The sequence below is a fragment of the Paractinoplanes toevensis genome, assembly GCF_018332695.1.
Classification (GTDB): domain Bacteria; phylum Actinomycetota; class Actinomycetes; order Mycobacteriales; family Micromonosporaceae; genus Actinoplanes; species Actinoplanes toevensis.
In genome coordinates this window covers 113373-171043 of sequence record NZ_BOQN01000059.1, presented here as the reverse complement: position 1 = coordinate 171043, position 57671 = coordinate 113373, and the positions used below count along the sequence as shown (strand labels likewise).

Annotated in this window: 52 protein-coding genes (1 of these 52 only partly in view); 29 read left to right on the top strand and 23 right to left on the bottom strand. The window is 70.0% G+C overall.

Going from position 1 to position 57671, the window contains the following annotated elements; all coding sequences use genetic code 11:
• From ppc to Ato02nite_RS22900, 7 genes are all read left to right on the top strand, one after another.
• Positions 1-725: the 3' portion of a phosphoenolpyruvate carboxylase gene (gene ppc, locus Ato02nite_RS22930; RefSeq protein ID WP_213008638.1), read on the top strand. 2071 nt of this gene lie to the left of the window's left edge; only the last 725 of its 2796 coding nucleotides appear in the window; its start codon lies beyond the left edge, outside the window; it ends in the stop codon at positions 723-725.
• A gap of 92 nt (positions 726-817) precedes the next feature.
• A complete protein-coding gene (locus Ato02nite_RS22925) occupies positions 818-1732 on the top strand; it encodes an ABC transporter ATP-binding protein (RefSeq protein ID WP_213008637.1) in 915 nt (304 codons plus the stop codon).
• Positions 1725-2588 carry an ABC transporter permease gene (locus Ato02nite_RS22920; protein ID WP_213008636.1) on the top strand — a complete coding sequence of 288 codons (864 nt, stop codon included), beginning with the start codon at positions 1725-1727 and terminating at the stop codon, positions 2586-2588. The genes Ato02nite_RS22925 and Ato02nite_RS22920 overlap by 8 nt, the downstream gene beginning before the upstream one ends.
• On the top strand, positions 2585-3496 hold the full coding sequence (locus Ato02nite_RS22915; RefSeq protein ID WP_213008635.1) for an ABC transporter ATP-binding protein: 912 nt from the start codon (positions 2585-2587) through the stop codon (positions 3494-3496). The genes Ato02nite_RS22920 and Ato02nite_RS22915 overlap by 4 nt, the downstream gene beginning before the upstream one ends.
• Entirely contained in the window at positions 3496-4206 is a 711-nt protein-coding gene (locus tag Ato02nite_RS22910) for an ABC transporter permease (RefSeq protein WP_213008634.1), read from the top strand. Before Ato02nite_RS22915 ends, Ato02nite_RS22910 begins: the two co-directional genes overlap by 1 nt.
• 165 nt (positions 4207-4371) lie before the next feature.
• Positions 4372-4794, top strand: a complete 423-nt coding sequence (locus Ato02nite_RS22905) for a DUF4365 domain-containing protein (RefSeq protein ID WP_246607316.1) — start codon at positions 4372-4374, stop codon at positions 4792-4794.
• Positions 4795-4876: 82 nt separating this feature from the next.
• Positions 4877-6025, top strand: coding sequence for a hypothetical protein (locus Ato02nite_RS22900; protein WP_213008633.1), 1149 nt, complete (start codon positions 4877-4879; stop codon positions 6023-6025).
• Between the two features lie 12 nt (positions 6026-6037).
• Here the strand turns inward: Ato02nite_RS22900 and Ato02nite_RS22895 are convergent, their stop codons facing one another.
• From Ato02nite_RS22895 to Ato02nite_RS22875, 5 genes are all read right to left on the bottom strand, one after another.
• Positions 6038-6859, bottom strand: a complete 822-nt coding sequence (locus Ato02nite_RS22895; RefSeq protein ID WP_213008632.1) for an SDR family oxidoreductase — start codon at positions 6857-6859, stop codon at positions 6038-6040.
• The gene (locus Ato02nite_RS22890; RefSeq protein ID WP_213008631.1) at positions 6856-8013 is read right to left on the bottom strand and encodes an NAD(P)/FAD-dependent oxidoreductase; all 1158 of its coding nucleotides are present in this window, start codon (positions 8011-8013) and stop codon (positions 6856-6858) included. The genes Ato02nite_RS22895 and Ato02nite_RS22890 overlap by 4 nt, the downstream gene beginning before the upstream one ends.
• Entirely contained in the window at positions 8010-8207 is a 198-nt protein-coding gene (locus Ato02nite_RS22885; RefSeq protein WP_213008630.1) for a ferredoxin, read from the bottom strand. The genes Ato02nite_RS22890 and Ato02nite_RS22885 overlap by 4 nt, the downstream gene beginning before the upstream one ends.
• A gap of 11 nt (positions 8208-8218) precedes the next feature.
• Positions 8219-9424, bottom strand: a complete 1206-nt coding sequence (locus tag Ato02nite_RS22880) for a cytochrome P450 (protein ID WP_213008629.1) — start codon at positions 9422-9424, stop codon at positions 8219-8221.
• 67 nt (positions 9425-9491) lie between these two features.
• Complete coding sequence (locus tag Ato02nite_RS22875; protein ID WP_213008628.1) at positions 9492-10190, bottom strand: response regulator transcription factor; 699 nt, start codon at positions 10188-10190, stop codon at positions 9492-9494.
• A 490-nt stretch (positions 10191-10680) separates the two neighbouring features.
• On the opposite strand from Ato02nite_RS22875, the gene Ato02nite_RS22870 reads away from it, so the two are divergent.
• The 3 genes from Ato02nite_RS22870 to Ato02nite_RS22860 all read left to right on the top strand — a co-directional run bounded on the left by Ato02nite_RS22870 (position 10681) and on the right by Ato02nite_RS22860 (position 13377).
• Positions 10681-11040, top strand: a complete 360-nt coding sequence (locus tag Ato02nite_RS22870) for a response regulator (RefSeq protein WP_213008627.1) — start codon at positions 10681-10683, stop codon at positions 11038-11040.
• Positions 11037-12476 (top strand): DUF7125 family protein, encoded by a 1440-nt coding sequence (locus Ato02nite_RS22865; RefSeq protein WP_213008626.1) that lies wholly within the window; start codon positions 11037-11039, stop codon positions 12474-12476. Before Ato02nite_RS22870 ends, Ato02nite_RS22865 begins: the two co-directional genes overlap by 4 nt.
• A gap of 145 nt (positions 12477-12621) precedes the next feature.
• The gene (locus Ato02nite_RS22860; protein ID WP_213008625.1) at positions 12622-13377 is read left to right on the top strand and encodes a DUF72 domain-containing protein; all 756 of its coding nucleotides are present in this window, start codon (positions 12622-12624) and stop codon (positions 13375-13377) included.
• A gap of 42 nt (positions 13378-13419) precedes the next feature.
• Here Ato02nite_RS22860 and Ato02nite_RS22855 read toward each other — a convergent pair whose 3' ends face one another.
• From Ato02nite_RS22855 to Ato02nite_RS22845, 3 genes are all read right to left on the bottom strand, one after another.
• The gene (locus tag Ato02nite_RS22855; RefSeq protein ID WP_213008624.1) at positions 13420-15084 is read right to left on the bottom strand and encodes a sensor histidine kinase; all 1665 of its coding nucleotides are present in this window, start codon (positions 15082-15084) and stop codon (positions 13420-13422) included.
• A 357-nt stretch (positions 15085-15441) separates the two neighbouring features.
• Entirely contained in the window at positions 15442-15876 is a 435-nt protein-coding gene (locus Ato02nite_RS22850; protein ID WP_246607315.1) for an NUDIX domain-containing protein, read from the bottom strand.
• A 10-nt stretch (positions 15877-15886) separates the two neighbouring features.
• A complete protein-coding gene (locus Ato02nite_RS22845; protein ID WP_246607314.1) occupies positions 15887-17167 on the bottom strand; it encodes a glycosyl hydrolase in 1281 nt (426 codons plus the stop codon).
• 229 nt (positions 17168-17396) lie between these two features.
• On the opposite strand from Ato02nite_RS22845, the gene cysC reads away from it, so the two are divergent.
• The 8 genes from cysC to Ato02nite_RS22805 all read left to right on the top strand — a co-directional run bounded on the left by cysC (position 17397) and on the right by Ato02nite_RS22805 (position 27636).
• Positions 17397-18917: an adenylyl-sulfate kinase gene (gene cysC / locus Ato02nite_RS22840; protein WP_213008622.1), complete on the top strand. Its 1521-nt coding sequence runs from the start codon at positions 17397-17399 to the stop codon at positions 18915-18917.
• Between the two features lie 93 nt (positions 18918-19010).
• On the top strand, positions 19011-20900 hold the full coding sequence (locus tag Ato02nite_RS22835; protein ID WP_213008621.1) for a Wzz/FepE/Etk N-terminal domain-containing protein: 1890 nt from the start codon (positions 19011-19013) through the stop codon (positions 20898-20900).
• Entirely contained in the window at positions 20897-22300 is a 1404-nt protein-coding gene (locus Ato02nite_RS22830; protein WP_246607313.1) for a hypothetical protein, read from the top strand. Before Ato02nite_RS22835 ends, Ato02nite_RS22830 begins: the two co-directional genes overlap by 4 nt.
• Complete coding sequence (locus tag Ato02nite_RS22825; RefSeq protein WP_213008620.1) at positions 22297-23526, top strand: hypothetical protein; 1230 nt, start codon at positions 22297-22299, stop codon at positions 23524-23526. Before Ato02nite_RS22830 ends, Ato02nite_RS22825 begins: the two co-directional genes overlap by 4 nt.
• A 2-nt stretch (positions 23527-23528) precedes the next feature.
• Entirely contained in the window at positions 23529-24407 is an 879-nt protein-coding gene (locus tag Ato02nite_RS22820; protein ID WP_213008619.1) for a sulfotransferase family protein, read from the top strand.
• Positions 24404-25906 carry a lipopolysaccharide biosynthesis protein gene (locus Ato02nite_RS22815; protein WP_246607312.1) on the top strand — a complete coding sequence of 501 codons (1503 nt, stop codon included), beginning with the start codon at positions 24404-24406 and terminating at the stop codon, positions 25904-25906. Before Ato02nite_RS22820 ends, Ato02nite_RS22815 begins: the two co-directional genes overlap by 4 nt.
• 10 nt (positions 25907-25916) lie before the next feature.
• Positions 25917-26651 (top strand): methyltransferase domain-containing protein, encoded by a 735-nt coding sequence (locus Ato02nite_RS22810; RefSeq protein ID WP_213008618.1) that lies wholly within the window; start codon positions 25917-25919, stop codon positions 26649-26651.
• Positions 26644-27636 (top strand): glycoside hydrolase family 26 protein, encoded by a 993-nt coding sequence (locus tag Ato02nite_RS22805; RefSeq protein WP_213008617.1) that lies wholly within the window; start codon positions 26644-26646, stop codon positions 27634-27636. The genes Ato02nite_RS22810 and Ato02nite_RS22805 overlap by 8 nt, the downstream gene beginning before the upstream one ends.
• Here the strand turns inward: Ato02nite_RS22805 and Ato02nite_RS22800 are convergent.
• Positions 27626-27991 carry a VOC family protein gene (locus Ato02nite_RS22800; RefSeq protein WP_213008616.1) on the bottom strand — a complete coding sequence of 122 codons (366 nt, stop codon included), beginning with the start codon at positions 27989-27991 and terminating at the stop codon, positions 27626-27628. The two genes, Ato02nite_RS22805 and Ato02nite_RS22800, sit on opposite strands and share 11 nt — an antisense overlap.
• A gap of 5 nt (positions 27992-27996) precedes the next feature.
• Positions 27997-28791: a WecB/TagA/CpsF family glycosyltransferase gene (locus Ato02nite_RS22795; protein ID WP_213008615.1), complete on the bottom strand. Its 795-nt coding sequence runs from the start codon at positions 28789-28791 to the stop codon at positions 27997-27999.
• A 61-nt stretch (positions 28792-28852) separates the two neighbouring features.
• On the opposite strand from Ato02nite_RS22795, the gene Ato02nite_RS22790 reads away from it, so the two are divergent.
• The 5 genes from Ato02nite_RS22790 (at position 28853) to Ato02nite_RS22770 (ending at position 33246) form a co-directional block, all read left to right on the top strand.
• On the top strand, positions 28853-29806 hold the full coding sequence (locus Ato02nite_RS22790; protein WP_213008614.1) for a sulfotransferase family protein: 954 nt from the start codon (positions 28853-28855) through the stop codon (positions 29804-29806).
• The gene (locus Ato02nite_RS22785; RefSeq protein WP_213008613.1) at positions 29803-30717 is read left to right on the top strand and encodes a glycosyltransferase family A protein; all 915 of its coding nucleotides are present in this window, start codon (positions 29803-29805) and stop codon (positions 30715-30717) included. Before Ato02nite_RS22790 ends, Ato02nite_RS22785 begins: the two co-directional genes overlap by 4 nt.
• 88 nt (positions 30718-30805) lie before the next feature.
• Complete coding sequence (locus Ato02nite_RS22780; protein ID WP_213008612.1) at positions 30806-31582, top strand: DeoR/GlpR family DNA-binding transcription regulator; 777 nt, start codon at positions 30806-30808, stop codon at positions 31580-31582.
• Positions 31579-32667: a galactose-1-phosphate uridylyltransferase gene (gene galT, locus Ato02nite_RS22775; protein ID WP_213008611.1), complete on the top strand. Its 1089-nt coding sequence runs from the start codon at positions 31579-31581 to the stop codon at positions 32665-32667. The genes Ato02nite_RS22780 and galT overlap by 4 nt, the downstream gene beginning before the upstream one ends.
• A gap of 45 nt (positions 32668-32712) precedes the next feature.
• Positions 32713-33246, top strand: a complete 534-nt coding sequence (locus tag Ato02nite_RS22770) for a DinB family protein (RefSeq protein WP_213008610.1) — start codon at positions 32713-32715, stop codon at positions 33244-33246.
• 207 nt (positions 33247-33453) lie between these two features.
• Here Ato02nite_RS22770 and Ato02nite_RS22765 read toward each other — a convergent pair whose 3' ends face one another.
• The 3 genes from Ato02nite_RS22765 to Ato02nite_RS22755 all read right to left on the bottom strand — a co-directional run bounded on the left by Ato02nite_RS22765 (position 33454) and on the right by Ato02nite_RS22755 (position 36357).
• Positions 33454-34086: a DJ-1/PfpI family protein gene (locus Ato02nite_RS22765; RefSeq protein ID WP_213008609.1), complete on the bottom strand. Its 633-nt coding sequence runs from the start codon at positions 34084-34086 to the stop codon at positions 33454-33456.
• 18 nt (positions 34087-34104) lie between these two features.
• Positions 34105-35025 carry a GlxA family transcriptional regulator gene (locus tag Ato02nite_RS22760; protein ID WP_213008608.1) on the bottom strand — a complete coding sequence of 307 codons (921 nt, stop codon included), beginning with the start codon at positions 35023-35025 and terminating at the stop codon, positions 34105-34107.
• Positions 35026-35142: 117 nt separating this feature from the next.
• On the bottom strand, positions 35143-36357 hold the full coding sequence (locus Ato02nite_RS22755; protein ID WP_213008607.1) for an NADP-dependent isocitrate dehydrogenase: 1215 nt from the start codon (positions 36355-36357) through the stop codon (positions 35143-35145).
• 160 nt (positions 36358-36517) lie between these two features.
• On the opposite strand from Ato02nite_RS22755, the gene Ato02nite_RS22750 reads away from it, so the two are divergent.
• Both Ato02nite_RS22750 and Ato02nite_RS22745 read left to right on the top strand, forming a co-directional pair.
• Complete coding sequence (locus Ato02nite_RS22750) at positions 36518-38125, top strand: alkaline phosphatase D family protein (protein ID WP_213008606.1); 1608 nt, start codon at positions 36518-36520, stop codon at positions 38123-38125.
• 61 nt (positions 38126-38186) lie between these two features.
• Positions 38187-39002: an MBL fold metallo-hydrolase gene (locus Ato02nite_RS22745; RefSeq protein WP_213008605.1), complete on the top strand. Its 816-nt coding sequence runs from the start codon at positions 38187-38189 to the stop codon at positions 39000-39002.
• Between the two features lie 25 nt (positions 39003-39027).
• On the opposite strand, the gene mdh is transcribed toward Ato02nite_RS22745, so the two are convergent.
• The 8 genes from mdh to icmB all read right to left on the bottom strand — a co-directional run bounded on the left by mdh (position 39028) and on the right by icmB (position 47369).
• Entirely contained in the window at positions 39028-39978 is a 951-nt protein-coding gene (mdh, locus tag Ato02nite_RS22740) for a malate dehydrogenase (RefSeq protein ID WP_213008604.1), read from the bottom strand.
• 103 nt (positions 39979-40081) lie between these two features.
• Positions 40082-40678 carry a pentapeptide repeat-containing protein gene (locus Ato02nite_RS22735; protein ID WP_213008603.1) on the bottom strand — a complete coding sequence of 199 codons (597 nt, stop codon included), beginning with the start codon at positions 40676-40678 and terminating at the stop codon, positions 40082-40084.
• A gap of 1 nt (position 40679) precedes the next feature.
• Positions 40680-42242, bottom strand: a complete 1563-nt coding sequence (gene purH, locus Ato02nite_RS22730; RefSeq protein ID WP_213008602.1) for a bifunctional phosphoribosylaminoimidazolecarboxamide formyltransferase/IMP cyclohydrolase — start codon at positions 42240-42242, stop codon at positions 40680-40682.
• A complete protein-coding gene (gene purN / locus Ato02nite_RS22725; RefSeq protein WP_213008601.1) occupies positions 42239-42856 on the bottom strand; it encodes a phosphoribosylglycinamide formyltransferase in 618 nt (205 codons plus the stop codon). Before purN ends, purH begins: the two co-directional genes overlap by 4 nt.
• 26 nt (positions 42857-42882) lie before the next feature.
• Positions 42883-44295 (bottom strand): cell division protein PerM, encoded by a 1413-nt coding sequence (locus tag Ato02nite_RS22720; protein WP_213008600.1) that lies wholly within the window; start codon positions 44293-44295, stop codon positions 42883-42885.
• Between the two features lie 112 nt (positions 44296-44407).
• Positions 44408-45289: a succinate--CoA ligase subunit alpha gene (gene sucD / locus Ato02nite_RS22715; protein WP_213008599.1), complete on the bottom strand. Its 882-nt coding sequence runs from the start codon at positions 45287-45289 to the stop codon at positions 44408-44410.
• Positions 45290-45293: 4 nt separating this feature from the next.
• Positions 45294-46472, bottom strand: coding sequence for an ADP-forming succinate--CoA ligase subunit beta (gene sucC, locus Ato02nite_RS22710; protein ID WP_213008598.1), 1179 nt, complete (start codon positions 46470-46472; stop codon positions 45294-45296).
• Positions 46473-46964: 492 nt separating this feature from the next.
• On the bottom strand, positions 46965-47369 hold the full coding sequence (icmB, locus tag Ato02nite_RS22705) for a coenzyme B12-dependent isobutyryl CoA mutase small subunit (protein WP_213008597.1): 405 nt from the start codon (positions 47367-47369) through the stop codon (positions 46965-46967).
• 392 nt (positions 47370-47761) lie between these two features.
• Here icmB and Ato02nite_RS22700 point away from each other — a divergent pair, with 392 nt between their 5' ends.
• Both Ato02nite_RS22700 and Ato02nite_RS22695 read left to right on the top strand, forming a co-directional pair.
• Complete coding sequence (locus tag Ato02nite_RS22700) at positions 47762-48505, top strand: M23 family metallopeptidase (RefSeq protein WP_213008596.1); 744 nt, start codon at positions 47762-47764, stop codon at positions 48503-48505.
• A gap of 84 nt (positions 48506-48589) precedes the next feature.
• Entirely contained in the window at positions 48590-49354 is a 765-nt protein-coding gene (locus Ato02nite_RS22695) for a M23 family metallopeptidase (RefSeq protein WP_246607311.1), read from the top strand.
• A gap of 585 nt (positions 49355-49939) precedes the next feature.
• On the opposite strand, the gene pcrA is transcribed toward Ato02nite_RS22695, so the two are convergent.
• Positions 49940-52354, bottom strand: a complete 2415-nt coding sequence (gene pcrA, locus Ato02nite_RS22690; RefSeq protein WP_438873063.1) for a DNA helicase PcrA — start codon at positions 52352-52354, stop codon at positions 49940-49942.
• A 44-nt stretch (positions 52355-52398) separates the two neighbouring features.
• Entirely contained in the window at positions 52399-54306 is a 1908-nt protein-coding gene (locus Ato02nite_RS22685; RefSeq protein WP_213008594.1) for a hypothetical protein, read from the bottom strand.
• Between the two features lie 105 nt (positions 54307-54411).
• Between Ato02nite_RS22685 and Ato02nite_RS22680 the strand changes: the two genes are divergently transcribed.
• Entirely contained in the window at positions 54412-55611 is a 1200-nt protein-coding gene (locus Ato02nite_RS22680; RefSeq protein WP_213008593.1) for a hypothetical protein, read from the top strand.
• A gap of 112 nt (positions 55612-55723) precedes the next feature.
• On the top strand, positions 55724-57562 hold the full coding sequence (locus Ato02nite_RS22675) for a bifunctional metallophosphatase/5'-nucleotidase (protein WP_213008592.1): 1839 nt from the start codon (positions 55724-55726) through the stop codon (positions 57560-57562).
• Positions 57563-57671 lie beyond the last annotated feature (109 nt).

The following is a 57671-nucleotide window of genomic DNA, read 5'->3' as shown; positions in this document are numbered from 1 at the left end:
CGACCATGGACGTGGCCTCCGACGCGGCCTTCGCGCAGTACCGCACGCTGGTCCAGGACCCGGACCTGCCCGCGTACTTCTGGGCGGCCACCCCGACCGAGCTGCTCGGCCAGCTCAACATCGGCTCCCGGCCGGCCAAGCGGCCGAACGCCGACGCCGGCCTCGGCGGCCTGCGCGCCATCCCGTGGGTGTTCGGCTGGACGCAGACCCGGCAGATCGTGCCGGGCTGGTTCGGCGTCGGCACCGGCCTCAAGGCGGCCCGGGAGGCCGGGCACACCGAGCACATCAAGGAGATGGCCGCGGACTGGCAGTTCTTCAAGACGTTCCTGTCGAACGTCGAGATGATGCTGAACAAGACCGACCTGGACATCGCCCGGCGCTACGTCGAGACCCTGGTCCCGGAGAACCTCCACCCGATCTTCGAGAAGATCCGCGAGGAGTACGAACTGACCGTGCGCGAGGTTCTGGCGATCACCGGTGGTGACGACCTGCTGGCCTCGCAGCCCGAGCTCCGGCGCACGCTCGGCGTCCGGGACACCTACCTGCTCCCGCTGCACCACCTGCAGGTCGCGCTGCTGCGTCAGTACCGCGACCTGGCCGACACCGACAGCCAGCCGGCCACCGGGCCGGGCGCACGCCGCGCACCGTCCGACTCGACGGCGCTGGAGCGGGCGCTGCTCACTTCGGTGAACGGCATCGCGGCCGGCATGCGCAACACCGGCTGACCCATGTTCCTGAGAGTGACCTGAGAGACCCCGAGGGGCTCTCAGGGATTCTCCGGATCCGCAAGGGTGCGGGCTGTTCCTAGGCTGGGCGCGTGACCATCATCGCGACTCAGGCGCTGACGAAGACGTACGGCGGTGGGGTAACGGCACTGTCCGACCTCACCGTCGACGTCGATGCGGGCGTCATCGGGCTCGTCGGCGCCAACGGCGCCGGCAAGAGCACCTTTATCAAGATCATGCTGGGCCTGCTGGCGCCCAGCTCCGGAGAGGTCCGGGTGTTCGGGCTCGACCCGGTCACCGAGACCGACAAGGTCCGCGCGCGGGTCGGCTACATGCCGGAGAACGACTGCCTCCCGCCCGACGTCTCCGCCTCCGAGTTCGTCACCCACGTGGGCCGGCTCAGCGGCCTGCCCAAGACCGCGGCGCGCGAGCGGGCCTCCGAGGCGCTGCGCCACGTCGGCCTCTACGAGGAGCGCTACCGGCAGATCGGCGGCTACTCGACCGGCATGAAGCAGCGGGTCAAGCTGGCCCAGGCGCTCGTGCACGACCCCGACCTGCTGCTGCTCGACGAGCCCACCAACGGCCTCGACCCGGCCGGCCGGGACGCCATGCTCACCCTGGTCCACCGGATCGGCACCGAGTTCGGCATCTCCGTGGTGGTCTGCTCGCACCTGCTCGGCGAGGTCGAGCGGATCTGTGACTCGCTCATCGCCATCGAGGCCGGCCGGCTGCTGCGCGCCGACCGCATCTCCAGCATGACCACGGCGTCCGACGTGCTCGCCGTCGAGGTCAGCGAGGGCACCGACGAACTCGCCTCGGCGCTGCGCGCCCTCGGCTTCATCGTCACCCCGGACGGCCGGCAGCTGCTGGTGCCGCTCGAATCGGAGACGGCGTACGACCGGATCCTGCGCGCCGTGGCCGACCTCGACCTGCCGCTGCACCGTCTCGACCAGCGGCGCCACCGCGTCGCCGAGCTCTTCACCGCGAAGGAGACGGCCGATGTCTGACGCCGGCGTCATCCACGACATCGGGTACCAGCGCTACGACGGTCCCCGGCTCGGCCGGGCCGCGGTGCTGGGCGCGCTCTACCAGCACGGACTGCGGGCCACGTTCGGCCTGGGCCGCTCGGCCAAGTCGAAGATCTTCCCGTGGGGTGTGGCCGCGATCGTGCTGCTCGTCGCGGTGATCAACGCGGCGGTCCGTTCGCAGACCGGCACCTGGCTGTTCGACTACTACGCGTTCGCCGACTCGATGAGCTGGCTGGTGATCTTCTTCGTCGCCATCGTGGCGCCCGAGCTGGTCTCCCGCGATCTGCGCTCCGGGGTGCTCCCGCTCTACTTCAGCCGGCCGCTGCGCGCCGCCGACTACGTGATCGCCAAGGTGGCCGCGCTGGCCACCGCGGTGTGGCTGCTGCTCGGCGTACCGCAATTCATCATGTTCCTGGGTGGCGCCTTCACCACCAAGACCGGGATGCGCGGGGTTTGGCACGAGGTCGGGCTGCTGCTGCCCGGATGGGCCTACAGCGTGCTGTGGGCGTTCATCTTCACCAGCATCAGCCTGCTGATCGCCTCGCTCACCGGCAAGCGTGCCTTCGCCGCCGGCGGCATCGTCGCGGTCTTCCTGATGACCGCGCCGGTCGTCGGCGTGCTCAGCGTGCTGCCGTCGCACACCGCCAACGATCTCGCCGGCCTGGCCAGTCCGATGAGCCTGATCTCCGGCGTCGAAGCCTGGCTCCGCGGCCGCAACGACCTCGGCATCAACGTCGGCGACTTCGGCGTGATCTACGGCATCGAGGCGTTCTGCCTGATCACCGCGTGCCTTCTGCTCCTACTGGCCCGCTACCGGAAGGTGGCCTCGCTATGAGTGTCGTCGAACTGGAGAACGTCTCCCGCTGGTACGGCAACGTCGTGGCGGTCAACGACATCAGCATGACCCTCGAACCCGGCGTGACCGGCCTGCTCGGACCGAACGGCGCCGGCAAGACCACGGTGCTGCACATGATGGCCGGCTTCCTGTCGCCGTCCCGCGGCACGGTCACCATCGACGGCTCGCCGACCTGGCGCAACCCGGGCATCTACCGGCAGCTCGGCCTGGTCGCCGAGAAGGAGGCCGTGCACGGTTTCCTCACCGCCCGGCAGTTCGTGGTGGCCTGCGCCAAGATGCAGAAACTGCCGGATCCCACGGCGGCCGCCCAGCGCGCCCTCGAACTGGTCGAGATGACCAGCGCCCAGGACCGCCGGATCGAGACGTTCTCCAAGGGCATGCGGCAACGCACCCGGGTGGCGGCGGCGCTCGTGCACGAACCGCAGGTGCTGCTGCTCGACGAGCCGTTCAACGGCATGGACCCGCGGCAGCGCATGCACATGATGGAGCTGCTGCACTCGCTCGGCGACCGCGGCCACACCATCCTGTTCAGCTCGCACATCCTGGAGGAGGTCGAGCAGCTCTCCGGCCTGGTCCAGGTAATCGTGGCCGGGCGCCTGGCGGCCTCCGGCGACTACCGGCGCATCCGGCGCCTGATGACCAACCGGCCGCACGTCTTCGCCGTGCAGAGCTCCGACGACCGCCGCCTGGCCGTCGCGCTGATCGGTGAGAAATCGGTGAACGGCGTCGAGATCGAGGCGGGCGGCCTCACCGTCCGCGCCTCCGACTACGGCAGCTTCACCCGCGCGCTGCCGCGCATCGCCCTGGGCGAGGGCATCCGGCTGCGCCGCCTGCTGCCGTCCGACGAGTCCCTGGAGAGCGTCTTCTCCTACCTGCTGGAGGCATGATGTCCACGGTCGCCTACATCACCGCCCGCGGCCTGTTCGGCCGCCGCCGGGTCCTGTTGCTGCTGCCGTTGCCGCTGCTGCTGATCGGCCTAGCGCTGATCTGCCGCTCCTACGACGTCGACCCCAACCAGTGGGGCCAGGCCGTCGTGCAGGGTCTCGGCCTGGCCGTGCTCCTGCCGGTGATCAGCCTGATCGTCGGCACCGGCGTCCTCGGTTCCGAGGTCGACGACGGCACCATCGTCCACATCCTCACCAAGCCGCTCCCCCGGCGCGACATCATCCTGGCCAAGCTCCTGGTGGCGGTCGGCGTCTCGGCGGTGGCCTCGGCCGTGCCGCTGTTCATCGCCGGCGTCCTGGCCTCCGGCGTCAAGTTCGGCATCGCCCTGGCGGTGGCCGCGGCGGCCGGCGCGGTGGCCTACTCGGCACTGTTCCTGCTGCTCAGCCTGGTGACCCGCCGCCCGGTCCTGCTCGGCCTGGTCTACATCCTGGTCTGGGAGGGCCTGCTGGGCCGCTGGGTGAGCGGCACCCGGGTCCTCTCGATCGAGCAGTACGTCATCACGATCGCCGACAAGATGGCCCCGACCGGCATGCTGGACGGCAAGGTCTCCCTCCCGGTCGCCCTGGTGATGGCCACCATCTTCGCGATCGGCGGCACCCTGTTCGCCATCAACCGCCTCGGCTCCTTCAGCGTCGCCGGCGAAACCAGCTGACGACACCGGCCGATCCCCAATAATTGATCAGTGATCGAACGGGCGAGCGCGACCGTCAGTCGCCCTCGCCCGTGCCGATTTCCGGTTTCGCCAACCGGTGTCATACGACTAGGGTCTCCCGGTGTTGTTCGTGTGCGACGTCGCGCTCGGGGGTGCCAGCAAGCCTTGAACAAGAACGTTCACCAGGGCCTGCACGGCGAGGGCTTCATCTATGCCCTGGCCTGCGCTGGAGGCTTCACGACCTCCAGGATGAACCTCGACCTCGACGGGGTCGACCTGCAAATCGCTCATCCCGGTCCGCGCGGCACTACTCGATCACCCAAGATTGAGGTGCAGGTCAAGTCCTCCTCCGCGCCCCAGGTCAAGGACGGCCAGATCCACCAGTCGCTCAAGGTCGGGCATTTCAACCAGCTGGCCGGTGCCGGCTTTCAGGTTCCGCGCTTTCTCTCCGTCGTGATCGTGCCGACCACACCGGAGGAGTACGCAGTCTGCACGGATGAACACATGCGATTGAGTACGGCGGCGTACTGGCTTTCGCTGACTGATCACGAGACCTGCCAAGCGGGACGGAAGATTCCGCGAGCGTGACGGTCCAGGTTCCCCTACGGAATCTGCTCACCGTCGATGCACTCAGCTGTCTGCTGGTCGGCGACCTTGGAGGAGCGACGCGATGATCCGGGCTCAGGTCACCGATCGCGACGCATTGGCCGCGCGACCGCCGTCTGAACTCGCGATGTATTTGCGTGCGCACGACTGGACCATTCGGGAACGCGCCGGGAGCAGCGTTCAGTGGGTCAAAACGGTGGCCGGAGAGGAGTTTGAAGCTCTCCAGCCACAGGAGTCGACGCTCCGGGACTACGCGTCTCGCGTTCGAGACCTCCTGAGCGTCCTCGCTGTCACCGAGGACCGATCAGAGCTGGACATACTCAGCGACATCTCCAGCGTCTCCATGGACATCCACACGGTCCGGACGTTTCCACCGGACAACGCCCCCGGGATGATCGGCCTCGAGGATGGTGTCCAAGCATTCGAGAGCCTACGAAATCTGGTGATTGCCGCGGCCTACGCCGTCAGTGTGGAACAACCTCGAGCAGTCCAACCGGCGCGCAAGTCGGCGGATGTGCTGAAGCTGTTGCGCGAAGTGCGGATCGGCCCCTCGGCCGAGGGCAGTTTCATCATCTCCGTGCACACACCGGTGCCACCACGGCTCTCACCGTCCCTGTTCGAGGAGGAACTCCCCGAGCCGTTCGAACGTCGGGTCGCCTTGAAGGTCTACGACGCCGTCCGTGCGGCTTACAACGCGGCGAACGACGCGCTCGTTGACCCGAGCGGCTTCGATGTCTTCACGGCTGCCGTTCCGGCGGGCGTCAGCGCCAACCTCTGCGAGGCCCTGATCGGGCTCGGCGGCGAGGCCGGCCATCCGTTCGAGCTCGCGCTCCGGCTGGCGCCATCACGGCCGATACGTGCCCGGCAGTTCCCCCCGGTCCGTTTTCGCCGTGACCATCTGCCGGTGCTCGCCTCGGCCGCGCAGGAGCTGCGGGAGCGTGTTCCCGAGGAGGGTGCTGTCGTGCTGGGAAACGTGGTCCGACTGCACCGCGAAGGGGCAGGCACCGGCGAGATCACCGTTGCCGGGGCCGTCGAGGGCGACGACCGCCTTCGCCGCGTCTGGATGAACCTGACCGATGAGGACTACTCGACCGCCATGTTGGCCCATCAGGAGATGTCGGTCGTGTCCGTGCGGGGCGACCTGGTTCGACGCGGCACCCGCCTCTATCTGACCAATCCGACCGCCTTCCGCATCACCGCCGGTGAGGCTTAGCGGGAACGGGGGTCACGCCCGTGGGCGGTGTCGGCGGAGCCAGGCGGCCTGGCCGCCGTCGATCAGGATGTCGGTGCCGGTTATGTAGAGCGAACCCGGGCCGGTCAGGAACGCGACCACCTCGGCGAGTTCGCCCGGCGTTCCGGTGCGGCCGATTCCGCAGGCCGTCAGCGACGCCATCATGTGGGTGCCGGCCTCGCCCTGCTGTTCCGCCTTCGCCATTGCCGTGGAGATGACGCCGGGGCTGACCGTGTTGATGCGGGCACCCCGGCGGTTGTAGGCCAGGGCGGCCGCCTCGACCCGCACCTGGTTGGCGCGTTTGGCCAGGATGTAGGCCATTACCGGCTCCAGGTCCGCCGCCCGCACCACGACGTCGAGCGACAGCAGGTCCGTGGTGGGTGCCGTGGCCAGGGTCGTCTCCTGCTCTCCGGTCAGCGTCGCGTAGTGGCCGGCCATGCTGGCGATGCAGACCAGCGCCGTGCCGTGGGTCGCCACCGGCTCGAAGGCGTCGATGACGTGGGCGGTGCCGAGCAGGTCCACCGCCATGATCTGGCCGACCGTGGCGGTCGCCGCCGAGACGCCCGCGGTGTGCACCACGGCGGTCAGCCGGCCCTCGGCCGCGGCCGCCTCGGCCAGCCTCACCACCGACGGGCCGTCGGACACGTCGGTCACCTGGCCCTTCGCCGCGTATCCCTCGGCCCGCAGCGCGGCCACCGCTCGGTCCAGGGTGTCGGGGAAGGCGTCGGCCAGCAGCACGGTGCGGCCGCCGCCGATCCGCCGGGCCACCGCGACGCCCATCCCGCCGGCGCCCGTCACCACCACCACGTCGGTCATCTCAGATCCTTCCAAGCGGTGCTGAGGGCGATGGCCTGCCGCCACGGGCGGATGGCCTTCGGGGGCATGCCGACGGCGAGGGCGCCGACGACGCGGTCGTCCTTGCGGTACGCGGCGAGGAAGCGCCGGTCCGCCAGGGAACCCTCGACGACCTCGGCGACGTCGTGGCCGCGCAGGTAGCCGTAGGCGTGGAACTTCAGGTCGTACTGGTCGGACCAGAAGTAGGGCACCGGCGCGAACGGCTTGCGGGCGGCCGGGTTCAGCAGGTTGCGGGCGGCGGCCATGCCCTGCTCGGCGGCGTTGGTGCGGTGCTCGATCCGCATCGGCACCCCGAACAGCGGGTTGTGCCAGCGGGCCACGTCGCCGGCCGCATAGATCTCGGGCGCGGCCGCGCTGTATTCGTCGCACACCACGCCGTCGTCGAGGGTGAGTCCGCTGCTCTCGAGCCACTCGGTGTTCGGGCGGGAACCGATCGCCACCAGCACCTCGTCGGCCGCGACCGGTTCGCCGTCCTCGATCGACACTCCGGCGCCGGTGACGCCGGTGACCGTTACGCCGGTGCGCAGGTCGACGCCGTGGTCGCGGTGCGCCTGCGACAGGACCTGGCCGATCCGCTCACCCACGGCGTGGGCGAGCGGCACCGGGGCCGGCTCCAGCAGGACGACCTCGCAGCCGAGGCCGCGGGCCACGGCGGCGCATTCCGCGCCGAGAAACCCGGCGCCGACGATGGCCAGGCGGGTGCCGGGACGCAAGGTCCGGCGCAGGGCGAGCGCGTCCTTGACCGTACGCAGGACATGCGCGCCCGGACCGGGGAGCCGGCATGGCCGCACCCCGGTCGCCACGATCAGACCGTCGTAGGGCACGTCGGTGCCGTCGGACAGCCGTACCGTCCGCTCCTGCCGGTCGAGGCCGGTGGCCCGCGCGCCCAGGCGCAGGTCGAGGCGCAGCGCGGTCAGCTGGTCCAGGGTGCGCAGGGCCAGCCGCTCGGCATCCCAGGTGGAGGCGAGGATCTGTTTGGAGAGCGGCGGACGATCGTACGGTGGATCGATCTCCTCGCCGATCAGCGTGAGCGAACCGGCGAAGCCCTCCCGGCGCAGGGTTTCGGCCGCAGCGAGGCCGGCGGCCGAGGCACCCACGACGACGATCCGGTTCACGCCTCCACCAGGCGGATCGCGGCGGCCGGGCACACCGCCGCGGCCTCGCGCACCTCGTCGAAGCGCTCGGGGCCGGGGGTGGCGTCCAGGACGATCGCCACGCCGTCGTCGTCCCGCTGGTCGAAGACGCCGGGGGCGACCATCGCGCACTGGCCGGCCGCGACGCACTTGGGTTCGTCGAACTCGATCCGCATCGTCGTCCCTTTCACCAGGTGACCGGCAGTGACTTGAGGCCGTAGGCGACGCCCTCCATCGCGAACGGGACCTCCTCGAACGGCACGGCCAGCGCCAGCGTCGGAATGCGCCGATAGAGGGTGCCGTAGGCGACCTGCAGCTCGACCCGGGCCAGCGACTGGCCGAGGCACTGGTGCACGCCGTAGCCGAACGCGTGGTGCCGGCGGGCGGGCCGGCGCAGATCGAGCCGGTCGGCCTCGGGGAACTCGGCGTCGTCCCAGTTCGCGGCGGCCAGGTCGAAGATGACGCCGTCGCCGGCCCGGATGACCGTGCCGTGCAGTTCGATGTCCGCGTCGGCGATGCGCCGGATTCCACTGTGCACGATCGTCAGGTAACGCAGCAGTTCCTCGACCGCGTTGGCGACGAACTTCGGGTCGTCGCTGTTGTCCCGCAGCAGGGCCAGCTGGTCCGGGTTCCGCAGCAGCGCGAGGGTGCCCAGCGAGATCATGCTGGCGCTGGTCTCGTGGCCGGCGATGAGGATGGCGTTGGCCATGGTGATGGCCTCCGGCCGGGTCATCTCCCCGGCGACGACCCGGGCGGCCATCTCGGACACCACGTCGTCGCCCGGTTCGGCGGTCTTCCGGTCGAGCAGCTCGCTGAGGTAGGCGCCGATCGCCTGCCCGGCCTTCGCCGCCTCCTCGGGCGTCGACTCGTGGCTGATCAGCACGTGGCTGGTGTGCTGGAAGAGCTCGTGATCCTGATAGGGCGCGCCGAGGATCTCGGTGATGACCAGGGTCGGCACCGGCAGGCCGATCGCCTGGACGAGGTCGGCCGGGCGCGGTCCGTCCAGCATGTCGTCGATGAGGTCGTCGAGGACCTCCTGGATCCGCGGGCGCTGCGCCTCGACCCGCTTGACCATGAACGGGGCGTTGACCGTACGCCGCAGCCGGGTGTGTTCCGGCGGGTCGGTGTTGGTGATCAGCTGAGGGTGGTGCGGGGCGGACGCCGCCCGGGCGCGGGTCATGTGCGGATATCCGGCACGCTTCTCGTCGATGCTCAGGCGCGGGTCGTTGAGCAGGGCGCGCTGGTCGGCGTGCCGGGTGATGAACCACGGCGTGCTGCCGTCCCAGATGCGCACCTTCCCGACCGGGTTGTCCCGGGTCATCTCGCGCACGGTCGCGGCCGGGGCGAAGGGGCAGCTCGACTCGCGGGTGGTCGGGTACTCGATCTCGGTCATCAACCCATGCAAACAGGGTGACCTGACGAGACCCGGACGGTCACCTGACAAAACCCGGACATCCGTTTTATGGCGCCAGACTCAGCCGGTACCCGAAACCGCGGTGCGTGTGGATCAGGGCCGGCGGTGCCTCGTCCACCTTCTGCCGCAGCCGGGACACCAGCCGCTCGATCGCGTTGACCTCGCGGGACTCGCCCCAGACGTACCGGGCCAACTGCTCCTTGGAGAGCACCCGGCCGGCATTGCGCAGCAGGTGCCGGAGCAGCCGGTATTCCGCCGGGGTCACCTCGAGCGGGCGGTCACCGCGCCAGGCTCGGCGGACGGCGTCGTCGAGCAGCAGGTCGCCGTGCCGCAGCACGTCGACCGGCCCGGTGGCGGCCCGGTCGCGGACCAGGACCTGGGCGCGGGCCAGCAGTTCGGCGCTGCGGCACGGCTTGGTGATGTAGTCCTCGATCCGGGTGCCGAGCATCGGCACCAGCTCGCCGAGGAACTCGCAGGCGGTGACGCAGAGGACCGGCGGGCGGTCGCTGAACGTCAGCCGCTCGCGGGCGAGATCGTGCAGGTCGGGAGTGTCCACATCGACCACGACCAGGTCGACCTGGTCCTCGTCGAGCAGCCGCACCGCCGCGGCACCGGTCGCGATCGCGGTGACCCGGTAGCCGTCCCCGGTCAGCTCGGCGGTGAGCGCCCCGCGCATGCTCGGGTCCGGGGCCACGACCAGGACGTAGGGGTCGCGCCCGGTTCGGACCATCTCATGGACGCGCATGGGTATACCTCACTTCGGCGCCAGAGCATCGGGACGCATCGATTCAAGCATCCCGGTGCCCGGCGCGTCGTCAGCTCACCACGATCCGGGCCTGGGCGCCTCCGCGACCGCCCGGAACGAACCCTGGTCGGTGGTCAGCGTGACCACCGGCTGGATACCGCCGCGTTCGGCGCGCACTTCGCGGCAGACGGGGGGGGCAACTGATCTTGGACGCACGACCGGACGAGGTGCGAAGGGCCGCCGGGGCCAGCGATGGCGGAACGGACAGTTCGGCAGTTGGCGTGATGCGGCCGCTCCGCCAAGGGTAGGTTCGGACTGTACCCGGCGAATCCATGCAATCCATGGCGTAAGGGCTGAAGGTGTGCGCCGCTCGACTACTTGGGTTTCTCGCCGCCCGATCCCACCTCTGGCCCCGCGAGCGCGGTCACAGTCGGCGGTCCGAGCATGCGACGGCGGTAGCGCTGGGCGCTCGCAGCAAGGTGTGATCTTCTTGTTCAAGATTCTGGTGGTCGATGATGAGCCAGACTTGCGCTACCTTCTGCGGCGCGTTTTCGAGCGCGCCGGCCATGAGGTGTCGGACGCGAGAGACGGCGCGGCTGCGCTGGAGGCTCTCCATCGCTCCCGGCCGGACCTGGTGGTGACCGACATGATGATGCCGGTCATGGGCGGGGCGGAGCTCATCCGCCGGCTGCGCGCCGACCCTGGCACCGCGCTGATTCCGATCCTCGCCGTAACGGGAGACGCCCATCTGGCCGGCGGCGCCGACACGGTGCTGCACAAACCCTGGACATCGCAACAGCTGCTGGCCGCGGCGGCCGCGCTCATGCCACAGAAGGTGGACCATACGTGAAACGACTGGCAACCGGCGTGCCCGGACTCGACGTAGTCCTCGGCGGCGGGTTCGAGCCCGGTTCGGTCACAGTGCTGGCCGGCGCGCCAGGGACCGGCAAGACGATCCTGGCCCAGCAGATGTGCTTCACCGATGCCACACCGCAGCGCCGATCGGTGTATTACACGACCTTGTCGGAGCCACACACGAAGTTGGTCCGGCACCTGGCTTCCTTCGACTTCTTCGTCCCCGAGGCGTTGGGCTCGCAGGTGGAGTATCTACATCTAGGCGATCTCGTTCGCGACGACAAGTCCGGCCGGATGAGGTCCCTGGTCGAGGAGGTGACGCGTAAGGCGCTGGAGGAGAATCCCGTCCTGGTGGTGATCGACAGCGCGAAGGCGTTGCGGGATTTCACCGAGGACCGCGAGCTGCGGATGGTGTTCTACGACCTGATCAGTAGGATCGCCCACACTGAGTCGGCTCTGCTGCTACTCGGGGAATACACCCCGGCCGAAATGGAGTCCGGGGTCGAGTTCGCTCTGGCGGACACCATCATCCACCTCGCGTATGAGCCCCGCGACCCCATTGACCGGCGCTGGCTTCGGGTGGTGAAGATGCGCGGAACCAACCACCTGGAGGGTAAACACACCTTCCGCATCGGCCCGACCGGGTTCGAGGTGTTCCCCCGCATCGAGACCCTCGATACCGGCCCGGCGACAGAGGTCACCGGGCGGATCCGAAGCGGCATCACCTGTCTCGACGAGCTCATGGGCGGCGGGATCGGCGCCGGCGAGGCCACCCTCATGCTGGGGCCGTCCGGAGTCGGTAAGACCATCTCCGGACTACGGTTCGTCGCCGAAGGCATCACTCAGGACGAACGCTGCCTTTACGTCACTTTCCAGGACACCGTCGAACAGCTCGTCAAAATGGCAGCAGGTCTCGGTTGGGATCTCGGCGCCGCCACCGAGAACGGGCAGCTCGTGGTTCACCACGTGCCGCTCGGCGAACTGGACCTGGACCTACTCGCCGCCCGCATCCGTCAAGAACTGGCCGACGGGTCGATCCGCCGGGTAGTGATCGACAGCCTCGCCGAGATGGTTTTCGCCGCCCGCGAATCCGACCGGTTCCCCGCGTATGCGCGCAGTCTGACCGGGATCATCCGTGCCGCCGGCGCCACCCTGCTCATCACCAGCGAAACCACCATACTGGGCCCCAGCCCGGAACCCATCGGCGGAGTCTCGTTCCTGTTCCACAATGTGATCCTGCTGCGGTACATCGAGTTGAAATCCTGCATCGGCAGAGCGTTGAGCATCGTGAAGATGCGCAACAGCGACCACAGCAAGGACCTCTTCCGCTTCACCATCGGCACAGACGGCCTGACCGTCGGGGAATCCCTGGAATCAGTCACCGGCGTGCTCGGCTGGAGCGCCCTGAATGCTCCCACCGTAGCCTCATGAACCGAGCTGACGTCGATGACGACAAAGCCCACCGAACCTGGCAATGCGACGCCTGGCATACATCCCCCGCTCCGGCTCGGAAAGAGCCCACCTGACTCTGGCGTCCCGATGTGCATCCCAGCGACCGGAGGGGTATGCACCGCACATGACGCCGGTGAAGGTGGGCCTGTGCGGTGCCAGCATGGCGTTGCCGTCCTACGCGGAACGCTTCCGGGTGCTGGAGGTGCAGCAGACCTTCTACGAACCACCCCGCGAGGTGACGCTGCGGCGGTGGCGGGCCAGCGTTCCAGCGGGGTTCGAGTTCACCATCAAGGCGTGGCAGTTGATCACGCACGAGGCGAAAAGCTCCACATACCGGCGGCTGCGCACGCCGCTGAGTGCCGAGGAACGCACCGAGGTCGGCGGTTTTCGGTGGACGCCCATCGTCGCCCGCGCCTGGGACACCACGCTCAGCTGTGCCGAAATCCTGGGAGCGACGGCGATCCTGCTGCAATGCCCGGCGAGCTTCCGGCCGACCGAACCGGCCATCGCGCGGTTGCGCGAGTTCATCTCCCGAGCGCGCCGGCCGGCCGGTGTCCGGCTGGTGTGGGAGCCGCGGGGCGCGTGGCCGGATGACGTGGTCCGGGGCCTGTGCGAGGAGCTGGACCTGACCCACGCCGCCGACCCGTTCCTGCGCCTCAGCCTGACGCCGTTGGCCTACTACCGGCTGCACGGCATCACCGGCACCCGCCACGTGTACACGGATGCTGAGCTGGCCCAGCTCGCCAAGATCGTCGACGCGGGCTCGGCGTACGTGATGTTCAACAACCTGCCGCGCGCCGCCGACGCTTGGCGGTTCAGCCAACTGGTGCGTCGAGACGCGGGCGCCCGCTCGACGCCGGCCGACGCAGGCTCCGACTGACCGGCCGGCCCCTTGGCTGATCTTGCCGTTTAGCCTCCGGCTTCAGGGAAGGCCGCGAGGCTCGCTATCAGAGCCGGCGAGGACCGGCGTGGTAGGCAGCCGTACCACGAAGGTGGTGCCGGGCCCGGTGTGCTCGGCCAGGGTGATGGTGCCGTGGTGGCGTTCAACGATGCCGCGGGTGATGACCAGACCGAGACCGGTGCCGGGGATGCGTTTGTCCAGGGCGGTGGAGGCCCGGTAGAAGCGGCGGAACAGCCGGGGTTGTTCCTCCGGGGGGACGCCGATACCGGTGTCGGCGACCGTCCAGGTGATCATCTGGCCGGTATGGTCGAGGCCCGCAGTGATGGTGATCTCCCCGCCGGCCGGGGTGTACTTGATGGCATTGGTGAGCAGGTTGTCGGCGACCTGACGCAGCCGGTTGGGGTCGGCATGCAGGTCGAGCCGTTCGGGCAACCGTACGGTCATGGTGAGCTGCTTGCCGACGGCTGGTGCGGTGTTCGCCTGCACGGACTCGCCGATGATGGCGCACAGTTCCGTGTTGACCAGTTCGACGGCGAGGTGTCCGGATTCGAGCCGGGCCAGGTCGAGCAGGTCCTCGGCCATCACCGACAGGCGCTGCGCGCTGCGCGCGATGACGCGTAGGTATTCGCGTTGCTGCTCGGTGGTCAGTTCCTCGAGTTCGTCATCGAACACCGCAACGGCGCCGCTGATCACCGCCAGCGGGTTGCGTAGTTCGTGGGTGACCATGGCAACGAACTCGTCCTTGGTGCGGGCCAGTTCCAGAGCGAGTTCCTCGGCCCGGCGCCGTTCGATGTACTGCCCGACATGGGCGGCGAGCCCGCTGAGCAGCCCGAGCAAGGTGTCTTCGGGGTCTTCCACCCGGTTGCCGTAGACGCACAGCGCGCCGAGGGTGTGCCGGCCGGTGGACACCGGCACACCGACGGCGACGCGCAACCCGACACGCGCGGCGGCGCTGCTTCGCAACGACGCCTTGTCGGCGCCCAGGTCCCTGATCCACCGGCCGGTGCCGCCGGCGCAGACTTGGCCGGGCAGCGCCACGCCGAGTTCGAGTACGTCCAGGGCGAAGTCACCCAACTGCTGGCCTGCTTCGACGTGGCGGGCCGCGCAGGTGAGCACTTGTCGGTGATCGTCGACCAGCCACAGCTCAACGACCGACCAGCCCATCTTCACCCCGAGGGCCTCGACCACTCGATGCCCGGCGACGGTGCTGGAATCCGCCTCGGCAAGCCCCAGCGCGATGGCGGCTTGGACGTCGGCGAACTGGGCGGCCCGACGCGCGCTGGTGATGTCGTGGGCGAAGGCGTGGAACATTCGCCCGCCGGGCTCGTCGGTGACGGTCAGGGTCATCTCGATGGGGAACTCGTGGCCGTCGCGGTGCAGTGCCGTCAGCTGAAGCTGCTGTCCGAGGACTCGGCTGGGATCACCGGCGGCAAGGTGGGAGAGGCGGACGAGGTCGGCGCGGTATGCGTCGCGGAACCGGGCCGGGATGATCAGGTCGGTGATGTCGCCTTGGGAGGCCTGTGCGGTGGTGTAGCCGAAAACTCTCTCGGCGGCTGAATTCCATCCCTTCACCCAGCCGTCGACGCTGGTGGCGATGTAGGCCTGCACCGACACCACGAGCCCGGTCTGCACCGGGGGCACCACGCCGTCGAGGTCGTTGGCGCTTTCGGACACTGCTTGCGTCATCACGGCCTCTCAGGATGACTTAGGCTCGGTGACCGCGTCACGCTCGGCGGGCTGTCGATCGTCGCCATCGCCCCCACCGTACCGCCAGGACCCGATCCGCCTTACCGCGACGGACACATCGACAAGTGCATCCCGCAACGGCCTGAACAGCACAAACGACGTCGCGAACGAAGTCTCGGCCGGACTGTCCGGTAAGGGCTGGGACACCGTTGTCCCCGCATGACGGTGTCCTTGATCGGCTACGCCCGATGCTCGACCGCGTAACGGGACCTGACCGCGCAACGGCACGCCCGCTCGCCGCTGCGTCGGGGTACGCGACTCGCCCGGCTCGAGGGCGGCATCCCGGCCGGCGTGACATCAACGGCGGGCGGGGCGGCCGTTCTCCAGGTAGCGGGTCTCGCCGGGCACCGCGGCTCGCAGGCGGCCGGCCAGCCGGTCCACCGTGTACTCCTCCAGGCGCGCCGGCTCGACGTAGGCCCACTCGAGGATCTCGCCGTCGGTGAATCGGATCGCGGCGTGCTGGGCGTCGGTCAGCGTGCCGCCGTCGAAGACGAACAGCAGTTTGTCGCCCTCGACCGGGTGCGGGGCCCAGTCGATGACCAGTGCCTGGCCGGGCGTGATCACGAGACCCAGCTCTTCGCGTACCTCTCGGGCGCACGCCTCGGAGGGCGTCTCGCCCTCCTCGACCATGCCGCCGGGGATCTCCCACGCGTCCTGGTAATGGGTGCGCACCATCATGATGTGGCCGCCGGCGTCCCGGAACAGCGCGCCGGCGGCGACCAACAGGCTCACCCCTCGCACCTTATGGTGTGACGGCGACCTGGAAGATAGGGAGCTTGCCCAGTTTTTGATAGGCCTGCAGGGCGGCCGGCGTGCTGTCCACCGACGAGTCCTGGCCCTTCTGGTTGTGCGGGGTCTCGAACTGGACCATCGCGCGGATCTTCGGGAAACGGCGGAGTTCCGCACCGAGTTGCCGGTAGAAGTCGACCTTGTAGGCGGTGTTGCGCCGGGAGGACCAGACACCCCACTCGGCGATCATCAGCGGTTTGCCGGGATGCTCGGAGAGTGCCCAGTTGTAGAAGCCGGGCCAGTCGCGCTGTCCCTCGATCCGGCGGTTGAAGATCTCGGCGAAGTCGCCGTGGCCGTAGCCGGGGTCGCTGTACGCGTACGTGTCGAAGCCGATCCAGTCGACCACGTCGTCGCCGGGATACATGTGGTTGAACCAGCTCTGCGTCGCGTGCTTCACGTAGGCCATGTGCACCAGCACGCTGACGATGTTGTCGACGCCGCGGGCGCGCAGCCGCTTGATCACGTGCCGGTACATGGCCGCGTAGTCGCGAGCGGTGTACCCGGAGCCGGCCCTTTCCCGTACGTCGTTCTCGCCCTCGTGGTGGACGGCGAAGAAGAACTGCTCGGGGAAGTTCTTCTTGATGTGTACGGCGAGCCGGTCGAGGAAGGCGTCGGTGCGCCGGTCGCCGCGGGCGATCGCGGCCCACGAGGCGGACTCGGGCTTCCAGTTGAGGAACAGGATGCGGTGCCGACCGGGCTGGTGCGCGATCGCGATCTCCTGGTCGGTGGGGAACAGCTGCCGGATCCCGCCGTGGTAGGCGTGGTAGATCGCCTGGGTGCGGCCGGTCTTGCGTTCGAAGGCGGCGAGCGCGCCGGCGCCTCGGCTCTCGGTGTGCGCGCCGGGCGCGACCCCCCACAGAACGTTGCAGGTGGGGACGAGCTTGCGGCCGGTGCGGCAGCGGCCGCGCGACGCGGCCGAGTCGGTGGCCAGGCCGGGTGCCGCGATGCGCGGTGCGACGGCGCCGGGCTTGCTGAGGGCGTACGGCGTGCCGGGCGTGCCCGGTGCGGTCGCCACGGTCGGGTCGTCCGGGGCCGTGGCGGAGGGCCCGGCACTGGGCGTCTTGCGGGCGGGCAGGCTGCGCCGGTGGTCGCCGAGGACCGGGAAGTCCGGGGAGGCGATGACCGGCATCGAGACGGTGGGGTCGCCGACCGTGCCGAGCGGCAGCCCGAGCTGATCGACACCGCCGGTCCAGGCCCAGGCGAGGGTTGTCGCCACGGACAGCACGAAGGCCACCGGTACGGCGGCGAAGTGTACAAACCGGAGGCGGCGCGGTCGTCGGGTCACGAGGTGCCAGTATTGTGACGAAGATCCGGTTTGTCCAATACCTGACCGGGAAAGCTGCCGGAAAATTGGCCGGATCGGCGGCTCCGCCCTGCCCACGCCCCCGACCGGACACCCGGCTCGACCCCGACCGCCGGTGCTGCGAAACTGTCCCCCTAGTCGGCCGCAGGGGGATGCAAAGGTGAATGGTTCGGTGCTTCCCGAAGACGTTTTGCGCGACGCGCCGTCATATACGCCGCTCCCACACGAGCTCGCGGACCTCGAATTGCTGCTCAGTGGCGCCTACACGCCGCTGACCGGCTTTCTCGGCCGCGCCGACCTGGACGCGTTGCGCCGCCGCGGGCGCCTCGCCGACGGCACGTCCTGGCCGGTCCCGGTGACCCTCGACGTGCCCGCCGAGCTGGCCACCGGCCTGACGCTCGACGATCCGCTGCACCGCACGATCATCCTGACCGACCCGGAGGGCGCGCCGGTCGCGGCGCTCGAGGTGAGCGACGCCTGGCCGACCGGGCAGCAGACCTACGGCGTGGGCGGCACGGTGCGCCGGATGGGCGACGGCGGGCACGGGCCGTTCCAGCGGCTGCGGCGCACGCCCGCCGAGGTCAAGGCGCTGCTGCCACCGGGCCGGGTGCTCGGCGTGATCGCCGACCGCCCGCTGCACCGCCCGCAGCTCGCCCAGATCGCGCACGCGGCCCGCACCCTCGCCGCCCACCTGCTGATCCTCATCCCGGTGAGCGGCCCCGGCCCGGACGGGTTGCCGCCCGAGGCGCTGGTCCGGTCGGTCTTCTCGGCCCGCGACCGGATGCCCCCGGCGACCGTGGTGGCCGTGCCGCTGCTCACCCGGGGCGACGAGATGCGCGACGCGATGCTGCGGGCCCGGGTGGTCGCGGCCTACGGCGCCACCCACGTGCTCTCCGGCGGCGAGATGCTCTCCGGCCGCGGCCTGCACGTGCTGGTGCCGCGCGAGCTGGCCTACGACAACCGGGACGGCCAGTGGCGCTGGCGGGACGACATCCCGCCGCGCAACCGCCGTCTCGCGATGACCCCGGCCGAGATCGACGACCTGCTGGACCGCGGTTTCCCGCTGCCCGAGTGGCACACTCCCCCGGCGGTGGCCAAGGAGCTGGTCCGGGCCCGGCCGCCGCGCCGGCACCGCGGTCTCGTGGTGTTCTTCACCGGCTTCTCCGGCTCGGGCAAGTCGACCATCGCCCGCGGCCTGGCCGACTCGCTGCGCGAGTCCGGCGACCGCACGGTGACGCTGCTCGACGGCGACGTGGTGCGGCGCGAGCTCTCCGCGGGGCTGGGCTTCAGCAAGGCCGACCGCGACCGCAACGTACGCCGGATCGGCTGGGTCGCCGCCGAGATCGGCCGGCACCGGGGCATGGCCGTGGCCTGTCCGATCGCGCCGTACGAGGCGGCCCGGGCCGCGGTGCGCGCGATGGCCACCGAGGCCGGCGCCGGTTTCCTGCTGGTGCACGTGAACACCCCGCTCGAGGTGTGCGAGCAGCGTGACCGCAAGGGTCTGTACGCCCGGGCGCGGGCCGGCCAGCTGCGCGGCATGACCGGGATCGACGATCCGTACGAGACGCCGGCCGACGCGGAAATGACGATCGACACCACCACGATGACCGTCCCCGAGGCGATCGAAGTCGTGCTGGCGTACCTGGTGGAACACGGCTGGGTGGAGCCGAAACTGACCTAAACCCATCACGAAGGCGGGCGTGAGACGTTTACCTCCCTGGGGGCAAATCGCCCAATATAACCGTCTCACTCACCCCGGAAGGTCCGCCAACCGATGGAAGCGTCTCGCCCTGCGGATGTCTCGCATTACCTCGGCGTGTTCCGCCGCCACTGGTGGATCGCGCTGATCGCGACGGGCGCCGGGCTGGGTGCGGGCGCGGCGCTGACCAGCGCTCTGCCCAAGGTGTACGAATCGTCCACCGCGGTCCTGGTCCAGGCTCTCGACCAGGACACGAACGCGCAGGGCGGCCGCACCAAGGGCTCGGTCAACCTGGACACCGAGGCGCAGCTGGTCGGCTCGGGCGCGGTCGCGGCGAAGGCGGCCGCACTGCTGCGCAGCCCTCGCTCGCCGCTGGAGCTGGCCAAGAGCGTCTCGGTCGAGGTGCCCGCGAACACCACCGTCCTGGTGATCACCTTCAAGGCCGGTTCGCCGCAGGAGGCTCAGGCCGGGTCGCACTCGTTCGCCGAGGCGTACCTGCGCAACCGGGAGGAGACCGCGCAGAGCGGCCTCGACCAGCAGATCAAGACCCTCACCACCAAGATCAAGCAGCTCACCACGACGCTCACCGGGATCAACGCCCGGCTGTCCCGGGCGGTCAAGGGCAGCCCGGACGAGAGCAACCTGCAGAGCCTGCGCAACAACTCGCAGAACCAGCTGAACGGGCTGACCGGCCGGCTCAACGAGCTGACCACCACCACGGTCGGGGCCGGCAACATCATCAGCGACGCCCGCCTGCCGGAGACGCCGGTGAGCCCGAACGGCATGGTCAACGTGGCCACCGGCGGCATGATCGGCCTGCTGCTGGGCTGCGGGCTCGCGTTCCTGCGGGAGCGTTTCGACCGCCGGCTGCGCACCGCCGCCGACGTGCGCGACCGCGGCCGGGTGAACGTGCTGGCCGCCCTGGACGAGCGCACGACGCCGCACTTCGACGACGTGCTCCAGCCGTACGGGGCCGGCGGCCGGGTGTTCAACCGGCTGCGCAACGAGATCCTCGCGACGCTGCGCCCCAGCGACCAGGTGATCGTGGTGACCGGCGCCAGCCGCGGCTCGGCCGCCACCCTGGTCGCCGCCAACCTGGCCGCCGCGCTGGCCCGCACCGGCAGCGACGTGGTGCTGATCGGCGCGCACCTGCCGGACAGCGTGATGGACGCGGCCCCGCTCGCCCGGATGCTCGGCGTGTCGGCCGTGCCCGGCCTGTCCGACCTGCTGGCCGGCCGGGTCGGCCTGGCCCGGGCGGTGCAGCGCACCCCGCGCATCCCGTCGCTGCGGGTGATCACCACCGGCGGCGCGGCCACCGCGGCCGGCCTGATGCAGTCGCAGCGGCTCAAGGACACCCTGGAGACGCTGCGCCGGCAGGGCGGTTACATCGTCATCGAGGCGCCCTCGACCAGCAGCAGCGCCGACGCGCAGAGCCTGGCCAGCCTGGCCGACGCCGCCCTGCTCGCGGTGGAGCTGCGCCGGTCCCGCCGGCCCGCCCTGCTGGACGCGGCCGAACAGCTCCAGCGGGTCGGCACGCCGCTGCTCGGCGCGGTGGTGCTGCCGCGCCTGTCCGGCCTGCGGGCCGCCGAGGCCACCGCACCGGCGGTAACGCTGGCACCATCGCCGGCCGGCGACAAGCCGCAGGGGGATCGGCAGCACGGGGACCGGGGCGCCGCCGCGCTGGACAACCCGCTGTCCGACGGTGACCTCACCCAGCCGATGCGCTTCCCGACCAACACGATGTCGGCCGCCGAGAAGGCGGCCAAGGCGGCGCAGGCGGCCAAGGCGGCGGCAAAGGCCGCCGCGAACGAGAAGACCGCCGAGAAGCCGCAGGTACGGCCGCGCTCGGGTCGCGCCGCCGACGAGATCACCGCGGTCATCGACATGTCCGGGCTGGTCAAGGACGGGCTGGTCAAGGAAGGCACGGGCACCGACGGTACGGCCAAGGACGGCGACGGGAAGTGAGCCTGGCAGCCCCGGCCACCGAACGGATCGGCGGCCCGGCCCACGGCGCCCGCAAGACCACCACCCTCCCGGCCTGGCCGGTGGCGAGCATCCTGGTGCTCTATCCGCTGTGGTGGGCGCTCGGTCTCGGCGTACTCATCTTCGCCCTGATGGCCGTACCCATGCTCGTCCTGTTGGTGAAGCGGCGGGCCGCCGGCCGGCGGCTGATGTTGCCGCCCGGCTTCGGCTGGTGGGCGCTGTTCCTGGTGGTGGTCGTGGTCAGCATCGGCGCCCTGGGTGCCGACCCGGCCGGCACGCTCCCCGAGCACGCGACCGGCCGGCTGCCGGCGGTCACCTACAAGCTGGTCATGTACCTGTCGCTGACCGTGCTGCTGGTCTACGCCGGCAACCTGACCGAGGCCGAGCTGCCGAAGAAGCGGCTGGTCAAATACCTCGGCTGGCTGTTCGTGGTGACCGTGGCCGGTGGCTTCCTGGGCATGGTGGCCGGGCACTTCGAGTTCACCTCGCCGGTGGAGATGCTGCTGCCGGGCGGCGTACGCAACAAGGGTTTTGTGCAGTCGCTGGTGCACCCCTATGCCGCGCAGATCATGGACATCGTCGGCGAGGACAAGCCGCGCCCGGCCGCGCCCTGGGGGTACACCAACACCTGGGGCAACAACTTCTGCCTGCTGGTCGGCTTCCTGGCGGTGGCGGCCTGGCAGAGCGGGCGCGGGCGGAACAAGGCGCTCGCCGTGCTCTGCCTGCTGGCCTCGATCGTGCCGGCCGTGGTGTCGCTCAACCGCGGCCTGTGGATCGGCATCGGCGTGGTGGTCGTCTACGTGGCCGCCCGCCAGGTGCTGGCCGGTCGACTGTGGATCGTCGGGGTGGTGGCGGTGGCCGGCGCGTTGCTGGCGGTGGCCGTGCTGGCCACCCCGCTCGGCGGCGTGGTCAGCGCCCGGATGGACAACGGCAAGTCCAACGGCGTCCGCTCGTTCCTGATCGACCGGGCCCTGGACGGCTTCACCGGCTCGCCGGTGGTCGGTTACGGCGGCACCCGCAACACCGTCGGTGGCCGCAACTCGATCACCGTGGGCGAGAGCGCCGGCTGCGAGCGCTGCGGCAACTTCACCGTCGGTGGCAACGGCCAGCTGTGGCAACTCCTCTACGCGCACGGCGCCGTCGGCACCGCCGGCTACCTCGGCTTCTTCCTGTACGGGCTGTGGCGGTTCCGCCGGGACCGCAGCGCGATCGGGGTGGCCGCGAGCGCCGCGCTGGTCACCTCGTTCTCGGCGATGCTCTGGTACAACTCGCTGGTCACCCCCCTGGCCTTCATGGTTCTGGCATTCACGCTGCTGTGGCGTAACCACGCCGATCTTCCGGAAACGCAGCGCACCGCAGCAGAAGGGGACGACATCGCATGAGTCCGGTCAAGACCGCACCGGCCGAACTGACGGCGAACGACGCGGCACTGCGCACGCAGTACCTGACCGAGGTGCTCGACCTCCTGTACCCGTGGCCGTGCCGCACCGACGGCTCGCCCGGCACCCCGATCGCGGAGTACCTGGTGGTGCCGGACGCCCGGCGGCCGCGATTGCTGGTGCCGTCCGGTTCGCGCCGGGTGGCCGCCGCCGCGGTGCGCCGCTACGCCGAGCCGCAGTCGCGGGCCGCGAAGCTGAAGCGGGACGCGGTGGTCGCCGCGGTCCGCACCGGCGCGTCCGCGGTGCTGCTGCGGGACCGGGTTCGGGTCACCGGCCCGTACTCGTCGAGCATCGACGGCTACCTGAGCGAGCAGCTCGGCCGGGAGCTCTCGGTCAGCGTCCACATCGGACCGGCTCGGGCCAACCGCAAGCCGGTGCTGCAGCTGATCGGGCCGGAGGGCGACACGTTCGGCTTCGGCAAGCTGGGCACCGGCCCGCTCACCCGGACCCTGGTCAAGGCCGAGACGACGGCGCTGAACACGCTCGGCAACTGCGGCCTGACCAGGCTGACCGTGCCGCGCGTGCTGCACGCGGGCGAGTGGCGGGGCCTCGAGGTGCTGATCCAGTCGGCGCTGCCGGTCTGGCTGCCCCGGGCGCCGCTGACCCACCGCCGGCTGGTCGCCGCGATGCTCGACATCGCCGGGTGCTGCGGCTACACGTCCGGCCCGGTCGACGGCAGCACCTACTGGGACGAGCTGCGCGGCCGGCTCGCCGTGGTGGGTGACCGGCCCGAGGCGGCCGGCCTGGCCTCGGCGGCCGAGTTGCTGGTCAAGCACGCCGGGGACACCGTCTTCCGGTACGGCGCGTGGCACGGCGACTGGGCGCCCTGGAACATGGCGAACCTGGCCGACGCGCTGCTGGTGTGGGACTGGGAACGGTTCGCCACCGGGGTACCGATGGGCTTCGACGCGATTCACCACGAGCTCCAGCGGCGCATCCAGTCGACCGGCGACGCCCGGGACGCGGTCGAGCAGACCGTGCGCCGGGCCGGCGAGCTGCTCGCCCCGTTCGGGGTGCCGGCCGACGGCCGTGAACTGACCGCCCTGCTGTACCTGGTGGACCTGGCCGTCCGCTATCTGACCGACCGCCAGGCCGAAGCCGGCGCCCGCCTGGGCGTGCTCGGCACCTGGCTGCTCCCGGTGCTGATCCGCCGGGTCGAGGAGCTCTGACCATGGACGTACGCAAGATGCCCGCCCCGATGAAGCGGGTGGTGCACCTCGGTTCCCGGTCCTACGGGCGGTTGACCGCGCCGGGCCGGATGACCCCGTCGTTCCTGATCTGCGGTGGTCAGCGCTGCGGCACCACCTCGATGTACCGGGCGCTGGCCGCCCACCCGGTGGTGCTCAAGGCCGTGCTGCACAAGGGCGTGCACTACTTCGACACCTCGTACGACCACGGGATGGGCTGGTACAAGGCGCATTTCCCGATGCTGCGCAGCGGGGACAAGGTCGCCGAACGGTACGGGGTGCAGGCCCAGACCTTCGAGTCGAGCCCGTACTACATGTACCACCCGCAGGCGGCCGCCCGGATCGCCCAGGATCTGCCGCAGGCGAAGCTGATCGTGCTGGTCCGCGACCCGGTCGAACGCGCCTACTCGCAGCACCACCACGAGGTGGCGCGCGGTTTCGAGGCCGAGCGGGACTTCAGCGCCGCCCTCGCGCTGGAGCCGGCCCGGCTGCACCGGCAGGAGGATCGGCTGGCCGAGGACCCGTCCTACTACAGCTTCGCCCACCAGCACCACGCCTACCGGGCCCGCGGCGAGTACGCCCGCTACCTGAGCGTGATGGCCCAGCACGTGGGCCGGGAGCGGATCCACGTGGTGGAGAGCGAGCGGTTCTTCACCGACCCGGAGGACGTGTACGACGAGGTCTGCGAGTTCCTGGGCCTGCCGACCTACCTGGAGCGGCCGGCGTTCGAGCGGCACAACGCCCGCCCCCGCCAGGCCGACATGGACCCGGGCCTGCGCCAGGAGCTGACCAACTACTACCTGCCGCACGACGACGCGCTGGCCAACTGGCTGGGCCGGATGCCGGTATGGCGCCGCACGTGACGGACGTACTGGAGAAGCCGGGCTCGCCGACGAAGAGCGTGGCCCGGGGCGGGCTGGCCAACATGGCCGGCTCGGCCCTGGCCGGCGGCACCGGCGTGGCGGTCACCTGGATCGTGGCCCGCTCGCTCGGCGCCGAGCAGGCCGGCGCGTTCTTCGCGGCGACCGCCGCGTTCGTGCTCGGCGGCGGCCTCGCCAAGCTGGGCACCCAGACCGGGCTGGTCTACTGGCCGGCCCGGCTGCGGGCCACCGGCCGCACCCATCTGCTGGGCGCCTGCCTGCGCACCGGCCTGCTGCCGGTGGCGGCGGTGTCGGTGCTGCTGGCGGTCGTGATGTGGCTGACCGCGCCGGCGATCGCCCGGACCACCGCGCACGAGGCCGCCGCGGTCGTCGGCGCGCACACCGCGGCCCTGCGGGTGCTGGCCGTCTTCCTGCCGTTGCAGGCACTCACCGACGCGCTGCTCACCGCCACCCGGGGTTACCGGGCGATGCGGCCGACCGTGCTGCTCGACCGGATTCTCCGCAGCACGCTGCAGTTGCTGCTGGTGGCCGGGGTCGGCATCGTGGCGCTGTCGCTGCCCTGGTTCGCGTTCGCCTGGGCCGGGCCGTACCTGGTGGTGACGGTGCTCGCGGCGTACGCCCTGAAAAAGGTCTATGCCGCCGGCCGGCCGGCCGGAGCGACCACCCACCGGGCCGAGCGGCGCGCCCTGCGCCGCGATTTCTGGAAGTTCACCGGGCCGCGCGCCCTGGCCAGCGTGGCCCAGCTCGCGCTGCAGCGGGTGGACGTGCTGCTGGTGGCGGCGCTGGGCGGCCTCGCGCCGGCCGCGGTCTACGCGGTCGCCGGGCGATTCGTGGTGCTGGTTCAGTTCGCCAATCAGGGGATCTCGCAATCGGTGCAGCCGAGGCTGGCCGAGGCACTGGCCGTCGGCGACCGGCGGGCCGCCAATCACCTCTACCAGACCGCGACCGGCTGGCTCGTGCTGGTCACCTGGCCGATCTGCCTGCTGGTCGCCCACCTCGCCGGGTACTACCTGCGGTTCTTCGGCGACGGTTACGAGGCCGGCCGGAACGTCGTGGTGGTGCTGGCCGGCGCCATGCTGGTCGCCACCGGCTGCGGCATGGTCGACATGGTGCTCGCGATGGCCGGGCGCACCTCGTGGAACCTCGCGAACGTGCTGATCGCGCTGACCGTGACGATCGGGCTCGACCTGCTGCTCATTCCCCGGTTCGGCGCCCTCGGCGCGGCCGCCGGGCTGGCCTGCGCGATGGTCGCCAACAACCTGCTGCCGCTGATCCAGGTCGGCCGGGCCGTCGGCGTGCACCCGTTCGGCCGCGGCACCCGGGCGGCGGCGCTGCTGTCGCTGGCCTGCTTCGGCGTACTCCCGTTCGCCGGCCTCGCCGGCCTTCTGCTCTCCGTCCCGGCCTTCCTGGCCGGTGTCTGGCTGCTGCGCCGGCGTCTGGCGCTCGACGCCTTCAAACCCCGGACGCCTGCAAACCCATGAGGAGGACCCGTTGAGCACGGACTACACCAAGGTGTTCCAGGACACCGCGGCGGTCGAGAAGTACGAGACCGTCACGTACGCACCGGACAGCTACGCGTCGCAGATCAACCAGCGGCAGCGCGACTACCTGCGCACCCTGGTGCGCCGCGAGTTCGGGCCGCGGGCACCGGTGCAGCACGACTTCGCGTGCGGCACCGGCCGGGCCATCCGCACCCTGCACGGGCTCGTCCGGGAGGCGCACGGCTACGACACGTCGGCCGAGATGATGGCCAAGGCGGCCGAGGTGGGCTCGCACGCCGAGTGGCACCGGGTGGCCGTGGACGGGCCGGTGCCGGAGCCGGTCGAGGCCGGTTACCCGGCGATCGTGACGATGTTCCGGCTGCTGCTCAATGTGGACGAGGCGATCCGGGACCGGGCGCTCGCGTTCGCCGCGAAGGCGCTGCCCGAGGCGGCCGCCGGCATTCTGGTGATCGAGAACCACGGCAACGCGGGCTCGCTGCGGCACCTGCGCGCGCGGCGGCACCGCGACGACCGCTGGTTCGCCGAGCTGTCCCACGAGCAGGTGGAGAAGCTGCTGGAACGGCACGGCTTCGAGATGGTCGAGCGGCGCGGCTTCTCGATGATCACGCCGTCGCTGCACGGGAATCCGCTGGCCCGGGTGGCCGACGCGGCGGTTCGGCGGATGCCCGGCACAGACGGATATGCGGTGAACGTTCTCTACACCGCACGGCGGATCCATGCGTAGGGGATTCCTCGCTGTTCTGGCCGTGGTGCTGCTGCTGGCCGGCTGCACCTCGGAGGACACGCCGCCGACACCCGCGCCCTCGCCCGACCTGTCCGGCCAGCCGATCGCCGTCGCCGTCAACGGCGGGCCGTTCCAGAGCGGCCCGGTGGCCGCACCCGCCAAGGGTGCCCTGGTCGGCGCCTGGATCAAACCGGACGAGTTGACCCACGTGGGCCGGCTCGCGGCGGTCGACACCCTCGAGGCCAACCTCGGCCGCCGGTTGCCCATCGTCAACACGTACCGCCGCTTCGAGCAGATGGTCGGCACGTCGTCGGACAAGGAGTTCCTGGCCCAGGGCGCCACCCTGATGGTCAGCTGGGCCACCGGCGACAACCGGTCCATCCTGGACGGTGAGCACGACGACCTGATCCGCAAGCAGGCCAAGGCGATCCGCCGGATCCACCGGCCGGTGCTGCTGCGGATGCGGTGGGAGATGGACCGGCCCAACCTGCGGGCCACCATGTGGTCCGGCGCCGACTACATCGCCGCCTGGAAGTACGTGCGGAACATCTTCAAGCAGGAACGCGCCACCAACGTCTCCTGGGTGTTCTGCCCGACCGCCGAGGGGTTCATCCGCGGCGACGCGCCGGACTTCTACCCGGGCGACGACCAGGTCGACTGGACCTGCGTCGACGTCTACGCCGGGGAGAGCTTCCAGCCGATCGGGCAGCTCATGGGCCCGTTCCTGCAGTGGGCCGCGGAACGCCCCAAGCCGATCATCATCGGCGAGTTCGGGGTGGCCAAGGCGTGGGGTTCGGCCGGGCGGGCGGCCTGGTTACGCGACGCCGAGCGGACCTTCAAGGTGAATCCGCAGATCAAGGCGGTCACCTATTTCGAATCCGATCCGGAGGGGAACGGGCCGACCAAACAGTTCCAGCTGACCGGCGACAAGTTGGCGTTCAAGGCTTTCCACGCGCTGGTCAAGGACCCCTACTTCAATCCGTAGGCTCCAGGAACTCGAGCCGGTTGCCGTGGGCGTCCGCGGCGTAGAGCCGCCGGTGACCCGGGAAGTGGGGATCCCACTCGACCGGGTGGCCGGCGGCTTCGAGTTTCTCGGCCAACAGATCAAGACCATTGACGAGTACGCCGGGATGCGCCTTCTTCTCCGGGGTGAAACCGGGCACCGGCGCGAGGTGCACCTCCCAGCCGCCACCACGGAACCAGCAGCCGCCGCGGGCCTTGAGCACCGGCGGCTTGTCCAGTTCGATCAGGCCGAGGACGCCGCCGTAGAACCGCCGGGCATCGTCCTCCCCGCCCACCGGGATCAGCAGTTGGACGTGGTGCAGGCGCGCGAAATTCATGAGCTTTACAGTACGCGCGTACGGTTCAGCGCCCGCTGAGCCGGCGCCTGGGCCAGCAGCCGCAGCGCGTAGGGGGCGTCGTGCCGCAGGTAGCGGCTCGCCAGCCGGCGTGGCTCGGTGCCCAGGCGGTGCGCCCACTCCAGGCCGGTGCGCTGCATCCAGCGGGGCGCCCGCTCGACGTCCCCGGCGACGAAGTTGACCGCGGCGCCGCAGCCGATGAACCAGCTGGCCGGCAGCAGCGGCTTCAACTTCGCGATCATCCGCTCCTGCTTGGGAAACCCGAGCCCCACGAAGACCAGGTCCGGGTTGGCGTCCGCCACCTTCGCGCAGACCTCGGCATACGCCCCGGGGTCTTTCTCGAAGCCGAAGTCCGGGCAGATCGTCCCGGCGATCCTCAGCCCCGGATTCGCCGCCGCCAGGTGATCGGCGGCCTTGGCCGCGCCGTTGTTCTTCGGGTCGCCGCCGATCACGAAGATCGAGCGGCCGTCCAGGCCCAGTCCCGCCGACAGCGACCAGATCAGGCTGCTGCCGGCCACCCGCTCCGGCAGCGGAGAGCCACCCAGCCGGCTGGCCCAGATCAGCGGCATGCCGTCGGCCACGATGAGATCCGCGTCGGCGAGGTGCTCGCGAGCCTCGCTCTCCCGCTGGGCGCGCCGCAGGATGTCGATGTTCGGGGTGATGATCCGGCCGCCGCGACCGGCCGTGAGCGCCTCGCGGACCACCGCCACCACCTCGGCCTCGGTGATCCGGTCGATGCCCGTGCCGTCCAGTTCGACCCGGTCGAAAGCCTCGATGGACACCTTCGCCTCCTTCACGCTTGTTCGCTCGTTATACGAGCGAAACGAGCGAAGGTGGACCAAAGTGGCACGGGTGTTATTTCTGGGCGGATTAGGGCGAAGCGGGACAACGCTCGTCGAACGTCTGCTCGGCGAACTTCCCGGCGTGTGCGCGCTCGGCGAGGTCGTCCATCTCTGGCAGCGGGACATCCGCGACGACGAGCGCTGCGGCTGCGGCGCCAAGTTCTCCGCCTGCGGGTTCTGGCGGCGGGTCGGCGCGCTGGCCTTCGGCGGCTGGCACAACGTCGACGTCGACCGGGTGCACTACCTGCGCGACGCGGTCGAGCGCACCCGGCACATCCCTCGGCTCGCCACCGCGGTCGAGGCGCCCGAGGAGGTGCACGAGTACGCCGACTTCTACACCCGGGTCTACGCCGCGGCGGCCGAGGTCTCCGGCGCGCGGGTGGTGGTCGACTCGTCCAAGCACTCGGCGCTCGCCCACGTGCTGCGCTGGTCCGGCAACCTCGACCTGCGGGTGGTGCACGTGGTGCGGGACGCGCGCGGGGTCGCGTACTCCTGGACCAAGACCGTGCAGCGGCCCGAGACCGACGGCTCCGAGGAGATGACCCGCTACTCCCCCGGCCGCTCGGCTCTGCTGTGGAACGCGCACAACGCCGCGTTCGGCCTGCTGGCCCGGCGCGGGGTCGCGGTGCACCGGATCCGGTACGAGGAGTTCGTGTCCGATCCGCGCGCGTCGCTGGTTTCCATCGCGGCCTTCGCCGGCGTCGACCTCGCACCGGACTCACTCGACTTCCTGCACGCCGAGCACGCCGATCTGGGTGTCGGGCACAGCGCGGCCGGGAACCCGATGCGCTTCACCGTCGGGCAGTTGCCGCTGCGTCGCGACGACGCCTGGGTGCGGTCGCTGCCGACCCGGCAGCGGCGGCTGGTCGGCGCGGTGTGCGCGCCGATGCTCCGGGCGTACGGCTATCCGGTCTTCAAGGAAATGCAGCCGGTGTTCAAGGAGGAGGCTCGGTGAACTGGCCGTCGGTAGGCGTCATCATCCCCACCCGCAACCGGCCCGAGCTGGTTCGCAAGGCCATCGCCGGTGTGCGCGACCAGCGCTATCCCGGTGAGTTGAAGGTCCTCGTCGTCTACGACCAGACCGAACCCGACTACCTGCTCGCCTCCACCGAGGGCGTACAGGTGCTGGTGCTCACCAACTGGCGCACGTCCGGCCTGGCCGGCGCGCGCAACACCGGCATCCTGGCGCTGGACACCGAGTACGTGGCCTTCTGCGACGACGACGACCGCTGGCTGCCGGACAAGCTGCGCCGCCAGGTGGCCGCCCTGCTGGCCGAGCCCGACTCCGAGATGGCCACGTGTGCGATCGAGGTCGAGTTCGAGGGAAAGTGCACGCCGCGGCTGGCCGGCCGGAGCCGGGTCACGGTCGACGAGCTGGCCCGCTCCCGGATGGCGATGCTGCACTCGTCGTCGTTCCTGATGCGCCGGGACGCGTTCGCCGACGATGCGGTCGGCCTGGTCGCCGAGGACGCGCCGGGCAGTCAGAACGAGGACTGGGATCTGCTCCTTCGGGCAGCGCGGCGGGCGCCGATCGTGCACCTCGACGAGCCGCTGGTGCGCGTTCTGTGGGGGCGCACCTCGCACTACGCCTACGAGTACGCCACCAAGATCTCCTCGCTGCGCTGGATGATGCAACGTCACCCGGAGATCAGCGGATGCCGCCCGGGTGCGGCCCGGGTCTACGGGCAACTGGCCTGCTGGTCGGCCGCGACCGGCAACCGCAGCCAGGCCTGGCAGTTCAGCAAGGAGGCGGTGCGGGCCAACTGGAAGGAGCCGCGCACGGCCATTGCGCTCGCCGCGATGACCGGTGCGGTCAAGGTCGAGAACGTGCTTTCGGCCCTGCACAAACGGGGCCGAGGTATCTAGAGTCACCCTTTCGCTCACGCCCGATCACGCGGTAGTGTTCGGGCGTGTTCGATTTAGTGCGACTGAGCTTTATCCAGGATCGGCCTGAGTGCTAGCCCAACAGCGCCAGAGCGCCATCCTCGACCGGGTCCGCGCCGCCGGCGGCGTCCGGGTCAGCGAGCTGGCCGCGGAGTACGGCGTCTCCGACATGACGATCCGCCGCGACCTCGAGTCGCTGGCCGACCGGGGCCTCCTGGCGAAGGTACACGGCGGCGCCACCACGGTGAGCCCCGGCTCCGCGCACGAGCCCGGCTTCGCCGCCAAGTCGGTGCGCCAGCGCGCCGAGAAGGCCGCGATGGCCGCCCGCGCCGCCGCCCTGGTCTCCCCCGGCGACGCGATCGCGCTGTCCGCCGGCACCACCACGGCCGGGCTGGCCCAGCGCCTCGTCGACGTGCCCGACCTGACCGTGGTCACCAACTCGATCCCGGTCGCCGACGTCTTCTACCGGGCCGGTCGCCCCGACCAGACGGTGATCCTGACCGGCGGCACCCGCACGCCCTCGGACGCCCTGGTCGGCTCGGTCGCGGTCGCCGCGATCCGGTCCCTGCACCTCGACATGCTGTTCCTCGGCGTGCACGGGATGAGCGAGCGGGCCGGTTACACCACGCCCAACCTGATGGAAGCCGACGTCAACCGCGCCCTGGTCGAGGCGGCCGAGCGGCTCGTCGTGCTGGCCGACCACACCAAGTGGGGCACGGTCGGCATCTCGTCGATCGTCCCGCTCGAGCGCGCCGACGTGCTCATCACCGACGAGGGCCTGGACGAGCAATCCCGTGCGCTACTGGAGGAAACCGTGCCCGAGCTCGTGGTGGTGACCGCGCAGTGACCATCTCCAGCCGCGACGCGATCCGTCTGTCCGATGGCCGTGAGTTGATCTACTTCAACGAGTCCCCGGCTCCGGATCGGGCTAAATATCCCGACAAAAGGGAGTTGCCGACGCCGCCGCCGGCCTCCCAGCTTCGCTACGACCCGCTGGTCGATGAGTGGGTCGCGGTCGCCGCGCACCGCCAGACGCGGACGTTCCTGCCGCCCAGCGACGCCTGCCCGCTCTGCCCGTCCACGCCGGCGTTCTCCAGCGAGATCCCCGCGCCGAACTACGACGTGGTGGTGTTCGAGAACCAGTTCCCGTCGTTCAGCGACCGCATCAAGCCCGACGAGATCACCTCGCTGACCGACCTGGTGCCGGTGCGGCCGGGCATCGGGCGGTGCGAGGTCGTCTGCTTCACCAGCGACCACAACAGCTCGTTCGGCGCGCTCACCCCCGAGCGGGTGCGCACGGTCGTCGACGCGCTCGCCGACCGCACCTCCGAGATGTCCGAGATCCCGGGGGTGGCGCAGGTCTTCCCGTTCGAGAACCGTGGCGTCGAGATCGGCGTGACCCTGCACCACCCGCACGGCCAGATCTACGCCTACCCGACCGTTCCGCCGCGCACCCAGGCGATGCTCGGGGCGGCCGCGCGCTATCGCGCACGCACCGGCGGCGACCTCTACGCGGACACGCTCGCGGCCGAACAGAAGGCGGAGGTACGCATCGTCGCGGCGAACGAGCACTGGACCGCCTACGTGCCGGCCGCCGCGCGCTGGCCCTACGAGGTGCAGATCGCCCCGCACCGCAAGGTTGCCGACATCCCCGCCCTGTCGGATGCCGAGCGGGACGCCTTCGGTCCGATCTACCTCGACATCCTCCGCCGCTTCGACGGGCTGTTCGGCAAGCCGATGCCGTACATCTCGGCCTGGCACCAGGCGGTGGTCGGCGAGGGCCGTGATCTTGGTTACCTGCATCTGCAGCTGTTCAGCATCCGCCGGGCCGCCGACAAGCTGAAGTACCTGGCCGGATCCGAGTCAGCGATGGGCGCTTTCGTCAACGACGTGGTCCCCGAGAAGGCCGCCGAGACCCTGCGCTCGTTGTGAGACTGCGGTTGCGCTGAGCGCATCCGGTGACAGAGGGTCGGTGCTATGGGATTCGCCTGGTCCAACATGTTCGTCCATCCCGACGACGACCCGCGCACCGATGGTGGCTTCATCGGTGAGCGGGACACGCTCATCGGGTACCTCCGCGATCAGCGACTGACGCTCGAGTTGAAGTGCGCCGACCTGACCGCGGAGCAGATGGCCGCCCGCACGGTGGAGCCGTCGAAGATGTCGCTGCTGGGCTTGGTGCGGCACATGGCCGGCGTGGAGCAGGGCTGGTTCCGGATCCACCTGGCGGGCTTCGAGGTGCCCCGCCACTACCGCGAGGACGGCAACCGCGACGGTGACTTCGACGGGGCGGTCGCCGACGAGGCGGTGGTCAAGGAGGCGTTCGAGCGCTGGCGCTCGGAGGTCGCCTTCGCCGAGGACTACGTCGAGTCCCTCGACGACCTCGGCTACGTCGGCGCCGGCGACCTGGCCCTCCGCGAGGTCCTGGTCCACATGATCGAGGAGTACGCCCGCCACAACGGCCACGCCGACTTCCTGAGAGAACGCATCGACGGCCGCATCGGCCAATAATTAGGGGCGGGGGGCCCGGGACAAGGCCCCCCGCGGGGGAAGGGACTGGCCGCAAGCATCACCGAGGGGAACCGAGCGGCGCCCGGGACAAGGCAGCCATCGGTGGGCGAACCCCTCAGCTTCACGACCAGCATTTCCGTTTCGCTGGGAAAAACGAGGTTTATAACCCCCGGTTACGGAAATAGACCTGCAATTTGCAACATGCTTCTAGAGGCGTACCACCAGGTTCCGGTTTTCCCGGAGGAACCGCACGATCGGACCGGGCGCCTTGGTCGGCGAGCCGGCCTCGAACGGGGGCGCCGGGTCGTACTCGATGCCCAACTGGATCGACTGGGCGATCTCCGGCGCGGCGATCCGCGCCACCAGCTCCAGGGCCAGGTCGATGCCGGCCGAGACGCCCGCGCCGGTCGCGTACTTCCCGTCGAACACCACCCGCTCGGCCACCGGCACGGCGGCGTAGGCGGTGAGCTCGTCCAGGGTGAGCCAGTGCGACGTGGCCCGGCGGCCCCGCAGCAGACCGGCCGCGCCGAGGATCAGGGAGCCCACGCAGACCGACGCGGTCCAGGTGGACGCGGCGTCGGCGGCCCGGAGCCAGTCGAGGATCGGGCCGGGGCGGAGCGGCGGCGCGTAACCGCCCGGCACCAGCACCAGGTCGGCCGGCCCCGCCTCGTCCAGCGACGCCGTCGCCACCAGCGTCAACGGGCCCGCGTCGGTGACCACCGGGCCGGCGCGCTCGGCCACGAACGTGACCTCGGCACCGGGCAGGCGGGCCAGCACCTCGTAGGGGCCGACGACGTCGAGAGCGGTGACCTGGTCGTACAGCAAGATGTTGATCTTCATGGGTTGTCCCTCCGGACCTCAGAAACGGCGGCGGTATTCGGCCGGGCCGACGCCCACGGCCGCGAGAAAGGCCCGGCGCATGGCTTCCGGCGTGCCGTAACCGGCTCGCCGGGCCACCTCGGAGACGCCGTCGGTGGTGTCCTCCAGCAGGCGCCGGGCGGTCTCCAGCCGGACCCGGTCGACGTAGCGGCCCGGCGGCATGCCGATCTCCGCGGCGAAGGCCCGGCTGAACTGCCGCGGCGAAAGATTGGCGCGGGCGGCCAGGGCCGGCACCGACAGGTCGGCCTCCGGATGATCGGCGATCATCCGCTGCACCTCACGCAGCGGTTCCCGGTGCGCGACCTGACCGGACAGCTGCACGCTGAACTGGCTCTGCCCGCCCGGCCGGCGCAGGAACATCACCAGCCCGCGCGCGATGGCCAGGGCCACCTCCCGGCCGCGGTCCTCCTCGACCAGCGCGAGCGCCAGGTCGATGCCGGTGGTGACGCCGGCCGAGGTGGCGATCCGGCCGTCCCGCACGAAGATCGGCGCCGGGTCGACGTCGACCTCGGGGTGCCGCCCGGCCAGCGACGCGTGGTACTGCCAGTGCGTGGTCGCCCGGTGGCCGGCCAGCAGACCGGCCGCGGCCAGCAGGAAGGCACCGGTGCAGACCGACATGATCCGGGCCGGGCGGTGACCCTCGGCGCGCAGCCAGGCCACCACCTCGGGCCGCGGCGCCCGGGTGCCCTCGCCGCCGGGCACGACGAGGGTTCCGCTGGTTGCCGCGCCCAGCGCGCCGTCCGGGGTGAGGAGCAGACCGCTTGACGTACGGGTGGGAGCACCGTCGATGCTCGCGGTCGTCACGCGGTAGCCGCCCGCGTAGGTGAACACCTCGAGCGGGCCGGTCACGTCGAGGCTCTGCACCCCGTCGAAGAGAACGATCTGCACGTGGTGGGCCATGGCTCGATCCTCACGGCGTACGCCTCCTGACCGCAACGACGAAGAACCCACCTTTCGTGCCACCCGGGCAAGGAAAAAGCGGCCGCCGGCGAATGCCGGCGGCCGCTTTCGCGGAGATCAGGCGAACTTGCGCGCCAGGTTCTCGTCCAGCGCGTTCATGAATTCGTCGGTGGTCAGCCAGGGGGCGTCGCGGCTGATGAGCAGCGCGAGGTCCTTGGTCATCTGGCCGCCCTCGACGGTCTCGACGCAGACCTTCTCCAGCGTCTCGGCGAACTCGGTCACCGCCGGGGTGCCGTCGAGCACGCCGCGGTGCTTGAGGCCACCGGTCCAGGCGAAGATCGAGGCGATCGGGTTGGTCGAGGTCTTCTCGCCCTTCTGCCACTGCCGGTAGTGCCGGGTGACCGTGCCGTGCGCGGCCTCCGCCTCGACGGTCTTGCCGTCCGGCGTCATCAGCACACTGGTCATCAGGCCGAGCGAGCCGAAGCCCTGGGCCACGGTGTCGGACTGCACGTCACCGTCGTAGTTCTTGCAGGCCCAGACGTAGCCGCCCTCCCACTTCATCGCGGCGGCCACCATGTCGTCGATGAGCCGGTGCTCGTAGGTGAGGCCGGCGGCGGCGAACTCCGACGCGAACTCGGTTTCGAAGATCTCGGCGAACAGATCCTTGAACCGGCCGTCGTACGCCTTGAGGATGGTGTTCTTCGTCGACAGGTAGACCGGGTAGTTGCGGGCCAGGCCGTACCGGAACGAGGCGCGCGCGAAGTCGCGGATCGACTCGTCGTAGTTGTACATGCCCATGCCGACGCCGCCCGCCGGGAAGTCGGCGACCAGGAACTCGATCGGCGCCGAACCGTCCTCGGGCGTGAAGGTCATGGTGAACTTGCCGGCCGACGGAGCCACGAAGTCGGTCGCCTTGTACTGGTCGCCGTGGGCGTGCCGGCCGATGATGATCGGCTTGGTCCAGCCCGGCACCAGCCGGGGCACGTTGGACATGATGATCGGCTCGCGGAAGACGACCCCGCCGAGGATGTTGCGGATCGTGCCGTTCGGCGACCGCCACATCTTCTTGAGCCCGAACTCCTCCACCCGCGCCTCGTCGGGCGTGATGGTGGCGCACTTGACGCCGACGCCGTGCCGCTTGATGGCGTTGGCCGCGTCGATCGTCACCTGGTCGTCGGTCTCGTCGCGGTACTGGATCGACAGGTCGTAGTACTCGAGGGGGACATCGAGGTAGGGCAGGATCAGCTGCTCCCGGATCTGCTTCCAGATGATCCGGGTCATCTCGTCGCCGTCGAGCTCCACGACCGGGTTTGTGACCTTGATTTTCGCCATCGGCCGGCGCTCCTCTCCCGAAACACATGCTTAGCAGTACGAGCGTACTGCCCGGGGACTGAAGATCGTCGACCGCCCCCGACCTGGAGTTATCCATATCGCTATTGCCCGTTTTACCTCAGGTTCTCCGCCTGTGGCCGGGCAACGATCGCATCGAGTTATGTCTCTTTCCGAGAAGCTCGACCAGCCGCTCAGCCGACGACTCCTGCTCTCCGGCAGCGCCGCGGTGGCCGCCGGACCGCTACTCGTTCGCGGCACCTCACTGCCGGAGAACGCGTTCTCGCTCGGCGTGGCCTCCGGCGACCCACTACCTGACGGCGTCGTTCTGTGGACGCGACTGCCCGGTTTGTCAGATCAATCCGTTCCGGTGGAGTGGGAGATCGCCCTCGACGAGGGATTCCGGCGCGGAAGGCGTGCCGGATTCGCCCTGGCCCGGCCCACGCTCGGCCACTCGGTGCACGTCGACGTGCGTGGACTGCGGCCCGAGACGGTCTACTACTACCGCTTCCTGGCCGGCGGACAAAGATCCCAGACCGGCCGGACCCGTACGGCGCCGGCCGCGCACGCCCACCCGCGCTCGTTGCGGTTCGCCTTCGCCAGCTGCCAGGACTTCCAGGCCGGGTACTACACGGCCTACTCGCACCTGGCCCAGGAGGATCTGGCGTTCGTCGCGTTCCTCGGCGACTACATCTACGAGGGGGCCCGCAACGCGGCGGCGGTGCGGCAGCACGAGGGCACCGGTGAGCCGTACTCGCTGGCCGAATATCGCGCCCGCCATGCCACGTACAAAAGTGATCTGTCCTTGCAGGCCGCGCATGCGGCCTTTCCGTGGATCGTGACCTTCGACGATCACGAGATCGACAACAACTGGGCCGACGAGATCCCGCAGGACCCCGATCTGCAGACCCCGGAGGCCTTCCGGGCCCGGCGGATCGCCGCGTTCCAGGCCTACTACGAGCACATGCCGCTGCGCCGGTCGTCGCTGCCGCGCGGCCTCGACATGCAGGTCTACCGGCGGCTGCGGTTCGGGTCGCTGGCGAGCATGCACGTGCTGGACACCCGGCAGTACCGCAGCGATCAGCCTTCGACCCTGGCCGCCGCCCAGGATCCGTCGCTCACCATGACCGGGCCCGAGCAGGAACGCTGGCTGGTCGACGGGCTGCGGCACGGCGGCACCCGCTGGAACCTGCTCGCCAACCAGGTGATGTGGGCGCAGAACGACCGGCAGGCCGGCCCGGCGCAGACCTTCGACTTCGACAACTGGGACGGGTACCGGGCGCAGCGGCGGCGGCTGCTCGAGTTCTTCGGCGACGGGCACGTGGCCAACCCGGTGGTCCTCACCGGCGACCGGCACTGCACCTGGGTCTCCGACCTGCGACCGGACTTCGACGACGTCACCGGCCCGATCGTCGGGGCCGAGATCACCGGCACCTCGATCACCTCGGGCGGCAACCCCAACACGACGTCGTTCCACGCCACCTACGACCCGATCATGGCGGAGAGCCCGCACTGGCGCTACATCGACAACCAGCGGGGGTACGTGGTGTGTGACGTCACCGCGGCCCGGCTCGCCGCCCGCCTGCGCCTGGTGGACACGGTCTGGGCCAGCACCGCCGCGGTGCGGACGGCCGCGGAGTTCGTGGTCGAGGCCGGACGGCCGGGGATCGCCTCGGTGAGCGAGTCGCCGGCGCCGAAGTCCGTCTCGGCCTACTCCGGCCCGATCTACGACGTGCACGACGATCAGGGTGTCTTCCCGCTGACGAGGTAGTTATCCACAGCCCGCGAAACGGGCACGCGGCGACCGTCGCGTGCCCGGCACAATCTTTCGCATGCCCCTCACCCACACCGTCGGCCGCCTCACGGTCACCGCCTTGCAGGACGCCGAGGGCCCCTTCCCCGACCCCCGGCAGGAGAGCTTTCCCGATGCCACCGCCGAGCAGTGGGCGGCGGCCGATGCGCTCGACCCGGCGGCGTGCGGTGCCGGCGGCGAGTGGTGGCTGCGCTACCGGAGCTATGCGATCCGGCTCGGCGACGGGCCGGTCACCCTGGTCGACGCGGGCATCGGCCCTGAGGGGTCGCTGGCGGCCGATTGGGCCCCGGTGCCGGGTCACCTGCCCGACGAGCTCGCGACGGCCGGCATCGAGCCGTCAGAGGTGTCCGCGATCGTGCTGACTCACCTGCACAACGACCACATGGGCTGGGCCGTGCCGCGCGACTCCCCGTTCAAGCAGGCCCGGGTGATCGTCCAGCAGGCCGACGTCGACGCCTACCGCGCCAACCGGCACCAGGCCGGGCAATACGACCTGCTGATCGAGCCGCTGGTGGCGCAGGGCCGGTTGCAGGTGCTCGACGGCGACCACGCGGTGAGTAGCGGCATCCGCGTGCTGGCGACCCCGGGCCACACGCCCGGCCACCAGACGGTGCTGGTCGAGGACGGCGACGACAGTCTCCTCGTCACCGGCGACCTGCTGGTCCACGCGATCCAACTGCTGCACCCCGACCTGGCCTACGCGGGCGACACGGACCCGGGCCGGGCTCACGCCAGCCGCGCGAAAGCCCTCGCGACAGCGGTCGTCCGGGGCACCACGCTCGCGGTCTCGCACCTGGGCGAGGCCTTCCATGCGACGAAAAAGCCGGGACCATAGGGCCCCGGCTTCCCGATCAGCGTTCTCAGAGGTTGGCGACGTCCGCCTGCTTGGCGCGGACGGCCTCGGCGGCCTCCTTGAGACCGGCGATCTCGGTGTCGGTGAGCTTGTCCTCGACGACCTTCTTGATGCCCTCCCGGCCGACCTGAGCCTCGACGCCGAGGTAGACGCCGGAGATGCCGTATTCGCCCTCGACCCAGGCGCACACCGGCAGCACCTCGCCGGAGTCCTCGATGACGGCCTTGGCCATCCGGGCCGCGGCGGCCGACGGGGCGTAATACGCCGAACCGGTCTTCAGCAGCGCGACCACCTCGGCGCCGCCGTTGCGGGTGCGGACGACGAGCTCCTCGATCTTCTCGGCCGGGAGCAGGTCGGACAGCGGCTTGCCGTCGACGGTGCAGCGCGACGGGACCGGCACCATGGTGTCGCCGTGCGAGCCGAGGGTCAGCGCCTTGACGCTCTTGACCGGCACCGCGAGGGTCTCGGCGATGGAGTTGGTAAAGCGGGCCGTGTCGAGCACGCCGGCCTGGCCGAACACCCGGTTCTTCGGGAACTGGGTGGCGAGCTGCGCGAGCGCGGTCATCTCGTCGACCGGGTTGGAGACGACGATGACGACGGCGTTCGGCGCGTACTTCGCGATGTTCTCGGCGACCTGGCGCACGATCTTGGCGTTGACCTCGAGCAGGTCCATCCGGCTCATGCCGGGCTTGCGCGGGAGGCCGGCGGTGACGACGACGACGTCCGAGCCCTCGATGGCCTCGTAACCCTCGCCGTTCGCGCCGGTGGTGGCGCCGATGACCTTGGTCTCGAAGCCCTCGATCGGCCGGGACTGGTTGATGTCGAGCGCGAGGCCGGCCGGCTTGCCCTCGAGGATGTCGGTGAGCACCACAGTGTCGAAGACGTCGTACTCGGCCAGGCGCTGCGCAGTCGTCGAGCCGTAGAAACCGGCACCTACGACGGTTACCTTCTTGCCCATAGCTCTGCCACTTCCAGTCTCGGGTCGATTTTTCGCGACCGTATCAGTCGGTTAACGGCGTATTTCCCGCCGGTCCGCTTAACGCGAGGTAAGCCACTCACAGCTATCCGGAGACGATGGCTCCGTAGGCCGACGCGAACAGCGCCGCCTGGGCCAGGTCGATCTTGGCGCCGGTGAGGTCGACACCCTTCAGCTCGACCCCGCCTAGGTCGGCCCCGCGCAGGTCGGCGCCCCTGAGCACCGCGTCCTTGAGGCGCGCGGCCGACAGGTCGGAGCCACGCAGGTCGACCCGGGTGAGGTCGGCGCCCATCAGGTCGGCCTCCCGCAACCGTAGGCCGCCGAGCTTCGCCCCGGTCAGGTTCTGACCGCGCAGCGACACGAAACCCCAATCGCCGCCGTCCACCGTCAGCGGCCGCAGCCCGCAGTCGAGGAACTGGCTGCCGGTCAGCTTGCAGCCGGTCAGCGCAGCGTCGAAGAACGAGCAGCGCTCCAGGGTCGACTGCAGGATCGCCACCCGTTCCAGGGTGGCGGCGTTGAAGCGGACGTTCCCGAATGTGCAGTGTGTGAAGACGCAGCCGGTCAGCCGCGCCTCCGACCAGTCGACGTCGTGGAACGCGCAGTCCTCATAGCGGACACCGGTGACCTCCTCGAGCGCCCAGTCGACGCCCGAGTAGGTCTGGTCCTGGATGAGGTGGTCCATCTCAGTGGTAGAAGTGCCGGGTGCCGGTCAGGTAGACGGTCAGGCCGGCCTTCTCGGCTGCCTCGATCACCAGGTTGTCGCGGATCGAGCCGCCCGGCTGCACCACGGCGGTCACCCCGGCCGCGATCAGCACCTCGAGCCCGTCCGGGAACGGGAAGAACGCGTCCGAGGCGGCCACGCTGCCCTTGGCCCGGTCGGCACCGGCCCGCTCGACCGCGAGCCGGGCCGAGTCGACCCGGTTGACCTGGCCCATCCCGACGCCGACGGTGGCGCCCTCGTGGGCCAGCAGGATCGCGTTGCTCTTCACGCTGCGGATCGCCCGCCAGGCGAACGCCAGGTCGTCGAGCAGCTCGGGCGACGCCGCCGCACCGGTGGCGAGCTCCCAGCTGGCCGGGTCGTCGCCGGTCGCGTCGATCCGGTCCGACATCTGCACCAGCACACCGCCGCCGACCTGCTTGATCTCGGCGGGCGGCGGGTTCCAGGCCGGCGCGACCAGCACGCGCAGGTTCTTCTTCTGCTGGAGCAACTCGAGCGCGTCGGCGGCGAACGACGGCGCGACGATCACCTCGGTGAAGATCTCCCCCAGCTGCTGGGCCAGCTCCGGAGTGACCTCACGGTTCACCGCGATCACCCCGCCGAACGCGGACACCGGGTCGCAGGCGTGCGCCTTGCGGTGCGCCTCGGCCACGTCGGCGCCGATCGCGATGCCGCACGGGTTGGCGTGCTTGATGATCGCCACGCACGGCTCGGTGAAGTCGTTGGCGCTGCGCCAGGCCGCGTCCGCGTCGACGTAGTTGTTGTACGACATCTCCTTGCCGTGCAACTGCCGCGCCTGGGCCAGCCCGGCCGGTGCGTTCGGGTCGAGGTAGAGAGCGGCCTGCTGGTGCGGGTTCTCGCCGTACCGCAGGGTCGCCTCGCGCTTGAGCGCGAGCCCGGCGAACGCCGGCCACTCCTCCGGCGTGAGGGTGGTGGCACACCAGTTGGCGACGGCCACGTCGTACTCCGCGATGTCGGCGAAAGCGCGGGCCGCCAGCAGCTTGCGCTGCGGCAGCGAGAAACCGCCCTCCTGGAGGGCGGTCAAGATCAGGGGGTACGCGTCGACCGACGTGACCACCGCGACGGACGGGTGGTTCTTCGCGGCCGCGCGGACCATGGCCGGGCCGCCGATGTCGATCTGCTCGACGCACTCGTCCACGCTCGCGCCCGACGCCACCGTCTGGGTGAACGGGTAGAGGTTGCTCACCAGCAGGTCGAACGGCTCGATCTCGAGCTCGGCGAGCTGCGCGTCGTGGGCCGGCAACCGTCGATCGGCGAGCAGGCCGGCGTGCACTCGCGGGTGCAGCGTCTTGACCCGGCCGTCCAGGCACTCGGGGAACCCGGTCAGCTCCTCGACCTTGGTCACCGGAATCTTTTCAGCGATGATCGTGGCGGCCGTCGAGCCGGTCGACACGATCTGCACCCCGGCCGCGTGCAGCGCCTGGGCGAGCTCGACGAGGCCGGTCTTGTCGTAAACGCTCAGCAGTGCCCGACGAAGAGGGCGGCGCCCCTCGTTAGAGGAGGTCATGGAATGCGTACCTTCCTGTTTTCGATGGTCCAGCCCTCGCGGACGAGGCGACCGACGTAATCCACCAACTGGGCCCGCTCGGCGACCTTGATGCGCTCGGTGAGCGTCTCCTCCGTGTCGTCGTCGAGCACGGGGACGCTGACCTGGGCCACGATCGGGCCGGTGTCGACGCCGGCGTCGACGAAGAAGAGGGTCGCGCCGGCCAGCTTCACGCCGTAAGCCAGGGCGTCGCGCGGGCCGTGGATGCCCGGGAACGACGGCAGCAGCGCGTTGTGCGTGTTGATGTAGCGGTCGCCGAACGCGGCCAGGAACCGCGCGCCGACCAGCTTGAGGAAGCCGGCCGAGATGATCAGGTCGGGCTTGTGCTCGCTGACGTGGGCGGTGAGGGCCGCGTCCCAGTCGTCGCGCGTCTCATAGGCCTTCACCGGGTCGACGAAGGTGGGCACACCGGCGGCGGCCGCGCGGTCGAGACCGGCGATGCCGTCCCGATCGGCGCCCACCGCGACGACCTGCGCGCCGTAGGCGGGGTCGGTGGCGGCGTCGAGCAGGGCCTGCAGGTTACTGCCCGATCCGGAGACGAGGACGACCAGGCGGGCGGGCGCGGGGTCGGTCACCCGAGAACCCTATCTCGGGGGGCCGGTCACGCTTTCGGGGCGGGTGCGAAGGTACGGGCGGCCGCCGCGCCCAGCGAGGCCGACACCGCCACCATGACCGTCGCGACCAGTCCGACCTGCCAGGGGTCCGGTCCGATCGTGGCGAGCCGGCCGTCGCCGAGCGACCCACCGGACGCGCGGCACGCAACCCCCAGCACCAGGCCGGCCGCGGGACCGGCGAGCAGGCTCCCGCCCAGCACCCGCGACCACGGCAGGGCGGGTTTCTCGCCGAGGCGGTCGCTGCGCTGCAACCGCAGCACGAGAAGCCAGCCGGCGGCCACGGCGGCCAGCACCGGAACGGCCAGCAGCACCGCGCCACCCGCACCCAACGGCCCGTCCGGCACCCCGGCCAGCAGCGGCAGCGCCGGCAGCTTGCCGACCACCACGCCGGTGAGCCCGATCTCCGAGCCGGTGCCGAGCGCGAAGCCCGGACCGAGCAGGTAGGCGGCCGCCCACACCGTCGCATTCGCCCCGTAGGCGAGGCTGACCAGCGTGATGCCGGCCTGCCCGGCCACCCCGGTCTGATAGACGGAGATGGTCTCGGCGGCCTGGCCGCCGTCCACCGCCACCGACAGGCCGGTCACCGCGGCCCCCGCGGCCAGGATGAACAGAGCGGCCATCACTCCGGTACGCAGGCCGTCGCGCAGCGGGCGCGGGGTGCGGCGGGCCAGCACGCCGAGCGCGTCGGTGCCGCGCAGCGACCCGGCCAGCGCGCCGAGCAGGCCGAGCACGAAGAAGTTGATCGCGGCCCGGGCCGGGGTGACCTCGGTGCCCTTGCCGTCGACGGCGAGCGACGCGACCGAGCCGAGCAGCGAATAGGTGAGCGCGATGCTGAACGCCACCAGCAGCGCGTCGCCGATCCGGCCCGTACGCCGGGCACCGATCGCGCGGGTCACGTGCAGGCCGGCCCGGTTGAGCCGCCAGACGATGAGGACCGTGAGCAGCAACGGCGGCAGGCCCAGCGGTCCGATCGAGGTGCCGATCGGCACGCCGTGCCCGAGCAGCCAGCCGGCCAGCCCGGCGTGCGCGGCACCGCCGAGGCCGCCCTGCCCTTCGAGGGTGCGGGCCATGCCGATGACCGCGGCCACCGGCAGGTAGCAGAGGGCGGCGGACCACAGCGTGGCGAACGCGACCGCGACCGGCAGCGGGGCGTGCCGGCTGCGTGGCGGCGGCTTGCGCTGCCCGGGGACCTTGACCGTGGGCTGTTCGCCGAGCTTCTTCTCGTCGACCAGCACGGTCGGCCGGTCACCGGCCTCGAGAGCACCGGTCGGCCGGTCGATCGGCTCGGTCGGGCGCTCGATCGGCACCGTCTCCCGCCCGGTCTCTCGCACGTCGAGAGTCGCCTCGGCGACCGCGAACGGGTCTTCCGAGTCGTCGGGACGGTCGGTTGTGCTCGGCATCGCCGCCTACTTTTCCACGAGAGAGGGCTTGCGGCGACGCAGATACAGCGGCGCGCCGCCATTCGGGTCACCGGGACCCGGACGACGGCGCGCCGCTCTACGCCGTACCAAATCAGCTCATGACCTCGCGCATGAGCCGCGCGGTCTCGCTCGGGGTCTTGCCGACCTTGACGCCGACGGCCTCGAGGGCCGCCTTCTTGGCGTCGGCGGTGCCCGCCGAGCCGGAGATGATCGCGCCGGCGTGACCCATGGTCTTGCCGGGCGGGGCGGTGAAGCCGGCGATGTAGCCGACCACCGGCTTGGTGACGTTCGCCTTGATGAACTCGGCGGCCCGCTCCTCGGCGTCGCCACCGATCTCACCGATCATCACGATCGCGTCGGTGTCCGGGTCGTCCTGGAACGCCTTCAGCGCGTCGATGTGGGTGGTGCCGATGATCGGGTCGCCGCCGATGCCGACACAGGTGGAGAAGCCGATGTCGCGCAGCTCGTACATCATCTGGTAGGTCAGCGTGCCGCTCTTGCTGACCAGGCCGATCCGGCCGGCCGGGGTGATGTCGGCCGGGATGATGCCGGCGTTCGACGCGCCCGGCGAGGCGATACCCGGGCAGTTCGGGCCGATGATCCGGGTCTTCTGTCCGCGGTCCAGATTGAGCGCCCAGAACGCCGCCGAGTCCTGCACCGGCACGCCCTCGGTGATCACCACGGCGAGCGGGATCTCGGCCTCGATGGCCTCGACGACCGCGGCCTTGGTGAACGCCGGCGGGACGAAGATGACCGACACGTCCGCGCCGGTCTCCTTGATCGCCTCGGCGACGGTCGCGAAGACCGGCAGCGAGGTGCCGTCGAAGTCAACCGTCGTGCCGGCCTTGCGCGGGTTCACGCCGCCGACCACGTTGGTGCCGGCCGCGAGCATCCGCTTGGTGTGCTTGGAGCCCTCCGAGCCGGTGATGCCCTGGACGATGACCTTCGAGTCCTTGGTGAGCCAGATAGCCATTAGGTCACTTCCCCGCAGCCGCGAGTTCGGCGGCGCGCTCGGCCGCTCCGTCCATCGTGTCCACCCGCTGGACCAGCGGGTTGTTGGCGCTGTCGAGGATGGCCCGGCCTTCCTCGGCGTTGTTGCCGTCGAGGCGCACCACGAGCGGCTTGGTGACGGTCTCGCCGCGCTCGGCGAGCAGGGCGAGGGCCTGGATGATGCCGTTGGCCACCGCGTCGCAGGCGGTGATGCCGCCGAAGACGTTCACGAAGACCGACTTGACCGCCGGGTCGCCGAGCACGATCTCCAGGCCGTTCGCCATCACCTGGGCGCTGGCGCCGCCACCGATGTCGAGGAAGTTGGCCGGCTTGACGCCGCCGTGCGCCTCGCCCGCGTAGGCCACCACGTCGAGGGTGGACATGACCAGACCGGCACCGTTACCGATGATGCCGACCTCGCCGTCCAGCTTGACGTAGTTGAGGTTCTTGGCCTTGGCCGCCTGCTCCAGCGGGTCGACCGCGGACTGGTCGACCAGCGCCTCGTGGTCGGGGTGCCGGAACGACGCGTTCTCGTCCAGCGTGATCTTGGCGTCCAGCAGCAGCACCCGGCCGTCGCCGACCTTGGCCAGCGGGTTGACCTCGACCAGCGTGGCGTCCTCGGCCACGAAGGCCTGCCACAGCTTCACCGCGATGTCGACGATCTGCTCGGCGACCTCGGCCGGGTACTGCGCCGCGGCGACGATCTCGCGGGCCTTCGCCTCGTCGACACCCTTGCTGGCGTCGATCGCGATCTTGGCGACCCGGTCCGGCTGCTCCTCGGCGACCGTCTCGATCTCCATGCCGCCGGCGACGCTGGCGATGCAGAGGAAGGTGCGGTTGGCCCGGTCGAGCAGGTAGGAGAAGTAGTACTCCTCCTTGATGTCGGCCGTCTCGGCCAGCATCACCTTGTGGACCGTGTGGCCCTTGATGTCCATGCCCAGGATGTCGGTGGCACGGGCCTCGGCCTCGTCGGCACCGTCGGCCAGCTTGACGCCGCCGGCCTTGCCCCGGCCGCCGACCTTCACCTGCGCCTTGACGACGACCTTGCCACCCAGGCGCTCCGCGATCGCGCGGGCCTCCTGCGGGGTCTCGGCGACACCGCCGCCCAGCACGGGCAGCCCGTGCCGTTCGAACAGGTCACGCCCCTGATACTCGAACAGGTCCACGTGTCTCCTTTCGCTCGCGACGCCAAGCGCCGGCAAGCCGCACCATTGCGTCCCGACCTGTGTGCGCGGCGGCCTGTGGCGTCGCCGGCGTGAAGAATGTCCGGCCCGAAGGGCCTTCATTCGCAGAGTAGCGAGCGGCGGACGCGCCCCGTAGCGGCGGGTGCGCGGTGTGCAAGACCACACACCACACCCACTCCAGGGGGCACTCGAAAAACTCCCGCACCGCCGCGTAACCGCCCCGAGAGGGCGTCGTTGAGTGTGGTGTCGGAACGCTACGGCGATCTGGTGAAGCGGCCGATGCCCTGTCGGTCGAGGGGTGGCGGCGGGGCATCGTGCATAGAGAGGCCGGACGTGTGAGGGGTGCGTCCGGCCTCTCCCCTTGCCTTCTTCCTCAGTCGCTTTCCGCGGCGTCTTCCGCACCGCCTTCCGCAGCCGCCGGAAACACAACCGGCCGTAGCCATTTGGCTACGGCCGACGAGTTGTTCCTGGTCACTACGCCACCGACGTACTCACATTGGCGCGCACCCATTCGATGATGGATGCCGTGGTGGCCCCCGGTGTGAAAATTTTCGCGACCCCGAGGCCTTCCAATTCGGCAATGTCGTCGGCCGGAATGATGCCTCCGCCGAATACGACGATGTCGCCTGCGTCACGTTCTGCCAATAGCTCGATCACCCTGCGGAACAGAGTCATGTGCGCGCCGGACAGAACGGACAAACCGATCGCGTCGGCGTCTTCTTGAATAGCCGTCTCGACGATCTGCTCCGGCGTCTGGTGCAGGCCGGTGTAGACCACCTCCATACCCGCGTCACGCAGCGCGCGGGCCACCACCTTGGCACCACGATCGTGCCCGTCCAGCCCGGGCTTGGCCACGACCACCCTGATGCGAGCCTGCATACCGACCCTCCGTGTCCAGCGGAACACCGTTGTCCTGAACGAACGGTAACCTGCCCGCCCCGGGCCGGGTAGTCGGCTCCGGCAACTGAGATCACCTAGGGTGACGGAAAATGTATTCAGAGTGATCTGACTTTGCGCTTTCGTGCCAATCACAGAGAGTGGGCAACGATGACGCATGAGAAAGGTAACGAATTCGGACATTCGCTGCGCAAAGCGGACCAGGAACTGTCAGGGAATTGGCGCTGCGACTTGTGACCCGGCTGCCGTTTCGTTACCGTGGCCTCCGGCTGCCGATCGGTTAACCCCGAACCGGCGGCTCGGAGGGCCACCGTTAACCCAGAGTTTTGGGCCGGCGGAGCCACCGACGAAATGCCATCGACGGAGGGTTGTTCGTGCGCCAGCGCTTGTCGTCTGAGCCCGATCGGTATCGCGGTCGTCGCCGCGTACCCACCCCTCCCCGCAGTCGCTACGCGGTCGTCGTCACTTCCGCCTTCATCGGCGCGGGTGTGGTCGCTATCGGGGCCGGTTCCAACTTTCCCGATGCCAAGGCGGTAAACCCCGAAGTTCTGCAGGGACTCGCCAGCGCGCACAGCACCACCGACGACGCGATCGCCGACCGCTCCACCGATGAGAAAGCCTCCCGCAGCGAAGACCGCACCGCCGTCAGCAAGGAGAAGGTCAGCGCCGAGGAAGCCGCCGCCGACGTCTGGCTGCTGCCGATCGACGAGTTCACCTTCACCTCGGCCTACGGCATCCGCTGGGGCAAGCTGCACGCCGGCATCGACCTGGCCGCCCCGGAGGGCGTTCCCTACAAGTCGATCCACGCCGGCAAGGTGATCCAGGCGGGCTACTACGGCGCCTACGGCTACTCGATCACCGTTCAGAACACGGACGGCACCGAGGTCATCTACGCCCACTCCCGGCGCGTGCTGGTGAAAGTCGGCGAGCAGGTCAAGGCGGGCCAGGTGATCGGCCTCGTCGGCAACACCGGCGCCTCGTACGGCACGCACCTGCACCTCGAGATCCACGTCGGTGGCAACCCGGTCGACCCGATCCCCTACCTGCGTGATCGCGGCGTCGACATCAAGCTTCAGGTCGAGTCGGTGTACGCCGGCATGGCCGCCGCCGCTTCCTGATCCTTTCTTCCCGCTCAGGCACACCGAAACCGGGCCGACAGGCCTTGTGTCGGTTGTTGTCGCCTGCCGGGAGGGGTCACGCGCGTGCCTCAGCAAGCCGCCGGTCGCCACCGCAAGCCAAATCAGGCCCGCCACCGGGCGACTCGTCCGCACGGGCGCAACATCGCGCTGACCGCGGTCCTCGGCGCCGCCCTGGTCACCGGGATCGCCGGTGGCACCGCGGCGGCCGCCAACGACCGGCACCATCACATGCCGGCGGTTCCTGATCCCGCACCCGCCTTTCTCGCGGATGTCGACGCGGTGCCGCCCGAGGTGCTCCGGGAACGCGGCGCGGGACGAGGCCGGACGCCGGTCGCCCGGGGCGCGGACGTCATCTCCGGGGCCGGCGCCCAGGGCGTACAGCAGAAGTCGCGGCCGCAAGCCACCGTCGCCGCCGGCGGCGGGACCGCCTGGCGCAACCCCAATCCGACCGCCCGGGTCACGTCCTGCTTCGGGCCCCGCTGGGGACGGCAGCACGAGGGCGTCGACATGGCCGCCCCGGCCGGGTCACCGATCGTCGCGGCCGGCGCCGGCGTCGTGGTGCGGGCCGGCGTGGCCCAGGGGTACGGCAACGCCGTCCTGATCGATCACGGGGACGGCTGGCTCACCCACTACGGGCATCTGTCGCTGATCACCGTGGTGGCCGGGCAACGGGTCGCCGCCGGGCAGCAGATCGGCAACGAGGGCTCGACCGGGCACTCCACCGGCCCGCACCTGCACTTCGAGGTGCACCAGGGCTTCTACCAGAACCCCGTGGAACCGACCGCCTGGATGCGCCTGCACGGCGTAGACATCCCCGGCTGTGCTTGACACTTCTCAGCGACTTGGCGGAACCGCCAGCTTGTCGGTACGCCGGAGTTCGCCATCGCCGGCCTTGAACGCCGTCACCGGATAACCCCCCGGCTTGACGACCCGAGCCAGTTCGCGGCAAGCGATCGCCCTGCTGGCAGACGGGAGGAAGAGCAGCGAATACTCTGTCCGCACGGCATGTTCACAAGATCGCATCTAGTGGAGTCCGCGGGGCCGGACATAGACGGTATGTCGTGTTCTTCTGACCGCTGGGTGGTTCAGGATGTGGCAGCGGCGTTCATCGGGCGGGACCGTGCCTGGGAGGCGGGACGACGACCCGGTATCCGAGAGCGGCGACCGTCCTGAGGGGGTCGGTGGCCGTCGCCCGGGACTGTTCGGTGGGCGGGTCGGGGTTGCGAGCTTGGCCGGGCCCGCCCGCAGCGGGCGCGCGGAGGGTGTGTTGCAACTGCCGAGACCGAGTGCCACGGGAGTGAGCCGGACCGTACGGAAAGGTCTCCGCGGGAAGGGTCCCGCCCTCCGTTTCCAGGAAGCTCGGGTGGGGGTCGTCCTTTCTGGAATCGGTAGGACCCTCGACCCGAAAGATCTCTAGATCTTCTCGATCGGGGCGTGTCGCAGGATCAGCCACATCACCTGTTCGCCGAAGTCGATCTGGGCTCGGGCGCCCGGCCCCTGCCCCTCGACCGCGACCACCCGGCCCAGACCGTACCGCTGGTGGTTGACCCGCTCGCCGACCGCGACCTTCGGCGTCTGCGGCAGCTCGCTCGCGGTCGCCAGCTTGCTGGCGTCGATGCCGAGACGGCTGGCGAGCTGCTGCGCCTTGGGCGTGCCCCCGGCGAAGCCGCCACCGCGGGACCGGTCGCCGCCGGCCCGGCCGCCCACCCCGCCACCGGTGCCCGACCAGGACGTGTAGTTGCCGGCGGTGCGCTCCCAGCGGATCAGCTCGGGCGGCAGCTCGTCGGTGAAGCGGGACGGCGGGTTGTACTGCGGCTGACCCCACGCGCCCCGGGTGACCGCCCGGGACAGGTAGAGCCGCTGGCGGGCGCGGGTGATCCCGACGTAGGCCAGCCGCCGCTCCTCCTCCAGCTCGGTGTTGTCGCCGAGCGCGCGCATGTGCGGGAAGACGCCGTCCTCGAGGCCGGTCAGGAACACCACCGGGAACTCCAGGCCCTTGGCCGTGTGCAGCGTCATCAGCGTGACCACGCCCTGGTTGTCCGGGTCGTCGTCGGGCAGCTGGTCGGCGTCGGCGACCAGCGCCACCTGCTCGAGGAAGCCCGCGAGCGTGGCCGACTCGTCCTGCCCCTCGACCCGCTCGGTGTACTCCCGGGCGACGCTCACCAGCTCCTGCAGGTTTTCCACCCGGCCCTGGTCCTGCGGGTCGAGGCTCTCCTCCAGCTCGCTGAGCAGGCCGGACCGCTGCAACACCGCCTCCAGCACCTCTTCCGGCGGGGAGGCCAGCGCCATCACCCGCAGGTCGTCGAGGAGCTGCACGAAGTCGTTGATGCTGTTGGCCGAACGGGCGGCGATGCCCGGGGCGTCCTTGGCGTGCCGCAACGCCTGCCCGAACGAGATGCGCTCGCGCGACGCCAGCGCCTCGACGCACGCCTCGGCCCGCTCGCCGATGCCGCGTTTCGGGGTGTTGAGCACCCGCCGGATGCTGACCGTGTCGTCGTCGTTCACGACCGCGCGCAGGTAGCCCAGCGCGTCGCGCACCTCTTTGCGCTCGTAGAAGCGCACCCCGCCGACCACCTTGTAGGGCAGGCCGACCCGGATGAACACCTCCTCGAACACCCGGGACTGCGCGTTGGTGCGGTAGAAGACGGCCACGTCACCCGGGCGGATGTCCTCCCGGTCGTGCAGCCGGTCGATCTCGCGGGCCACCCAGTCGGCCTCGGCGTGCTCGGTGTCGGCCACGTAGCCGACGATCTGCTCGCCGGCGCCCTGGTCGCTCCACAGCCGCTTCGGCTTGCGCGAGGTGTTCCGGTCGATCACCGCGTTGGCCGCCGACAGGATCGTCTGGGTCGAGCGATAGTTCTGCTCCAGCAGGATCGTCCGGGCGTCCGGGTAGTCGCGCTCGAACTCCAGGATGTTGCGGATGGTGGCGCCGCGGAACGCGTAGATCGACTGGTCGGCGTCGCCCACCACGCACAGCTCGCCCGGCGGCACCTCGCCGCCCTTCTCCCCCACCAACTGCTTGACCAGCATGTATTGCGCGTGGTTGGTGTCCTGGTATTCGTCGACCAGCACGTGCCGGAACCGCCGTCGGTAGGCCTCGGCGACGTGCGGGTGCGACTGGAACAGGTGCACCGTCGCCATGATGATGTCGTCGAAGTCCAGGGCATGCGCTTCGCGCAAACGGCGCTGATACAACTCGTACGCCTCGGCGAGCGCCCGCTCGTTCGGGCCCTTCGCGTTGCCCTTGAAGTCCTCCGGCTCGATCAGCTCGTTCTTGAGGTTGGACACCTGGGCGGTGAGACCGCGCGCCGTGTACCGCTTCGGGTCGAGGTCGAGCTCGCGGATCACCATCGTCATGAGCCGCCGCGAGTCGTCCGCGTCATAGATCGAGAACGTCGACTTCAGCCCCGCGTGATCATGCTCGGCCCGCAGGATGCGCACGCAGGCCGAGTGGAACGTCGACACCCACATGAGCCGGGCTCGCGGACCCACCAGGTGGGCGACCCGCTCCTTCATCTCACCCGCGGCCTTGTTGGTGAACGTGATCGCGATGATCTCGCCCGGGTGCACGTTGCGCTCGGCCAGCAGATAGGCGATGCGATGGGTGAGCACCCGCGTCTTGCCCGACCCGGCACCGGCCACGATCAGCAGCGGCGACCCGGCATGGGTGACCGCGTCACGCTGCGGCCCGTTGAGCCCGACCAGCAACGACTCGGGATCCAGCCGTTGGGCCGGGGCCCGTTTCGGCGCCCCTTGCTCACGCACGGCAGGCATGGCGAAGAGGCCCGGGGCCGGGGTTTCATTCGGGGTTTCAGAGGAAGGTCGCATCGCGCTGGCAAGTCTAGGCCCACCCCCCGACAAGAATTTCGCCGTCACTCTTCCGCGAGATAAGCCTGAAGCCGCGCATGCCGAAACTGGTAGACGGCGCCGACTTGCCGGAGCACCCCGCGACGGTGCGCGTCGTCGGCGAACGCCATGAGACGCAAGGGCAACCGGCCACGGAACGCCAGATAGAGGCGGGTGATGTCGAACTCCGCCCAGGCAAGCCCCGGAGCGCTGGTGACGATCATGGCCGTAATCGCGATGAGCATCCAAAGGGCCCCGGATTCCAGCCCGGATCGGAGGCTGTCGAGGTAGGCGAACGACACAAAGGGCACGATGCCGATCATGCTCAGGACAACGGCGGCAGCGACTCGCTCGGCCCGCAATGATCCGCGAGGCGTCGCCTGATCGAGATTGGCCGGCGGACTCCGGAGGAGGCCGATCGCCGCAATGATGACCGACACCGGAAGGAAGAGCAGCACGAATACCAAATACCCGAAGGGCGCAGCCTGCACAGTCACGAGGAGCCCGCCGACGATCCCGAGCACGGCCACCACGAGGAAGGGCACCGCCGGGCGGAACCCCAGCCGAATCGGCTCGCGTCCGCCTCTCCGGAGCAGAGCCAGACCACCGGCGAAGACGAACGCCGTTGCCACCCATCCCTCGTCCAGCGAATCGCCATTGACCAGTGGAACCGCCGAGGCTGCGGCCACCGCGACGAGAGCGAGCGTAACTTTTTGCAGCCAGCTCGTGGCCGCCTGCCGGATCTCCCACCATGCGATCCCCGGAGAGCGCCTCCGCCGAAGATCACGCGCCAGGAATCGCAACCATCGCTCCGCGCTTTCTTGCTCATAGGCGCACAACTGCGATCCTGCCGCAGGTGGCGACCGTAGCCCGTACGCCGCCGGCACATATGCGGCAAGCAGATGGCGCTCGATCGCGGCGCGGTCAACGAGACCGAGCAACTCGGCGGGCCGACTGCCCGGCAGGTCGTAGGCCGTCCGGGCCAAGAACACCATGAGCGGGCTGTCGAGGGCACGAGCCAGCTCACCGTCTGGCCGGACGGTCAGTTCCTCGGCCACCCCAGCCCACCGATTCTCGCCATTGATGTGGCGGCCCGGAAGGTAGGCCACCAGTTCCTCCACCCCTACCGGTTCGATCTCGACAACCGCGGTGCGGGTGAGCGGAACGCCGGCCGCAGTAGTCAGCGCTTCGTACTCCTGTGCCCGACAGGTCAGCACGAACGGCCGCCTTCCTCCGAAGGCGTCCCGGAGCGCAGCGAAGGCAGCCGTCTGACTTGCTGCAGGCATCTCGTCCAGCCCGTCCAGGACCGGCAGCACTCGATCATCCTCAACGAGGTCGCGGGCCAGGTCTTTGCCGAGAAATGGATAGAGCTCGTCCAACTGCCGCACAAGCCACGTATCGAGGTGGTCCCTCGGGCTCCACCCCGCGATATCAAGCAGGACCGGCACCGGCTCACCCACCAACGGCTCGGCCAGCAAACCATCGACCAGCAGCACCGCCAGGGAGGTCTTCCCCGCGCCCGGTGAACCGATCACCACGAGTTTTCGGTGGGGCAACTGCCGGAATGCCGAGGCGATCCCCACCACATCACCGTGCAGTTTCAGCCGTGTCACACCCTGCCCGGCGATCGAAGCCGCCGATGACTGCACCGGACGTGTGCTCGAGGCCCATCGCACCCGTAGGGGATCGTCGTGCAGCAGGCCACGATTGGCCGCCTCACGAGTCCACTGCCGACGCACTCGTCGCGCGAGCTCACCGGCCGCCTGGTCAAGCCTGCCAGCGGGATCGGCTCGGCCCCGGGCAATCAGCGCCACTGCGGCAGTCGCCAGCGCCACGGCTCCACTGATCACGCTCGCCAGCTTGTCGCCGATGTCCAGCAGATCGCTGTTCAAGACCAGGAAGGACAGCACGAGGACACCCAGCCCCACGCTCACTACCCAACCCCACGCTCGCATGCCAATCATCTTGCCGAGGGGGTGCGACAGAAACGAGCGTCTGTTTCACTCTGTCCACAGACTGGTCCGGCCGGGGAGGCGCGGGTGCGGGACGGCACGGGGGCGCACGACCGGGTTCGGCACGTCGGTGGGCTCATCCTGGCCGCGGTCCTGGCGATCACGGTGTCCGTGCTGGTCACCGATCCGGATGACCCCACCCGGGTGGTCCCCGCCGTCGCAGCCGTGCCCAGCCCGAAGCCGCCGGAAACGGTCGAGCGGGTGTTGGCCGCCCAGGCCGCGGCGCTGACCCGGGGTGACCGGGCCGGCTGGCTGAAACCGGTGGCCCCGGCGCTGCGGCAGCGCTACCAAAACCTGTACCGCTCCCTCCGTGCCCTGCACGTTGCAACGGTGGACTACCGGGTCACCGCCAAGAAGCTGCCCGTCGTCGAGGTCGAGCTGTCGTACTGCTTCGCCGGCGCGGTCTGCCCGAAGGACCGGCCGAAGATCGCCCAGCGGCTGACGATCAAGTCCAATGTGATCACCGCGGAGGGCCGCGCCACCCGGCTCAGCGACCTCCAGCCGACCCCCTGGGAAAAGGGCGATCTGGTCTTCGCCCAGGGTAAGCGGGTCACCGTGGGCGCCCCGCCGGCGTTGAAGGGCCGGCTGAAGGAGATCCTCGCGATCGCCGAGAGCGCCGCGGCCATCGACGATCGGTACGCGGCGTACGTCGACAACCGCCAGCCCCGCTATCGCCTCTTCATCGCCACCGACAAGCTCTGGCGCACCTGGTACGGCGGTAAGGCCACCGACTGGGCGGTCGGCTACATGCAGCCGCTGGGCGGGACCGGCGCCGACGTGGTGATCAACCCGAGCCGGCTGCCGAACAGAGCCGCTCTCCGCGAGGTGATCCAGCACGAATTGGGGCACGTGGCCACGATCGGCGGGGTAACTTCGCGGCACGAGGACATGTGGCTGGTCGAGGGCGTCGCGGAGTACATCGGGGCCCAGCCCAAGCGCGCGTTCGACACGTACAACCGCTGGTCGCTGCGGAAGCCGACCCAGCTGGCCGCCCGCCCGCTCCGGGACGGGGCGGGCGACAAGGAGGTCGCCGCCTTCTACGCGCAGGGACACTTCGCCGTGGACTGCCTGGTCACGGCGTTCGGTGAGCCGCGTGCCATGGAGTTCGTCCGGTTGCGACTGCGACTGGGGGACGATCTTGATGACGCCGCGCGCAGTGTGTTCGGAACAGATTTCCGACATGTGACCACGACATGTGTCAATTGGATGAGTCACCAGGTCGGATAGCTGACCGGCAACAGAGTTGTCACCTGAACGTAGTAGCGCTCACCGGCGTCGATAGATCAAGCTGTCGGACATTGATTGACCGTTAACCCCTGATCAGGGAGCTTTCTTAACTATGGAACCCCGTCGCCGGGTGTTGCGTCACCTCGCCGCACCCGCCCTCGCCCTGGCCGTCGTGGCCGCCCTGCCCATCGCCCGCCAATCGGAGAAGGCCGCCCCGCCCGCCGAGTTCACTCCGGTGAGCGTGTCGTCCGGCCTGCCGCACGGATCGAAGGTCGTCAAGGGACAGTTCCTCAGCTACAACGACTTCCACGGCGCGATCGACCCGCCGAGTGGCACCGGTGCCGTGGTGAACGCGTCCGGCACGTCGACCCCGGCCGGCGGCGTCGAATACCTGGCGACATACCTCAAGAAGCTCCGCGCCGAGGCGAAGGCCGAGGGCCGGTCGACGCTGACCGTCGGCGCCGGCGACCTGGTCGGCGCGACCCCGCTGGTCAGCGCCGCGTTCCACGACGAGCCGACGATCGAGCTGATGAACCAGGTCGGCCTGCAGGTCAGCTCGGTGGGCAACCACGAGTTCGACGAGGGCGTGGCCGAGCTGATCCGCCTCCAGCGTGGCGGCTGCCACCCGACCGACGGTTGCCAGGACGGCGACGGTTTCTCCGGCGCGAAGTTCACCTACCTGGCCGCGAACACCATCGACAACAAGACCGGCCTGCCGATCCTCCCGCCGATCGACATCAAGTTCGTCGGCGGCGTTCCGGTCGGCTTCATCGGCATGACCCTCGAGGGCACGGCCGGCATCGTCAACCCGGCCGGCATCAAGAACGTGCACTTCACCGACGAGGTCGAGACCGCCAACAAGTGGAGCAACCTGCTCCGGCTGTTCGGTGTGAAGGCCCAGGTGCTGCTGCTGCACGAGGGCGGCTCGCAGGCGTCGGCCACCCCGACCCCGGGCGTGTCCGACTGCTTCAACTTCTCCGGCCCGGTGGTCGACATCGTGAAGGGCCTCAACCCGGAGATCGGCCTGGTCGTCTCGGGTCACACCCACCGCTTCTACTCGTGCTCGCTGCCCAACAAGACCGGCACGAGCGTCGTGACCAGCGCCGGCACCAACGGCCAGCTGATCACCGACATCGACTACTCGATCGACAAGCGCAGTGGCCGGTTCGCCGAGATCACCGCGAAGAACGTGATCGTGGAGAACGGTGTCCCGGACGGCGCCGGCGGCTGGAAGAAGGACGCGTCGGGCGTCTACCTGAAGAACCCGGACACGGTCGACAAGGGCGCCAAGAAGATCGCCGACAAATACCGTACGGCGGTCGCCCCGATCGCCAACAAGATCGTCGGCACGATCACCGCCGACATCACCCGCGCCGCGACCAAGGCCGGCGAGACCCCGCTCGGTGACGTGATCGCCGACGCGCAGCTCGCCTACACCAAGTCGGCCGGCGCCCAGATTGCCCTGATGAACCCGGGCGGCATCCGTGCCGACCTGGTCGCGGGCGCGTCGGCCGGCGGCGAGGCGGCCGGCCAGGTTACCTACGGCGAGGCGTTCACCGTCCAGCCGTTCAACAACCTGGTGGTCACTCAGACCTTCACCGGCGCCCAGATCAAGGACGTCCTGGAGCAGCAGTTCTCCGGTTACAAGGGCCAGACCAGCTCGAAGACCCTTCAGGTCTCGGCCGGGCTGACCTACACCTGGAGCGCTTCGGCGCCGCTCGGCTCGAAGATCACCGAGCTGAAGCTCAACGGTGTCGCCATCGACCCGGCCACCAGCTACCTGGTCACGACGAACGACTTCCTGGCCAACGGCGGCGACGGCTTCTCGGTCCTGGCCACCGGCACCGGCCGGGTCACCGCGCCGGGCTTCGATATCGACGCCCTCGTCGCCTACCTCGGTGCCGCCCCGGTGGCCCCGGGCCTGGCCAACCGGATCGCCACGATCGCCTGACCTGCTGCGCGCCGCTGTCCCACGGATCGGGCGGTTTCCTTGCGGAGGCCGTCCGGCCGGGGGCATACTCGGTCGCGTGATTCAGCGGGCACGATTTTTTTACTACGAC

What these genes read in the sequence shown, in the direction of transcription:
- Ato02nite_RS22820 (WP_213008619.1), top strand. Translation starts at nt 23,529, where the DNA reads ATGGACGTACGCAAGATGCCCGCCCCGATGAAGCGGGTGGTGCACCTC.
- Ato02nite_RS22720 (WP_213008600.1), bottom strand. Translation starts at nt 44,295, where the DNA reads ATGCCGAGCACAACCGACCGTCCCGACGACTCGGAAGACCCGTTCGCG.
- Ato02nite_RS22915 (WP_213008635.1), top strand. Translation starts at nt 2,585, where the DNA reads ATGAGTGTCGTCGAACTGGAGAACGTCTCCCGCTGGTACGGCAACGTC.
- Ato02nite_RS22910 (WP_213008634.1), top strand. Translation starts at nt 3,496, where the DNA reads ATGTCCACGGTCGCCTACATCACCGCCCGCGGCCTGTTCGGCCGCCGC.
- Ato02nite_RS22875 (WP_213008628.1), bottom strand. Translation starts at nt 10,190, where the DNA reads ATGCGCGTCCATGAGATGGTCCGAACCGGGCGCGACCCCTACGTCCTG.
- purH (WP_213008602.1), bottom strand. Translation starts at nt 42,242, where the DNA reads ATGACCTCCTCTAACGAGGGGCGCCGCCCTCTTCGTCGGGCACTGCTG.
- Ato02nite_RS22855 (WP_213008624.1), bottom strand. Translation starts at nt 15,084, where the DNA reads ATGACGCAAGCAGTGTCCGAAAGCGCCAACGACCTCGACGGCGTGGTG.
- mdh (WP_213008604.1), bottom strand. Translation starts at nt 39,978, where the DNA reads ATGGGCAAGAAGGTAACCGTCGTAGGTGCCGGTTTCTACGGCTCGACG.
- Ato02nite_RS22765 (WP_213008609.1), bottom strand. Translation starts at nt 34,086, where the DNA reads ATGAAGATCAACATCTTGCTGTACGACCAGGTCACCGCTCTCGACGTC.
- Ato02nite_RS22920 (WP_213008636.1), top strand. Translation starts at nt 1,725, where the DNA reads ATGTCTGACGCCGGCGTCATCCACGACATCGGGTACCAGCGCTACGAC.
- sucD (WP_213008599.1), bottom strand. Translation starts at nt 45,289, where the DNA reads ATGGCTATCTGGCTCACCAAGGACTCGAAGGTCATCGTCCAGGGCATC.
- Ato02nite_RS22755 (WP_213008607.1), bottom strand. Translation starts at nt 36,357, where the DNA reads ATGGCGAAAATCAAGGTCACAAACCCGGTCGTGGAGCTCGACGGCGAC.
- Ato02nite_RS22750 (WP_213008606.1), top strand. Translation starts at nt 36,518, where the DNA reads ATGTCTCTTTCCGAGAAGCTCGACCAGCCGCTCAGCCGACGACTCCTG.
- Ato02nite_RS22825 (WP_213008620.1), top strand. Translation starts at nt 22,297, where the DNA reads ATGAGTCCGGTCAAGACCGCACCGGCCGAACTGACGGCGAACGACGCG.
- Ato02nite_RS22880 (WP_213008629.1), bottom strand. Translation starts at nt 9,424, where the DNA reads ATGACCGAGATCGAGTACCCGACCACCCGCGAGTCGAGCTGCCCCTTC.
- icmB (WP_213008597.1), bottom strand. Translation starts at nt 47,369, where the DNA reads ATGCAGGCTCGCATCAGGGTGGTCGTGGCCAAGCCCGGGCTGGACGGG.
- Ato02nite_RS22735 (WP_213008603.1), bottom strand. Translation starts at nt 40,678, where the DNA reads ATGGACCACCTCATCCAGGACCAGACCTACTCGGGCGTCGACTGGGCG.
- Ato02nite_RS22675 (WP_213008592.1), top strand. Translation starts at nt 55,724, where the DNA reads ATGGAACCCCGTCGCCGGGTGTTGCGTCACCTCGCCGCACCCGCCCTC.
- Ato02nite_RS22745 (WP_213008605.1), top strand. Translation starts at nt 38,187, where the DNA reads ATGCCCCTCACCCACACCGTCGGCCGCCTCACGGTCACCGCCTTGCAG.
- Ato02nite_RS22885 (WP_213008630.1), bottom strand. Translation starts at nt 8,207, where the DNA reads ATGCGGATCGAGTTCGACGAACCCAAGTGCGTCGCGGCCGGCCAGTGC.
- Ato02nite_RS22760 (WP_213008608.1), bottom strand. Translation starts at nt 35,025, where the DNA reads ATGGCCCACCACGTGCAGATCGTTCTCTTCGACGGGGTGCAGAGCCTC.
- Ato02nite_RS22895 (WP_213008632.1), bottom strand. Translation starts at nt 6,859, where the DNA reads ATGACCGACGTGGTGGTGGTGACGGGCGCCGGCGGGATGGGCGTCGCG.
- Ato02nite_RS22835 (WP_213008621.1), top strand. Translation starts at nt 19,011, where the DNA reads ATGGAAGCGTCTCGCCCTGCGGATGTCTCGCATTACCTCGGCGTGTTC.
- pcrA (WP_438873063.1), bottom strand. Translation starts at nt 52,354, where the DNA reads ATGCGACCTTCCTCTGAAACCCCGAATGAAACCCCGGCCCCGGGCCTC.
- Ato02nite_RS22860 (WP_213008625.1), top strand. Translation starts at nt 12,622, where the DNA reads ATGACGCCGGTGAAGGTGGGCCTGTGCGGTGCCAGCATGGCGTTGCCG.
- Ato02nite_RS22900 (WP_213008633.1), top strand. Translation starts at nt 4,877, where the DNA reads ATGATCCGGGCTCAGGTCACCGATCGCGACGCATTGGCCGCGCGACCG.
- Ato02nite_RS22770 (WP_213008610.1), top strand. Translation starts at nt 32,713, where the DNA reads ATGGGATTCGCCTGGTCCAACATGTTCGTCCATCCCGACGACGACCCG.
- Ato02nite_RS22805 (WP_213008617.1), top strand. Translation starts at nt 26,644, where the DNA reads ATGCGTAGGGGATTCCTCGCTGTTCTGGCCGTGGTGCTGCTGCTGGCC.
- Ato02nite_RS22800 (WP_213008616.1), bottom strand. Translation starts at nt 27,991, where the DNA reads ATGAATTTCGCGCGCCTGCACCACGTCCAACTGCTGATCCCGGTGGGC.